Source organism: Psychrobacter sp. NC44 (genome assembly GCF_904846655.1).
In the GTDB taxonomy this organism is placed as follows: domain Bacteria; phylum Pseudomonadota; class Gammaproteobacteria; order Pseudomonadales; family Moraxellaceae; genus Psychrobacter.
Window position 1 is genome coordinate 115,343 of record NZ_CAJHBN010000006.1, and the last position, 57,671, is coordinate 173,013.

General features: G+C 43.1%; 51 protein-coding genes (2 of these 51 running past the window's edge). 28 read left to right on the top strand and 23 right to left on the bottom strand.

Annotated features, from left to right (window positions below; genetic code table 11):
- The 4 genes from kdsA to JMX95_RS06440 all read right to left on the bottom strand — a co-directional run.
- Positions 1–586, bottom strand: partial view of a 3-deoxy-8-phosphooctulonate synthase gene (kdsA, locus tag JMX95_RS06425; RefSeq protein WP_201560352.1) — the 5' portion only. The gene continues 290 nt to the left of window position 1, outside the view; 586 of the gene's 876 nt are visible here — the first part of the coding sequence; it begins with the start codon at positions 584–586; its stop codon lies beyond the left edge, outside the window.
- 230 nt (positions 587–816) lie between these two features.
- Complete coding sequence (locus JMX95_RS06430) at positions 817–2,451, bottom strand: CTP synthase (protein ID WP_045444494.1); 1,635 nt, start codon at positions 2,449–2,451, stop codon at positions 817–819.
- 195 nt (positions 2,452–2,646) lie between these two features.
- On the bottom strand, positions 2,647–3,729 hold the full coding sequence (locus tag JMX95_RS06435) for a porin (RefSeq protein WP_060491653.1): 1,083 nt from the start codon (positions 3,727–3,729) through the stop codon (positions 2,647–2,649).
- Between the two features lie 732 nt (positions 3,730–4,461).
- A complete protein-coding gene (locus JMX95_RS06440) occupies positions 4,462–6,660 on the bottom strand; it encodes a malate synthase G (protein WP_201560353.1) in 2,199 nt (732 codons plus the stop codon).
- A gap of 551 nt (positions 6,661–7,211) precedes the next feature.
- On the opposite strand from JMX95_RS06440, the gene JMX95_RS06445 reads away from it, so the two are divergent.
- Positions 7,212–8,009 (top strand): tRNA-(ms[2]io[6]A)-hydroxylase, encoded by a 798-nt coding sequence (locus JMX95_RS06445; protein WP_227675992.1) that lies wholly within the window; start codon positions 7,212–7,214, stop codon positions 8,007–8,009.
- 155 nt (positions 8,010–8,164) lie between these two features.
- Here the strand turns inward: JMX95_RS06445 and JMX95_RS06450 are convergent, their stop codons facing one another.
- From JMX95_RS06450 to mtgA, 6 genes are all read right to left on the bottom strand, one after another.
- Complete coding sequence (locus tag JMX95_RS06450; protein ID WP_201540196.1) at positions 8,165–8,368, bottom strand: hypothetical protein; 204 nt, start codon at positions 8,366–8,368, stop codon at positions 8,165–8,167.
- Between the two features lie 77 nt (positions 8,369–8,445).
- Positions 8,446–8,832: a hypothetical protein gene (locus JMX95_RS06455; RefSeq protein ID WP_201560354.1), complete on the bottom strand. Its 387-nt coding sequence runs from the start codon at positions 8,830–8,832 to the stop codon at positions 8,446–8,448.
- 124 nt (positions 8,833–8,956) lie between these two features.
- Positions 8,957–9,208, bottom strand: coding sequence for a hypothetical protein (locus JMX95_RS06460; protein WP_201560355.1), 252 nt, complete (start codon positions 9,206–9,208; stop codon positions 8,957–8,959).
- Positions 9,209–9,283: 75 nt separating this feature from the next.
- Complete coding sequence (locus JMX95_RS06465) at positions 9,284–9,454, bottom strand: hypothetical protein (protein WP_201560356.1); 171 nt, start codon at positions 9,452–9,454, stop codon at positions 9,284–9,286.
- A gap of 372 nt (positions 9,455–9,826) precedes the next feature.
- On the bottom strand, positions 9,827–12,034 hold the full coding sequence (gene ppk1, locus JMX95_RS06470) for a polyphosphate kinase 1 (protein WP_201560392.1): 2,208 nt from the start codon (positions 12,032–12,034) through the stop codon (positions 9,827–9,829).
- A 215-nt stretch (positions 12,035–12,249) separates the two neighbouring features.
- A complete protein-coding gene (gene mtgA / locus JMX95_RS06475; protein WP_045453173.1) occupies positions 12,250–12,936 on the bottom strand; it encodes a monofunctional biosynthetic peptidoglycan transglycosylase in 687 nt (228 codons plus the stop codon).
- Between the two features lie 227 nt (positions 12,937–13,163).
- On the opposite strand from mtgA, the gene JMX95_RS06480 reads away from it, so the two are divergent.
- The 5 genes from JMX95_RS06480 to JMX95_RS06500 all read left to right on the top strand — a co-directional run bounded on the left by JMX95_RS06480 (position 13,164) and on the right by JMX95_RS06500 (position 17,629).
- Entirely contained in the window at positions 13,164–13,481 is a 318-nt protein-coding gene (locus tag JMX95_RS06480; RefSeq protein ID WP_201560357.1) for a glutaredoxin family protein, read from the top strand.
- 36 nt (positions 13,482–13,517) lie between these two features.
- Positions 13,518–14,705 (top strand): L-lactate dehydrogenase, encoded by a 1,188-nt coding sequence (locus tag JMX95_RS06485; RefSeq protein ID WP_201560358.1) that lies wholly within the window; start codon positions 13,518–13,520, stop codon positions 14,703–14,705.
- A gap of 157 nt (positions 14,706–14,862) precedes the next feature.
- Entirely contained in the window at positions 14,863–15,837 is a 975-nt protein-coding gene (locus tag JMX95_RS06490; RefSeq protein WP_201560359.1) for a rhomboid family intramembrane serine protease, read from the top strand.
- Positions 15,838–16,067: 230 nt separating this feature from the next.
- Positions 16,068–16,880, top strand: a complete 813-nt coding sequence (locus JMX95_RS06495; RefSeq protein ID WP_087814425.1) for a MipA/OmpV family protein — start codon at positions 16,068–16,070, stop codon at positions 16,878–16,880.
- A 203-nt stretch (positions 16,881–17,083) separates the two neighbouring features.
- Positions 17,084–17,629 (top strand): hypothetical protein, encoded by a 546-nt coding sequence (locus tag JMX95_RS06500; protein WP_201560360.1) that lies wholly within the window; start codon positions 17,084–17,086, stop codon positions 17,627–17,629.
- Between the two features lie 253 nt (positions 17,630–17,882).
- Here the strand turns inward: JMX95_RS06500 and fumC are convergent, their stop codons facing one another.
- Positions 17,883–19,286: a class II fumarate hydratase gene (gene fumC, locus JMX95_RS06505; RefSeq protein ID WP_201560361.1), complete on the bottom strand. Its 1,404-nt coding sequence runs from the start codon at positions 19,284–19,286 to the stop codon at positions 17,883–17,885.
- 195 nt (positions 19,287–19,481) lie between these two features.
- On the opposite strand from fumC, the gene JMX95_RS06510 reads away from it, so the two are divergent.
- Genes JMX95_RS06510 through JMX95_RS06520 form a run of 3 tightly spaced genes read left to right on the top strand, consistent with a single transcriptional unit; the run spans position 19,482 to position 20,825 of the window.
- Positions 19,482–20,132 carry a 5-formyltetrahydrofolate cyclo-ligase gene (locus JMX95_RS06510; protein WP_201560362.1) on the top strand — a complete coding sequence of 217 codons (651 nt, stop codon included), beginning with the start codon at positions 19,482–19,484 and terminating at the stop codon, positions 20,130–20,132.
- Complete coding sequence (locus tag JMX95_RS06515) at positions 20,132–20,383, top strand: hypothetical protein (protein WP_201560363.1); 252 nt, start codon at positions 20,132–20,134, stop codon at positions 20,381–20,383. Before JMX95_RS06510 ends, JMX95_RS06515 begins: the two co-directional genes overlap by 1 nt.
- Positions 20,364–20,825 (top strand): hypothetical protein, encoded by a 462-nt coding sequence (locus tag JMX95_RS06520; RefSeq protein ID WP_201560364.1) that lies wholly within the window; start codon positions 20,364–20,366, stop codon positions 20,823–20,825. Before JMX95_RS06515 ends, JMX95_RS06520 begins: the two co-directional genes overlap by 20 nt.
- Positions 20,826–20,898: 73 nt before the next feature.
- Here JMX95_RS06520 and JMX95_RS06525 read toward each other — a convergent pair whose 3' ends face one another.
- Positions 20,899–22,260 carry a Na+/H+ antiporter family protein gene (locus tag JMX95_RS06525; protein ID WP_060491667.1) on the bottom strand — a complete coding sequence of 454 codons (1,362 nt, stop codon included), beginning with the start codon at positions 22,258–22,260 and terminating at the stop codon, positions 20,899–20,901.
- A gap of 613 nt (positions 22,261–22,873) precedes the next feature.
- Between JMX95_RS06525 and lon the strand changes: the two genes are divergently transcribed.
- From lon to JMX95_RS06540, 3 genes are all read left to right on the top strand, one after another.
- A complete protein-coding gene (gene lon / locus JMX95_RS06530) occupies positions 22,874–25,306 on the top strand; it encodes an endopeptidase La (protein WP_201560393.1) in 2,433 nt (810 codons plus the stop codon).
- A 142-nt stretch (positions 25,307–25,448) separates the two neighbouring features.
- Positions 25,449–26,600 (top strand): hypothetical protein, encoded by a 1,152-nt coding sequence (locus JMX95_RS06535; RefSeq protein WP_193008665.1) that lies wholly within the window; start codon positions 25,449–25,451, stop codon positions 26,598–26,600.
- Positions 26,601–26,798: 198 nt separating this feature from the next.
- On the top strand, positions 26,799–27,356 hold the full coding sequence (locus tag JMX95_RS06540) for a superoxide dismutase family protein (RefSeq protein WP_045444459.1): 558 nt from the start codon (positions 26,799–26,801) through the stop codon (positions 27,354–27,356).
- Positions 27,357–27,524: 168 nt separating this feature from the next.
- Here the strand turns inward: JMX95_RS06540 and topA are convergent, their stop codons facing one another.
- Both topA and JMX95_RS06550 read right to left on the bottom strand, forming a co-directional pair.
- Positions 27,525–30,191: a type I DNA topoisomerase gene (topA, locus tag JMX95_RS06545; RefSeq protein ID WP_201560365.1), complete on the bottom strand. Its 2,667-nt coding sequence runs from the start codon at positions 30,189–30,191 to the stop codon at positions 27,525–27,527.
- 287 nt (positions 30,192–30,478) lie between these two features.
- Positions 30,479–31,075 (bottom strand): hypothetical protein, encoded by a 597-nt coding sequence (locus JMX95_RS06550; protein ID WP_201560366.1) that lies wholly within the window; start codon positions 31,073–31,075, stop codon positions 30,479–30,481.
- A gap of 500 nt (positions 31,076–31,575) precedes the next feature.
- Here JMX95_RS06550 and JMX95_RS06555 point away from each other — a divergent pair, with 500 nt between their 5' ends.
- On the top strand, positions 31,576–32,049 hold the full coding sequence (locus tag JMX95_RS06555) for a DUF2799 domain-containing protein (RefSeq protein ID WP_201560367.1): 474 nt from the start codon (positions 31,576–31,578) through the stop codon (positions 32,047–32,049).
- 157 nt (positions 32,050–32,206) lie between these two features.
- Here JMX95_RS06555 and JMX95_RS06560 read toward each other — a convergent pair whose 3' ends face one another.
- The 3 genes from JMX95_RS06560 to JMX95_RS06570 all read right to left on the bottom strand — a co-directional run bounded on the left by JMX95_RS06560 (position 32,207) and on the right by JMX95_RS06570 (position 34,368).
- A complete protein-coding gene (locus tag JMX95_RS06560; protein WP_045444454.1) occupies positions 32,207–32,608 on the bottom strand; it encodes an ExbD/TolR family protein in 402 nt (133 codons plus the stop codon).
- Between the two features lie 82 nt (positions 32,609–32,690).
- Positions 32,691–33,380 (bottom strand): MotA/TolQ/ExbB proton channel family protein, encoded by a 690-nt coding sequence (locus JMX95_RS06565; protein WP_201560368.1) that lies wholly within the window; start codon positions 33,378–33,380, stop codon positions 32,691–32,693.
- 82 nt (positions 33,381–33,462) lie between these two features.
- The gene (locus JMX95_RS06570; protein WP_201560369.1) at positions 33,463–34,368 is read right to left on the bottom strand and encodes a TonB family protein; all 906 of its coding nucleotides are present in this window, start codon (positions 34,366–34,368) and stop codon (positions 33,463–33,465) included.
- A gap of 513 nt (positions 34,369–34,881) precedes the next feature.
- Here JMX95_RS06570 and JMX95_RS06575 point away from each other — a divergent pair.
- The 4 genes from JMX95_RS06575 (at position 34,882) to JMX95_RS06590 (ending at position 39,198) form a co-directional block, all read left to right on the top strand.
- Positions 34,882–35,931: a siderophore ABC transporter substrate-binding protein gene (locus JMX95_RS06575; protein WP_201560370.1), complete on the top strand. Its 1,050-nt coding sequence runs from the start codon at positions 34,882–34,884 to the stop codon at positions 35,929–35,931.
- 117 nt (positions 35,932–36,048) lie between these two features.
- The gene (locus JMX95_RS06580) at positions 36,049–37,149 is read left to right on the top strand and encodes an ABC transporter permease (RefSeq protein WP_265089717.1); all 1,101 of its coding nucleotides are present in this window, start codon (positions 36,049–36,051) and stop codon (positions 37,147–37,149) included.
- A gap of 115 nt (positions 37,150–37,264) precedes the next feature.
- Positions 37,265–38,326, top strand: coding sequence for an iron chelate uptake ABC transporter family permease subunit (locus JMX95_RS06585; protein WP_201560371.1), 1,062 nt, complete (start codon positions 37,265–37,267; stop codon positions 38,324–38,326).
- Between the two features lie 101 nt (positions 38,327–38,427).
- Positions 38,428–39,198, top strand: coding sequence for an ABC transporter ATP-binding protein (locus JMX95_RS06590; RefSeq protein WP_201560372.1), 771 nt, complete (start codon positions 38,428–38,430; stop codon positions 39,196–39,198).
- A gap of 493 nt (positions 39,199–39,691) precedes the next feature.
- Here the strand turns inward: JMX95_RS06590 and JMX95_RS06595 are convergent, their stop codons facing one another.
- Both JMX95_RS06595 and JMX95_RS06600 read right to left on the bottom strand, forming a co-directional pair.
- The gene (locus JMX95_RS06595) at positions 39,692–41,065 is read right to left on the bottom strand and encodes a PepSY-associated TM helix domain-containing protein (RefSeq protein WP_201560373.1); all 1,374 of its coding nucleotides are present in this window, start codon (positions 41,063–41,065) and stop codon (positions 39,692–39,694) included.
- Between the two features lie 164 nt (positions 41,066–41,229).
- Positions 41,230–43,311, bottom strand: a complete 2,082-nt coding sequence (locus JMX95_RS06600) for a TonB-dependent receptor domain-containing protein (protein ID WP_201560374.1) — start codon at positions 43,309–43,311, stop codon at positions 41,230–41,232.
- A 655-nt stretch (positions 43,312–43,966) separates the two neighbouring features.
- On the opposite strand from JMX95_RS06600, the gene JMX95_RS06605 reads away from it, so the two are divergent.
- Complete coding sequence (locus JMX95_RS06605; protein WP_201560375.1) at positions 43,967–45,376, top strand: uracil-xanthine permease family protein; 1,410 nt, start codon at positions 43,967–43,969, stop codon at positions 45,374–45,376.
- 163 nt (positions 45,377–45,539) lie between these two features.
- Here JMX95_RS06605 and JMX95_RS06610 read toward each other — a convergent pair whose 3' ends face one another.
- Positions 45,540–46,205: a TetR/AcrR family transcriptional regulator gene (locus tag JMX95_RS06610; RefSeq protein ID WP_201560376.1), complete on the bottom strand. Its 666-nt coding sequence runs from the start codon at positions 46,203–46,205 to the stop codon at positions 45,540–45,542.
- Positions 46,206–46,459: 254 nt separating this feature from the next.
- Here JMX95_RS06610 and uraD point away from each other — a divergent pair, with 254 nt between their 5' ends.
- The 10 genes from uraD to JMX95_RS06660 all read left to right on the top strand — a co-directional run bounded on the left by uraD (position 46,460) and on the right by JMX95_RS06660 (position 55,482).
- Complete coding sequence (gene uraD, locus JMX95_RS06615) at positions 46,460–46,981, top strand: 2-oxo-4-hydroxy-4-carboxy-5-ureidoimidazoline decarboxylase (protein WP_201560377.1); 522 nt, start codon at positions 46,460–46,462, stop codon at positions 46,979–46,981.
- A 42-nt stretch (positions 46,982–47,023) separates the two neighbouring features.
- Positions 47,024–47,392 (top strand): hydroxyisourate hydrolase, encoded by a 369-nt coding sequence (uraH, locus tag JMX95_RS06620; RefSeq protein WP_193008652.1) that lies wholly within the window; start codon positions 47,024–47,026, stop codon positions 47,390–47,392.
- Positions 47,393–47,514: 122 nt separating this feature from the next.
- Entirely contained in the window at positions 47,515–48,837 is a 1,323-nt protein-coding gene (locus tag JMX95_RS06625) for a urate hydroxylase PuuD (RefSeq protein WP_201560378.1), read from the top strand.
- Positions 48,838–48,934: 97 nt separating this feature from the next.
- Positions 48,935–49,915, top strand: a complete 981-nt coding sequence (gene puuE, locus JMX95_RS06630) for an allantoinase PuuE (RefSeq protein ID WP_201560379.1) — start codon at positions 48,935–48,937, stop codon at positions 49,913–49,915.
- Between the two features lie 55 nt (positions 49,916–49,970).
- The gene (locus tag JMX95_RS06635) at positions 49,971–50,807 is read left to right on the top strand and encodes a bifunctional allantoicase/(S)-ureidoglycine aminohydrolase (RefSeq protein WP_201560380.1); all 837 of its coding nucleotides are present in this window, start codon (positions 49,971–49,973) and stop codon (positions 50,805–50,807) included.
- 182 nt (positions 50,808–50,989) lie between these two features.
- Positions 50,990–51,538, top strand: coding sequence for an ureidoglycolate lyase (locus tag JMX95_RS06640; RefSeq protein WP_227675994.1), 549 nt, complete (start codon positions 50,990–50,992; stop codon positions 51,536–51,538).
- Between the two features lie 238 nt (positions 51,539–51,776).
- Entirely contained in the window at positions 51,777–52,052 is a 276-nt protein-coding gene (locus JMX95_RS06645) for a Trp family transcriptional regulator (protein WP_201560381.1), read from the top strand.
- Positions 52,053–52,151: 99 nt separating this feature from the next.
- Positions 52,152–53,570 (top strand): anthranilate synthase component I family protein, encoded by a 1,419-nt coding sequence (locus tag JMX95_RS06650; protein ID WP_201560382.1) that lies wholly within the window; start codon positions 52,152–52,154, stop codon positions 53,568–53,570.
- A 33-nt stretch (positions 53,571–53,603) separates the two neighbouring features.
- A complete protein-coding gene (locus JMX95_RS06655; RefSeq protein WP_201560383.1) occupies positions 53,604–54,251 on the top strand; it encodes an anthranilate synthase component II in 648 nt (215 codons plus the stop codon).
- 283 nt (positions 54,252–54,534) lie between these two features.
- On the top strand, positions 54,535–55,482 hold the full coding sequence (locus tag JMX95_RS06660) for a DMT family transporter (protein ID WP_201560384.1): 948 nt from the start codon (positions 54,535–54,537) through the stop codon (positions 55,480–55,482).
- 168 nt (positions 55,483–55,650) lie between these two features.
- On the opposite strand, the gene JMX95_RS06665 is transcribed toward JMX95_RS06660, so the two are convergent.
- The 3 genes from JMX95_RS06665 to JMX95_RS06675 form a co-directional block, all read right to left on the bottom strand.
- Positions 55,651–56,394 carry an amino acid ABC transporter ATP-binding protein gene (locus JMX95_RS06665; protein WP_060491687.1) on the bottom strand — a complete coding sequence of 248 codons (744 nt, stop codon included), beginning with the start codon at positions 56,392–56,394 and terminating at the stop codon, positions 55,651–55,653.
- 90 nt (positions 56,395–56,484) lie between these two features.
- Entirely contained in the window at positions 56,485–57,168 is a 684-nt protein-coding gene (locus JMX95_RS06670) for an amino acid ABC transporter permease (protein WP_201502793.1), read from the bottom strand.
- Between the two features lie 53 nt (positions 57,169–57,221).
- Positions 57,222–57,671, bottom strand: partial view of an amino acid ABC transporter substrate-binding protein gene (locus JMX95_RS06675; protein WP_045444411.1) — the 3' portion only. It continues 387 nt past the right edge of the window; only the last 450 of its 837 coding nucleotides appear in the window; the start codon falls outside the window, past its right edge; its stop codon occupies positions 57,222–57,224.

A 57,671-nucleotide genomic window follows, 5' to 3' on the forward strand; every position in this document is an offset into this window, starting at 1 on the left:
TATCAAAACCAAGCATATCAACGACCAAATTATTGTAACCAAAGGCACTGCCGCGCTCACAAAGGATCAACTTATCGTTACCGCCTTCAAGGCATTTGTTCACGATATGGCGCATCTCATGCGGCGCTAAAAACTGCGCTTTTTTGATATTGATAATCGCATCCGTCTTCGCCATCGCGTGTACTAAATCTGTCTGACGTGATAAGAATGCAGGTAGTTGAATGATATCTGCGACTTCAGCGACGGGTGCCGCTTGATACGGCTCATGCACATCCGTGATAATAGGAACTTGGAATTTTTCTTTGATTTGCCCCAGCCAATCAATACCTTGCTCTAATCCAGGACCTCGATATGAGTGCAGGCTTGAACGGTTGGCTTTATCAAAACTGGCTTTGAAAACATAGCCAATGCCCAAACGCTGACATATTTCGATATATTGCTCTGCAATCTCGAAGGCCAATTCCTTTGATTCTAAGACATTCATACCACCGAACAACACGAATGGCTGGTCGTTACCGATATTAAGAGTATTGCCATTTGGCGTAGTAAGTTTGATATGTGATTGCGCCGTTGATAAATGTTGCATGAAGTCGTTACCCTCTTTATTGTTATTAATATTTCTATCCCATATTGTAACCGATAGACTCAGTAAAAAAAGGGGTTAAGCGTAATTGCTGACCAACCATTAGAAAAATTGTCATTTTTATTGCTTAAAAACAATCTCATTCATAGCCACAGTCATAAAATTAAACGCAAAAAAAAGACCAATCCGAAGATCAGTCTTTTTTATACATGTAAGTTTTTATGCATTAACGATTATTTGCTTTCGTTATAGTTCTTAGCTGCTTTTACAAAGCTGTTGAACAGTGGATGACCACCGCGTGGCGAGCTAGTAAATTCAGGATGGAACTGTACGGCGACAAACCAAGGATGATCAGCAATTTCGACCGATTCTACTAAGTGCTGTTTGGCAGAATAACCAGATATGGTCATGCCTGCTTGCTCTAATGGCTCGATATAGCGATTGTTCATCTCATAACGATGGCGATGACGTTCAGTGATATTTTTGGCGCCATAGATTTGGCTAAGCTTGCTACCAGCAACCAATTCGGCTTGCTGCGCGCCTAGACGCATGGTGCCGCCAAGGTCCGAGTCATCACTACGAATCTGTAATTCGCCGCGCTCATCTAACCACTCAGTGATGAGACCAATGATAGGCTCTGCCGTTTTGCGATCAAACTCAGAAGAGTTGGCATCGATTTTGAGTACATTACGCGCGTACTCAATCACTGCTAGCTGCATACCAAGGCAAATACCTAAATATGGCACATTATTTTCGCGAGCATAAGTGATGGCTTTTATCTTACCATTGGTACCACGCTCACCAAAACCACCCGGTACTAGGATGGCATCAGCATTGTGTAGCTGCGCCAATAAGCTGTCATCGTCTTCTAGACGCTCAGCATCAACATAGTCAATTTTGACATCGGCTTTATGAGTGATACCAGCATGCAGCAGTGCTTCGTTGATCGACTTATAAGCATCAGGTAACTCGACGTATTTACCAACCATCGCTACCGTAAGGCTCATTTCAGGATTAAGCTGTGCTTCAACCACTTTGTCCCAATCACTCAAATCTGCTTCTGGTACATCTAAGCCAAAACGCTCACAGATCAAATCATCAAGATCCTGCTCATGAAGCGTGCGTGGAATCTGATAAATACTTTGCGCATCTTCACACATAATAACCGCACGCTCTTCCACATTGGTGAACAGCGCTATTTTGCGACGGTTGTCTTGCGAGATGTGGTGATCAGAGCGGCAAATCAATATGTCAGGCTGCAAACCGATAGAACGCAGCTCTTTTACTGAATGCTGCGTTGGTTTGGTTTTGGTTTCGCCTGCACTAGCAATGTAAGGAACTAGCGTCAAATGCATCAGCATGGCTCTATTGCGACCAAGCTCTACTTGCATTTGGCGGACGGCTTCCATAAATGGTAACGATTCGATGTCACCAACGGTACCGCCAATCTCAATAATAGCGATATCATAGCCTTCACCACTGGCTAAGATTTTACTCTTAATTTCATCAGTGATATGTGGAATAACTTGTACTGTACCACCAAGATATTCACCACGGCGCTCTTTATTTAGAACGTTTTGATAGATACGACCACTAGTAAAGTTATTGCTCTTACTCATTTTTGAATGGCGTAAGAAGCGCTCATAGTAACCCAAATCTAAATCAGTCTCTGCACCATCTTCGGTGACGAATACTTCGCCATGCTGGAATGGGCTCATCGTACCTGGATCGACGTTGATATACGGATCCATCTTGGTCATCGTGACGGTCACGCCACGGGCTTCTAAGACCGCTGCAAGAGAGGCTGCGGTGATACCTTTTCCTAGTGAGGACACTACCCCACCGGTCACAAATATAAACTTGGTCATAGTACTCTGTCGGTAATTGGTAAAGAAGGATTTTACTAAAAATACGTCAAAAAATATAGGGCAAAAGCATAAACTCTTTGAAACATTCAAGTTTTAGTACTTAGCTATTATAACCCACTGCAGCTTTAAAAAGGATATAACAAAAAAAACTCACCCCGAAGGATGAGTTTTTATAATCAGATTCTAATGCTTAGATTAGAATTTGTATTCTAGACCAGTACCAACTACGAATACTTCAGCATCGCCTTTTACCTTGGCAAGTATGTCTTTATTAGTAATAGGATCTTTAACACCAGTGTTATACATAGTATTAACGTTATCAGCATTGTTCATACCAGCATAGGCATGCATGATGATATTGTCTTTAAAGAAGTACTTACCGCCAACAACGATCTGATCTGATTCAGCGTTATCAATACCAGCTAGATTGTCAGTCTTGTTGTACTGAGTGTAAATAGAAGCTGGACGTGCAAAGTTAGCTAGCGCCATTTGAGCACTCACAACTAGACCTTTTTCTTTTTCAGAACCAGTAAAGTCATAATCTGCAACCTGATACAAAGCACCGAGTGTTATAGGGGCTGCGATGTATTTTCCTAAGTCTACAGTGGCCGTACCACGGATGATATCACCATTGATGTTTTGGTCTTTATCATAAGCCACACCAGCAGTGAAGCCTGTACCTTGGTCAAACATCATTGCAACACCGAAGCCCGCATCATTGTTGAAATTATCATCATCAGAGCTATACATAGCATACAATTCTAATGGTAGGTTATTGTATTTTGGTGCAGCCCAGATCACTGAGCTATTAATACGACCACTATCAGCCATATTCAACGCTTCAACAACGTCGTCTTCCATTTCATTCGTACCCATGTTATCCCAATAGCCTTCGTTAACAACAACGTTGTTAATTTTGTCTAGGCTAGATTGGTTTTTACCAACACGGAACTCACCGAATTGCTTGTTATTAATACCTAGGTATGTATCACGGTTAGAGAAAGTATCATTATCACCATCGATGCTTGTGCCATACTCTAATTGATAAATAACATCGGTATTAGCAGTCATGGCTTCAGAGCCTTTGAAACCTAAACGTGAAGAATGAGAGTTGATTTCTATTGTATCTTCATCAAAGTCATTTACATTACCAACTGAATTATATTCAGCATTAACGTAGTCGGCAGCTAAGAATGCTTTACCATAAACAGTTGGTGCTGCATTGGCTGCAGATACAGATAGGGCAGCAACTGCTGTAGCTAAAAGTAGTTTTTTCATGGGGTATCTCCACTTTACAATTTTAGTAATAAGCTAGCTATTATTAGCTGGTGCTCATAATGGTATCGTCACAAATCCTCAAAGATATAATGTGTAACTGGCTACCGAGATTAGTCAGAAACAAGTGTGGCGAAGTTCTATTACAGTAAGATGAAAAAAACCATGACTTACATAACTGGGATTAAAAAGTAACTGCCATGTAAAATTAGGTCTTTATCGCTCCGTTGCGTAACATCCGTTACCAAACTCATACTTCGAATACAAGCATAACAACTTTGACATAATTTGCAACATTTTTTTTAGATTTTTAAACCCAGTATTTGTTGAATGCCATATCTACTATAGAATGTAGGTCATTGTAAAAAAATCCCTATCCGCTCAAATAGATAAAGATACTATTGATTAATATAATTACCAAGAACTTGAAACTAGCGTAATCAATATCCTTTAATTAACAAAAATAAAGCCGTACTTGTTCATTAACAAGTACAGCTAATAAAAAATAATAAATGTGATTTATGACATACTGACAGTCACAATTGAGATCGGAAAATTGCTACAAGAACAGTAAAAAAGGCGTTTTCACTGCTCTTGTTTCCAGACTATAACCTTAGTCAATGGCTATTACAGACTTCTTATTAAGTATAAAAACCAAGAAGAAGCCTAATCAGTCATATAAGTCTCATAATGTAATATCAAGTATGCCATATTCTAATATTAACCTGCGCAATATTAGCAGCCTGCTTTTAGATCAAGGCGTGCCTGATGTAATAATGGCTCAGTATAGCCACTCGGCTGCTCTCGACCTTTAAACACTAAGTCACAGGCCGCTTTGAATGCATAAGAGTGGTCAAAGCTATCTGCCATCGTCTGATAGTCGCTATCGCCTGCATTTTGCTCATCAACGACTTTTGCCATACGCTTCATCGTATCCATCACTTGCTGCTCGCTCACGACATCGTGATGCAACCAGTTGGCAATATGTTGACTTGAGATACGTAAAGTCGCACGGTCTTCCATTAGACCCACATCATTGATATCCGGTACTTTAGAACAACCAACGCCTTGATTTACCCAGCGTACGACATAACCCAAGATACCTTGAGCATTGTTTTCAAGCTCTTGCTGCTTTTCTTCATCAGTCCAATCGGTATTTTTTGCTAATGGAATGGTCAAAATGTCATCCAAGCTAGCACGCTCGCGTGATTTTAGCGTGTCTTGTACATCAGCTACGCTTACTTGATGATAGTGTATGCTATGCAAGGTAGCGCCCGTTGGTGATGGTACCCATGCAGTGCTGGCACCAGACTTAGGATGAGCGGCTTTAGTATCCATCATCTCTTTCATTTCATCAGGCTTAGCCCACATACCTTTACCAATTTGCGCACGACCTTGTAGGCCTGTCTCTAGACCGATATCGACGTTCCACTGCTCGTAAGCAGGCTGCCATGCTTGCGACTTCATCTCGCCTTTTGGTACAAATGGACCTGCATTCATGCTGGTATGCATCTCGTCACCAGTACGGTCTAAGAAACCTGTGTTAATAAAGATAACGCGCTCTTTGGCTTGGCGGATTGCTTCTTTTAAGTTCACCGTCATACGGCGCTCTTCGTCCATGATGCCGATTTTGAGCGTATTGCGTTCTAGACCTAACAGATCCTCTGATGCATTAAATAAGTCATTGGCCATTTTAACTTCTTCAGGGCCATGCATTTTTGGCTTCACGATATACATTGAGCCTTGACGCGAGTTTGATAGCTCGTTTTTGCCTTTAATATCATTAAGTGATAATAGGGGCGTGATTAGGCCATCCATTAAGCCTTCAAATATTTGCTCTTGGCCCTCGCCTAGATCGACTAAGATGGCAGGGTTCTGCATTAAGTGACCGACGTTACGAATCAACAATAGCGAACGACCTGGTAAGATCAGCTTGCCACCATCTGGCGTGTTATATTCACGATCTGGGTTTTGCTTACGCGTACGCGTTTTGCCACCCTTTTCAAAGGTTTCCTGTAGGTCGCTATTCATCAAGCCAAGCCAGTTACGATAGACTTCGACTTTTTCTTCTGCATCTACCGCAGCGACTGAGTCTTCACAATCCTGAATGGCTGTCATGGCCGATTCAAGCAGTACGTCCTTGATGTTTGCTGGATCGTCTTTACCCACTGGATGATTACTATCGATTTGAATCTCAGCATGCAAGCCGTTGTTCTTTAACAGTATACCTGTAGGAGTTTCAGCGTCACCGACAAAGCCGACAAACTTAGCCGTATCTTTTAGCTCAGTACTGCTATCACCTTGTACGACCTCGAGCTTGCCATCGATTACTTTAAAACCAGTCACATCATTGTAAGAGCCTGATGCTAGTGTGAAATGCTCATCTAAAAATGCTTTAGCGTAAGCCACAACAGCAGCACCGCGAGTAGGATTATAGCTACCACCCGCTTCTTGACCATTTTCACTACTGATAACATCGGTGCCATACAAAGCATCGTATAAGCTACCCCAACGTGCGTTGGTCGCATTAAGCGCATAACGAGCATTACGAACTGGTACGACTAGCTGCGGCCCTGCAATGTGCGCAATTTCATCATCGACGTTTTTGGTATCAACCGTAAATGCTTCGCCTTCAGGTAGCAAATAACCAATTTCTTGTAGGAATGTCTTATAAGCTGGATAGTCGATTTCGCCATCTTTTGCAGGGTTATCTAGGTGCCACTGGTCAATTTGCGCTTGAATCTTGTCACGAGTCGCAAGCAACGCTTTATTGCGCGGGGTAAATTCTTTAATAACCTTTTCGAAACCTGACCAATAATCGTCTGAATTCACACCGACTTTCGGTAGTACTTCGTTTTCAATAAAGTCATATAACTGCTGATCGATGGCAAGACTGCCTTTTTGAATACGATTGGTGTTAGAAGACTGGCTCATATTGTTATCCTTATCTGTTCGTGAGAGGTACTAATACTGAATTGTGACAGTAACTGTTTAAGAGTTTTTAATCTTGTGAGGTTTTAAACGTTCATATTTCATTCGTTGTGGAATCTTTAATTCTCTAATTTTTCTACGAAGATATATCTACAATTTTTATGTTCTAATGAAAGGCAATCTATTGATATCAGGTTTATTCTTTACTAAGAGCGAATCATAAAAATAAGACGAAATGCTTAAAGAGCAAAATCTCATCCTACTATCAAATAATAAAATTAACAAGGAAACACCATTCACTAAGTAAATACTTAAGCTGTTTAATAATGATAATGTATAAGTGGTCTACTCTAGGAGCTATAATCATCATCTGGGAAATAGATGCAGCAACGTTAATATAAACAGTAAGTAATCATTGACACCTTTAATTATGCTTAACCGTTATCTATTAATAAACAGCTATTGATGAATGTCAGTTATTTAGCATCGTATCTAAGTCAGACTAACGATATAATTACTCGTATTACCATTCATAAATAAAGCTTTCTTAGACTATGACTATCAATCAACAAGACCTCACGACATTACAATCAACAGCAAATACTATAGATAACGATAGTATCGAGAAAAAATCTGTCGAAGAAAATGTTTCTCAAACTGTAAATAATAGTGCCGAAACAGATCTAATCGAAAAAGAGCTGCCTGAAGAAGATAGCATCGATATTACGCATCTGCGCACTCCTATAAAGGTAGACTTATCTCCTGTTTATAACTTCTTGGGTGCTCGAACCACGCAAGCCTGGGTAAATGCTGCGATTGAAAACTTGCCATTGATCATTCAAGATCATGCCAATTGCGAAAAAAAGGCCGCTGGCACTGCCATGAATCTCATATTCCGCTATGAGTTTTCTTATGATTTGCAGCGTAAATTGGCGCAATTGATACGTGAAGAAATGCTGCATTATGAGCAGGTCTTAGGTATTATGAATGACCGTGGTCAGGCGTGGAAATATCTGAGTGCCGGACGTTATGCCAAAGGCATGTTAAAACACAAACGTACTTATGAGCCAGCAGCGATGGTTGATGTATTGATAATTGGCGCATTTATCGAAGCACGCTCTTGTGAACGTTTTGCCGCCCTTGCTGAGGTCATCGACGACGAACGTTTGGCAAAGTATTACCGCTACTTACTTAAGTCAGAGAGTCGTCACTTTGAGGATTATTTAGCCTTGGCTCAATCACTGTCTGAGGACAGTATTGATGAACGTGTCGCATTTTTTAAAGAAGTAGAAGCAGAGCTGATTTCTAGCCCAGATCATGAGCTACGCTTTCATAGCGGTACGCCTGCTTAAATACATAAGATTAGGTATCACTTTAGATTAAATACCCTCTTATACAGTGAAAGTTATACAGCAAAAAAGTGAAGTAATTAACCAAGCTTCATGCTCTGGTCTGCTACTTCACTTATTAGCCTTTTATTTGAACTTTTTTATAGAAAAATGAATGGTTATTTATCATCTTTCATCAATGAGCTGTCGTACTGTTTGCTATCCTTCGCAACATGATGAGGATCGTGATCATCGGTTGCTCTTTCTGCCGCTGCTGGATTGACTTTTTGTAGCGCATCATCAGGTACGATGCCATGGTTATCGTTCGCATCTCTTAACTGATGGTCTTCTTGGTTGACAGCCTTGTCATCTGGCGTATTCATCATTACTCCTTATTATCATCATAGTCATTCTATAAAGATAAAAAATCTGTATTTAATCAATTTTTTATAAAAAGCTATTAATCTTTTTCATCAGGATTTAACACTCGCGTTTGGGCATTATCGATATTTGCATAACGATTCATGTTGTTAATACCTTCGCTTTTGGATGTCTCGCTAACCATCGTATGCTCATTCACGCCATCATCAAAGGCGTTACCTTCTTGGTCTCGGCGATCAGGCTGACGTGCAGGGTTGTCATTATCATTGACATGCTCTGAGTTGACGACGCCTTCTTTAAAAGTATCCGTTCCTTTATTTTCAGTGATGTTCTTTTCAATACCACTATCACTATGCTCATTAGAAGTAGGACTACTAGAGAATCTATTAGCAGAATCATGACTATCGATTAAGTCATCATTTTCACTGATGCGTGTCTTAGTGAGTGCTGGATCGTTGGTTTGCATGGCTATATCCTTATTATTGTTATTCGTGTTTTGGCAATTGCTTAATGTGCTTAGAGTTTTGATGGCGGTTTAGCAAATGGTGAGCCTACTTTAATACCCAACTCAACCTAGCCTGTAAGCCGTACTATTCATTGCCTTCTTGGCTTAAATTATAGGCATTCAAATCTGCGACGTTCTTGCCACCAGCGGGTAAATTCTCTTCTTTACGAGGGTCAACATATATCTCGTCGGTTTCTTGCGACTCTTGTTGTGGACCATCGATATTAGGTTCGTGCTTACGACCTTCATAACTGTCTTGTGCATTGTCTGGGTGTAAAGCGGCTGGATCACGAACTGGTACCGCTTCTTCGTGATTTGGATGAGTATTATTTGGCATTGCAGTTCCCTCGCATCAATATGTCATTAATAGATAAAATAAGTTAATCCAAATATTTATGTCACACCTTATTTATCATTTATCCGTACGCAAATCATCTTCAATAAAAGAGGTTTGCTCATCTTTACTTAATGCTTCAGGCGCATCGACCTCTTTATTGTCTTCAAGATTTCGCGCAATTTGCTGACTGTCTGCTTGCTCAGAAGCCTTTTTAATATCTGATGTGTCATTATCGGTATTGCTCATAAGATGTTTCCTATTTTTATAATTCGTTGATTTAGGCAGTCCCTGCTCTTTTTCGTAATACGATCAATGATAGTAATACGAGCAATTTTGCATGAATTACTAGAGTGCTAATGGTTTACTAAACCATCAAATCCGTTTAATAATAGCGTAAGGGCTGACCTTGATTATAAGGATGAGATAACGGACTGCACCAGTGTGCTGCCGTATCAATATGTGAATAAATGTGAGGTTACAAGACAGTTTGTAACTTAGACAAATCGTTTATCCAAAAAAAACCAAGCATAGGAAGTACTCTATACTTGGTTTTTTGCTTGGTATTTATTGATCGTAAAGACGTCTTTATCGCTTTGAAGATGTCGTTGAAATATTAAGCTAGCTTGATGCGTCAACGCCATTAATCACTTTTAATAAATACCCTTGAGCAGTATGCGGCGTTTCATCTGCGGCTGGTTGCAGCTGCTGCCAAGCACCATCACCGCTAAGTATCCACGCTTGGGTATTGTCTTTCAGATAGTTAAGTAAACCGTCTTGATATACTTGTTTAAACAGTTTTTTGTCTTCGATTGGAAATGCCACTTCGACGCGATGGAATAAATTACGATCCATCCAGTCTGCACTACCACAATATAAGCGCTCGTCGCCATTATTATAGAAATAATAAACACGCGTATGTTCTAAAAAACGCCCGATAACAGAGCGTACGGTAATGTTTTCCGATAGACCTTTTACTTGCGGACGCAAACAACACATAGAGCGTAAAATGAGCTCGATTTTGACGCCTGCTTGCGAGGCATCGTATAACTTGCTAATCAATCGACGTTCGGTTAAAGCATTAACCTTAACGATAATATGAGCGCGCTTGCCGGCTTTTGCATGAGCAATTTCATCATCGATAAAACTTATCAACTTATCATGCAAGGTAAAAGGCGCATGCAGCAGCTTTTTGAGATTGGCAGGCTTACCCATTCCCGTCAACTCTTGAAATATATTATGTACATCTTCTGAGATATCAGGATCTGCGCTAAATAAACCATAATCGGTATAAACTTTGGCATTGGCGGCATGATAGTTGCCCGTCCCTAAGTGCACATAGCGGCGGATTCGATCATCCTCACGGCGCACAATGAGCATCAGCTTGGCGTGGGTTTTATAGCCGACAATCCCGTAAACAACGACCGCACCCGCTTCTTGCAAATAATTGGCGACAGCGATATTAGAGGCTTCATCGAAACGCGCACGCAGCTCGATGACGGCAGTGACTTCTTTGCCATTACGAGCAGCAGCAGCCAATGCTTTAACGATTTCTGAATTGGTGCCTGAGCGGTACAGTGTCTGCTTAATCGCTAACACTTTTGGATCGCTCGCCGCTTGCCAAAGCAGATTGATAATCGGTGAAAATGCATGAAAAGGATGATGCACCAGCACATCGCTTTTACGCATGGCGGCAAACATACTGGTTGCTTTGTCCAGCTTATCCATCTCACGGCGGAACTCTTTTGGCACCACATGGGTAAAGGGCTGATAGCGCAGCGCTGGAATATTGAAATCAAACAATAAGCGCGTTAAGTTGACAGGACCATTGACGCGGTACAGCTGATTGTCATGCAGCTCAAACTCATTGAGCAAATAATCACTGATAGGCGTTGGACAATCGGTTGTGACTTCTAGCCGCACTTTATCACCGAAGCGGCGGTTTTCTAGCTCGCCCTCCAGAGCCTTAGCAATATCTTCAACATCATCAGCCAAATCTAAATCGGCATTGCGCGTCAGTCTAAACTGATGGCAGCCCGTCACACTCATCCCAGGGAACAGCTCACCGATATGCTCATGAATAATAGCTGAGAGCATGACGTGATGTTCTTTGCCACCTGTCAGCTCATCAGGCAGGCGAATCACGCGCGGCAAACTGCGCGGTGCGGGCACAATCGCTAGATTGATATCACGACCAAAGGCATCTTTACCTTCTAAAGTAGCGATGAAGTTTAAGCTCTTATTGACCAAACGCGGAAACGGATGCGCTGGATCGATACTAATCGGTGTCAACACTGGCGATACTTGCTCAGTGAAGTAGCGCTTCATCCATGCCGATTGCTCAGCATTTAGCTCATCGCGTTTTAGATAACGAATATCCTCAAGCGCCAATGCTGGTAAGATATCTTCATTGAGAATACGATATTGCTCAGCGATGGCGTCGTGCATTACGGTAGATATCTCATTCAGCACTTCACTGGGACGCATGCCATGAACACTGGTCGAGACATCGCCCATATTGAGCTTTTGCATAATGCCTGCGACACGAATCTCAAAAAACTCATCAATATTCGATGAGAAAATAATCAAGAAAAACAAGCGCTCAAGTAGCGGATGACGAGGACTTGCTGCCTGCGCTAAGACACGTAAATGAAACTGTAATAAAGACAAGTCGCGATTGATATAACTGCTGGGTGAATAGCTGCCGTCTTCTGAACGCTGCCATGCAACCTCAGTTAAATGCTCATTGTGACTCTCTGTATGGCTTTTATTATCAACTGCTATCACTGTATTATTGCTATCAGTGTCCTGCTTATTATTCACATCCATCACGTCACTACTCCTTTGCGTTATCGATACGCCATCATCTTTAATACCAATTGTCTTTTATAATCGCTTTTCCACTAAGAAATTTATCAGGGTTCTTTCTTTCTTCATTCATTACTACTCGAAACTGCCATTCAAAACTATCGCTTAAAACCATCACTTGAAACTATCATTCAAAAACACAGCACTATTTATTAAATGGTCATAGGTACAATCCATTAAGCCGATTGTGGTAACACCGCATTGCTCATGCGCTTTTTGATAATACGTTGTTTATTGCGTAAACGTCTATCACCCTGATTGTCTTCGTAGTATTTTGGATTGGTCAACATAGCGATAAGTAAGGCTGATTCATCACGGTTCAGCTTGGCAGCAGATTTATCAAAGTAATGCTGAGCTGCTGCTTCGATACCATAAATACCATTGCCAAACTCTGCCACATTGAGATAAGCGGTCAAGATACGCTGCTTATCCCATAATGTTTCAATCATGACAGTGATAATCGCTTCCTCAATCTTACGAACATACGAGCGATGCGAGGTCAAAAATAAGTTTTTTGCTAACTGCTGGGTAATCGTCGAGCCACCAGCGGACATCTTACCCGTCTCTTCATTTTTCTTACGTGCCGCCTCAATGCCTTTAAAATCAAAACCATTGTGCTGACTAAATGTCGAATCCTCACTCACTATCGCAGCTTGTTTGGCAGATTTTGCGATGGCATCGTATTCCGCCCAAGTCTGGGTGACAGTACCACCCGTCAAACGATGAGTCAGCATAAACATGCTGTTATTAATCGGCTGCGTTTTCCAAATTAATAGTAGCCCAGCAACTAATACATGAAATGCGACGACCAATAGCATGATTGCCATCAATAATCGTTTGAAAAATTTGCCAAAACTTGCCATGCGCGATATCCAAGTGATTGAAAAGGTAATAAGATAAGATGAGCTGAAGAGCCAGTAATTAAAAACAGCAGGTCATCTTACCTAATCTCACAATCGCTGTCATTATTTACCCCACTTCTTTATCATGCCATAGAGTCTACGTAAAAAAGATCAGGCAGTATTTATACTGGCAAACGAAGTCCTAAAAACCGAAGCTTTGTGACAAGTATTAAGACAAGAGAATAAATATGTACGATGATAATAATATAAAAGCCTTACGGGAACGTATGGTTGCTGCAAACCCCGATCTTGGTCATGCTGAAAATAATGATAAATGGTGGCTACTTGGAACGTCTGGCTGTCATTTGTGCGACATCGCGAAGCAAGTGCTGACTCAGTTTCAAGCCGTACAGCCAATTGCCTATCAACAGGTCGATATCGCTCATTTCGATGAACCATTGATGATGGAATTTGCCACCACTATTCCGGTGATTTTGACACCATCAACACGATTAAACTATCCATTTTCAGTCATGGATTTACAGCAACTTTTCATACAATCATAGCAAGCCAACAATAAAAAACGATGTAGTGAGAACATAATGAAAAATTTGAGCAAAATTACTGAAATTGAAGACCTGCGCCGCGTTGCCGAACGTAAAGTACCGCGTATGTTTTATGATTATGTCGATTCAGGCTCATGGACTGAGACGACTTATCGTAGCAATGAAACCGACTTTGACCGTATCAAGTTACGCCAGCGAGTATTGGTAGATATGGACAATCGCAGTTTAGCAACCCAGATGATTGGTGAAGAGGTAAAAATGCCCGTCGCCATCGCGCCCACTGGCTTTACCGGTATGATGTGGGCGGATGGTGAGATTCATGCCGCGCGGGCAGCAGAAAAATTCGGCGTGCCGTTTTCGCTATCGACCATGAGTATCTGCTCTATCGAAGATATTGCCACCCATACCAGCAAGCCCTTTTGGTTTCAGCTATATGTGATGCGCGATCATGACTATGTGGCCAATTTGATTCAGCGGGCTAAAGATGCCAATTGTTCGGCGTTGATTCTTACCGCGGATTTACAAGTGCTGGGACAGCGCCATAAGGACATCAAAAATGGCTTGTCTGCACCGCCTAGACCTACACTTGCCAATATCGTCAACTTGATGACCAAGCCGCAGTGGTGTATGAATATGCTGGGCACCAAACGTCATAGCTTTGGCAATATCGTCGGTCATGCGAAAGGCGTCGATGACTTATCTTCTCTCACCGCTTGGACGGAAGAGCAATTTGATCCGCGCTTGAGCTGGGATGACGTGGCACGCATCAAAGATATGTGGGGCGGCAAATTAATTATTAAAGGTATCATGGAACCTGAAGATGCCATTATGGCTGCTCGTAGCGGTGCCGATGCACTGGTCGTCTCAAACCACGGTGGTCGTCAATTAGATGGCGCCCTCTCCTCCATTTCTGCCCTATCTGATATCGTACAAGCGGTGCAGGCTGAAAATAGCGGTATCGAGGTGTGGTTAGACAGCGGCATTCGCTCGGGTCAGGATGTGCTAAAAGCGCGCGCATTGGGTGCAAAAGGCACGATGATTGGTCGCGCTTTTCTTTACGGTCTGGGCGCTTATGGCGAAGATGGCGTGCGCCGTGCACTGGAAATCATCCATAAAGAATGCGATCTATCGATGGCGTTCTGTGGTCACACTGATATTAATAAGGTCACCACTGATATATTAGTAAAAGGCACTTATGAGAACCTCAAAGTTGCTAATCGTTAAATATGTCGTTAAAACGGTTGTTAAAACGATCCACTATTAAGGGCACTAATCGTTTAAGAGTACTAGTCGTTAAATCATAATGTCATGCAGATGTATGACATTATTTGATCATACCCTTTATACTCTATTTATAACATTCTAATGATATCTCACCTTTATGACCATTCAACAATTATTAAAAACAGCCCCTGTCACCACGCTGTTACTAGCCAGCTTTATTGGGTTATTCATCATGCAAGTACTAACAGGCGTCGACGCCAATAACCCATCGACTGAGGCGCTCTTGAAATGGGGTGCCAATGCATTGCCATTTACCATGGGCGATGAGCCGTGGCGCTTGGTCAGCAGTGCCTTTTTACACATTGGCTTGATGCATTTATTGTTTAATGGATTTGCCATGTATTTCTTTGGGCAGATTGCCGAGCCGATGTTTGGCTCAGCCAAGTTTCTGGCATTGTTTTTACTGGCGGCGATCGGGGGCAACTTACTGAATAACTATGTCACGTGGCACAGTATTGTAGAAGGAACTGGTCAACCGGGTCTATCGGCTGGGGCGTCAGGTGGTATCATGGGTATCGGCGCGGCATTATTGATAGCCGCGCTGTTTAAAATATCGGTCAATGGCATGGTGCTCAATCTTAAAAGCTTGATATTTATCATGGGCATTAACCTTGTTTATGGCTTTGCCGTACCGGGTATCGACAATGCGGGGCATATTGGCGGCGCGGTGACTGGCTTAGTGATTGCACTGGCATTCGCAATCGCCTACCGTCAGCGTATGACAATAGCGTTACGGAATATGCCTAATCCAGCTGCTTATGAAGACCGTTATCGAACAACTTATATCAATTTTCCAGCAAGCAGCGATACTGATTCTTCTGCTAATAATGAGCACTTTAATAATGTTGATTTTGACAATAACAGCAGTTTCCACCCCGACTCTGCTGTAAACTCACACTTAAATACTCATGCTAATCGCAGCCCCCTTAGTGAACAAGAAACACCGACCAAATCTATCCTTATTTGGCAATTACTACCATGGCTAATGATGCTACTGATTAGCATTGGCTTTATTTGGTGGTGGCAAGATATTCATGATCAAATACTACAAGTATTAAAAACCATTGAGTAAACCTTCATAGTTATTTATCATTGCTAAATAGTTCATGATAACAGCTTACTGGTTAGGTTTTCCTTACTCGCTTCTTACTATAAGTCAGAGCACTTTTAAACCGCTACGGTGTTACCCGCCCTAGATGTACTCAGTGTACTATCTGCGGTCGGTCGCCTTGTAGCGATTCTAAAATTCCTTGACTATACACGATTGCCCCCAATTATTTCATCCATTCACGAGACTCTATTATGTTTAAACCTGTAGCGCTACCTCATATTTCTACGCGTGTCATGCTTAGCGCATTAACGGCTACCGCGTTATTTAGTGTCGCCAGTATGTCCAATGCTGCACTTTTTAAGGACAATTTACCTACTGACCAAGACGCTGTATTAAGCGTGGGTGTCAACGTCATAGCCGTCAACTCAGCCTACGATATGGAAGACAGCCTCGATGTACGTGTGTTGCCAGGCGCGTTTTATGACAACAATAGATTCTATGTGCGTGGCGCTCAAGCCGGTGTCTATGCAATCAATGATGGCGTCAATCAGCTGTCTGCCTACGCCAAGCTTGCAGGCAACGATTTCGATCCTGATGATGCTAGAGGTGCATTACAAGGTCTTGATGAACGTAAGTCATCAGTAGAAGCTGGTTTAAGCTATCAACGCCGCACCCCTATCGGCGGCTTTCGCGCTCAGATAGGTACTGATGTGCTTGACCGTAGCGGTGGTAACACAGCTCGCTTGACCTATCTCGCTAGAATTACTAAAGACAAGCTAACGGTCTATCCAAGCATTGGCTTCGAATACAACGATGCTGACTATAATGAATACTATTATGGCGTCAGTGAAAAAGAGTCAGCGGAAACAGGCGTCGCCGCCTATAAGTCCAATTCGAGCTTAAATCCTTACGTTAACATTAGTGCCAACTATGATTTCAATGAACGTTGGGCATTGTTTGCCAATCAAAGCTTAAGCTATTTGCCGAATGAACAATACGATAGCCCAATGGTTGATTCGCGTACTGAGTCAACCTCGACGCTTGGTTTGCTTTATAAGTTTTAATTGAGCTTAGATATTTGATAATAAAAAGACTTTGCCGCGTGATGTGGCAAGGTCTTCTTGTTTAGTAGCTTTAGATGCAGGACGCGCCTAACAAGACGATAAAATATATAATTCTAAAAATATATGCGTAATAAGAAAAATAATAACTCAGTCTCTTTAAATGTATACTATTATATATATTATCTCTAAGGTAGTGAGTTATCGTGAGTCAGCAAGAACTAAAGGCTTTAGAAGATCAATTCAACCATATAATGAAAAATGATCCAAGTCCTGAATTTTATAGTCATTATCAGCAGTTGAAGCCTCATCTTGACAAGCTTGAAAGAGATATGGCTCAACGTAATAGTCTAGTAAAAGAAAAAGACTACGAATGGATGAAATGGCTTGTCGCCATAGCAGCTGGTGTATTTTCAGTGATCGTCACTCAAATATCTAAAATGTCATTACCATCAATAGAACAACTAATTTTACTTAAGATTGCTATATCAGCAAATGCACTTGGAATTGTTCTGGGCGCTATTTATCTATACACAGATGTAAAGCATGAAAAAGACTTGATTTGCAAGCTGCAAATTCAACGCTATTCCTTACTATTAGAGAATAAAAAAAGATACGAGAATGTCATATATTCTGATAGATTATGGTTTTCTGGGCTATGTAAACCACTGAGTTTAACTTGTTTTTTAATCTTTATTTTGATTTGGGTTGGTTTTATTTGGCAGATAAATATTTCAATTCCAGTACCATAGTGCTTTTCTTCAATAGCTACAAAATCAAAAACATATAAGTTTTGACATCGGATAAGTAAGCCTAAACAACTTCATTGAATGCTGAAAATTCTGACGCAAAAAGACCTTGCCGCGTAACGTGACAAGGTCTTTTTTATTTATAAATTCTCAGTGGAGCAAATATGACACTGCTACCAGAAAGACGAGTGCAAATTGTACTGCTCGTACATTAAGCGAGTCTGACGCCGTAGCACATCATTATTTGGTCTACTGCTTACTTAGGGTTTACCATATCAGCAGGAATAACCCACTCATCAAACTGCGCTTCAGTCAGCAATTCCAACTCAACCGCAACTTGCTTCAAGGTTTTGTTTTCTTTATAAGCCGTCTTGGCAATTTTCGCAGCATTCTCATAACCAACATGACGGTTAAGCGCAGTCACTAGCATTAATGAGTTATGCAAGAAATCATCGATTTTGTCTTTTACTGGCTGGATACCAACAGCACAATTTTCGTTAAAGCTATTGCACGCATCGCCAAGTAGTTTGATAGATTGCAATAAGTTAAATGCGATAACAGGCTTATAAACGTTTAGCTCAAAGTTACCTGACGCGCCTGCCATGCTGATAGCTACATCGTTACCCATGACTTGTGCCACAACCATGGTCATCGCTTCTGACTGGGTTGGGTTGACTTTGCCTGGCATGATAGATGAGCCTGGCTCATTTTCAGGGATAGTCAATTCGCCTAGACCACAACGAGGTCCTGATGCCAACCAACGTACGTCGTTAGCGATTTTATTTAAGCTACCTGCTAGAGTTTTCAATGCGCCAGAAGCAAATACTTCGGCATCACGAGCGGCTAGTGCTTCAAATTTGTTTGGTGACGTCACAAATGGCAAGCCTGTCAAGGTAGATAGTTGCTCAGCTGATTTTACCGCATAATCAGGATGGGCGTTTAGACCAGTACCAACCGCAGTACCACCTAATGGCAATTCATATAGACCTTGTAGTGCATTATCAATACGAGTCAATGAATGGTCAAGTTGGCTCACATAGCCGCTAAACTCTTGACCTAATGTCAAAGGCGTGGCGTCTTGCAAATGGGTACGACCGATTTTCACGATGCTATCGAATTCTTTCGCTTTGGCAGCTAGCGTATCGCGTAGGGCTTTTACCGCTGGAATCAATAAACCATTGATTTCACGAGCAGCGGCAACACGAATCGCCGTTGGGAAGCTGTCGTTGGTAGACTGTGCATGGTTGACATGGTCATTTGGGTGAATCGGCGTGTAGCTGCCACGCTCAGAACCAGCAATCTCATTAGCACGATTAGCAAGCACTTCGTTCATGTTCATGTTTGACTGTGTACCAGAACCAGTCTGCCATACGACTAATGGGAACTGATCGGTTAAACCACCGTTGATGACTTCGTCAGCGGCTTGCACGATTAAATCGCGCTTGTCAGCGTCGATACGCTCTAGGCTTGCATTGGTGATTGCAGCGGCTTTTTTGACCAGTGCCATTGCTTCAATCATTGGACGTGGCAACGTCTCGCCACCGATTTTAAAGTTCTCACGGCTACGCTGAGTTTGCGCACCCCAATAAGCGTCAGCTGGGACTTCCACGTTGCCCATGGTGTCTTTTTCGGTACGAGTTGCCTGATTCTGTGTCGACATAACTACCCTCTTTGATGGTTTGTTGTATAGCTGCTTCGAAAAAAGTGCAACACACGCTGCACATAAAGGAAAATACACTGTAAAGTGGCGTTATGATAGCATGACTAGACCGTGTTGAATATTCACAAATAGCCATTGCTAACGTCTAAAAGCAGCTGTCATCATCAAACTCACAAACTAGCGGATAGTATAGATATGCATCCTGAAACAAAAAACGTAGCGTCAGAGGAATCAGCCGTTAGCAACCCACCCAGACGACACTTCACTCGCCAACGCCGTCAATTAACTGACAGCGCGCGCAGAAATTTAGGACAAGCTGCCAGTTTACAGCTAGTCAAATTACAGCAGCGATTGCCAAAAAACGCACGCATCGGCCTATATTACGATGGCTTTGGTGAGCTACCTACTCAGCCAATATTAGACTGGTGTCAACGCTTAGGCTATTTACCTTATCTGCCTGTGGTTGGTTCGCTCGGTCGTACTAGAAATGGTAATGATGATAAACGTCTGCGCTTTGTGCCTATTTATCAGTCGAAACTGCTGAATATACCGACGCGCATTCATAGCTTAGGTATGAAGCAAAACCATCATCGCCGATTACTTTGGGCGCGAGAATTGGATGTGATTATCTGTCCGCTCGTGGCAGTAGACCTCAACGGCAATCGTATGGGCATGGGTGGCGGCTTTTATGACACGACGTTAGGCAAAGGCTATCGGTCAGGGGCGAAAAAGCCGTTAAAAATTGGCTGGTGTTATGACTTCCAAGTAGTCGAACAATTACGGCGGCAACCGTGGGATGTGCCACTAGATGGTTTAATTACACCAAGCGGCATAAGGTGGTTTTGATGAAAGACGATAAACAATCTGATAAAAAAGAATCCAGCGCTGATAATGTGGATGAATATTTGCAAGCGTTAGGTAGCGAGGATGCTAGAGAGTTGCGTTACTACAGTCAAGAGCAACCTTTTAGCTCTGATGAGATGACACGGCTAGTCAATGAAGAACGCTTGAATGAGTTGCTCGCACAAAGTGATGCGTTTTTGCGTGGTTTGAATGATGGGATAAAAGATTTTGAAAATGACAATAAAGACCCATAGAGGATTTGCAAAGACAACAATGAGCTACTTTCGCTCAAAACCACTAAGGGTAGTTTTTGCTATCTTGTGGATCATTTTCGTCGGTCTTATTATCACTTTAGGTTTTAGCACAGATCCCTATTTACTTCACGTTCAGAATATTCCTCTTCCGCATCCCTATCCTATAGAATTAGTCGTTATATTAATAATGGCAATGCTGTTTCATTTAAGCTTACTGGTGACTATGGATGTATATATGGATAGTCGCTGGAAGTTTTTCACTATGCTCGGGACTAGCATTTTATTTTTATTTGGTTTCGGTATGATGGCGATGCATGCACCGCCGTCATTAAGTGGGATGATTTTTTGGACGTTTTTGTCCTCTTTACTATTTTTATTTCTTTGCTTTTGGCAGGTCTATTTATTTGTTTTAAGGCGATTTTTTCGTAGAGAATCAGTTTAATAACAAGGTAATTGATATTTTAAAGCTGGGTTAAAAACCCAGCCTACACCAATCTCTACTTAACTTTGATAGCCTACAACACCATCGCCGCAATCCAACCAAATATCAATAATGGAATGTTGTAATGCAAGAATGTCGGCACCACACTGTCCTTGATATGGTCATGCTGACCGTCGATGTTTAGACCAGAAGTAGGTCCAAGAGTCGAATCTGATGCTGGAGAACCTGCATCGCCCAACGCGCCAGCCGTACCAATAATCGCCACGGTTGCCAATGGCGAAAACCCTAACGAGATACATAGCGGTACATAAATCGCAGCCAAAATAGGAATGGTCGAGAATGACGAACCAATACCCATGGTCACAATTAAACCAATTAACAGCATAATAAATGCAGCTATCGCTTTATTACCTGCGAATAATGACGCGGCACCATCAACTAATGGCTGAATCTGCTCAGTCGCTTTCATAACTTCCGCAAAGCCTTGTGCGGTAATCATAATAAAGCCAATCATCGCCATCAATTTGATACCGTCATTAAAGACTGTATCGGCTTCACTCCATTTAACGACGCCCGTCGCCATAAAGACGCCAAAGCCAAACATTGAGCCAAGCAAAAGTGAGTCAGTATACATCTGCACCACAAATGCCGTCACAATTGCGGCTAGCGCCACCAACGTTTTCATCTTGCTTTGTGTTTGCACACTAGCTGCGGTTTTGCTTAACGCGTCACCCTCTAACACTTCATCATGCGCAGCTTTATCGATTGCTAGCTGCTGATACTGGCGCGGTTTACGGTAGCTGATAAATACGGCGACGAGTAAGCCTACAAACATACCCAAAGCCGGAATTGCCATGGCTTTGGTGACTGAGATGTTACTGATATCAATGCCTGCTTCGCCGACGTTTTTCAGCATGATTTGATTGAGATAAATATCGCCAAAACCATACGGAATAAACATGTAAGTAGTCACAAGACCAAAAGTCAGCAGACAAGCAATTAAACGTCTATCAATGTGCATGCGATTGAAGGCGAGCAATAATGGCGGTACTAGCAATGGAATAAAGGCAATATGAATAGGGATTAAGTTTTGGCTGAAGCAGCTCATGGTGATTAAACCTGCAAACAGCATGTATTTAATCATGCCACTGGTGCCGCCCGCATCAATGCGTTTGATCACCGCCCCTGCCAGTGACTGTGGCAATCCTGAATGCGCAATCGCCACTGCAAAAGCCCCAAGCAGCGCATATGACAGCGCAATTTGTGCGCCATTTCGGATACCTTCTTGAAAGGCATTCAAAGTATCGGTCATACCCAAACCAGCGATGAGTCCGCCTGCCAGCGCACCGATTAATAAGCTGAGTACCACGTGTACACGCGCCAAAGACAGCCCTAGCATGATGACGACTGCCAGCAGTACCGCATTGATGGTCATATATTGCCTCTTATTCTGTCTGCTATAGCCTGATTAAGACCTATTAATATCTCATGGGCGATGGATATCACCCTCGCCTCTAAACTGCTTGACGCTAAAACCACCGTTTAAGACGCGCGTCAGTTTACCTTATTTTGCACACAAATCCTACGCACAGAACCCAATAGGTGTTAGCTACGCACTTCTTACCAATGCTCTGTATACATTGAATGTCAGCTAATATTTAAAATTATGAATAACAATATGACTCGTAGTCTTTAGATAGATATAACTATTTTGCGCAGATAAGCGTGTGACTTTGCCTACAAGCCTTGCAATTTTATCGGTGAGCACCATTTATCTAAACATGAACCACGAACTTGACTTTACAAGTCTGGTGAACGAGGAAGAATATATGAGTGAACATAAAATTGCCCAAGACAATATCGACATCGATGTCGACGTTTCATCTACTATCGCTGATGATCAAGAGCGAGACAACGCGCCTGACGATACGACAGGTGATGTAGCTGCAACAGCTGATCGCGTTGAAGATGGTGATAGCAAAGATAGTGATGATAAAGATAATGATGACGACAACACTATTGAAGACGATGACGCAAAAGACGATAGTATAAAAGGTGACGGTACTGAAAACTATTTACCACTACTGGCATTGCGCGACGTCGTCGTTTATCCGCACATGCAGATTGCCTTGTTCGTCGGTCGTGAGCCATCGGTAAAGGCCGTTGAATTGGCACAGGCTGAGTATGGCAATAAAGTCTTGGTCGTGGCACAAAAAGACTCGCTGACTGAAGACATTGATCAAGACAACTTGTATCAGTACGGTACGGTTTGCCGCATCGTCAGTACCATGCCGCATGACAGTGATGAGAACTGCATCAAAGTATTGATCGAAGGTCAATATCGTGCGCGCGTTGATACTATAGAAAATCACGATACATTATTAATGGCAAGCTTTGAGCGTGCTGACCTTGATGTCAGTATGGATGAGAGCCAGCAGAAAAACACGATTCAAGCATTAACCACACTGTTTGAAAGCTACGCAGATGCACGTCTGCGTAATGCTCGCGAGCTGACTCGTGTGGCAAAACGTATCGATGACTTGCTTGAGTTGGTATATTTCATCTCGACCCGTGTATCGATGGATTTAGATATTAAGCAATCATTCTTAGAAAATGATGATCTTAAAACCCATATCAATACCTTAACCGAATATTTGGTTAAGCAGAGTGCTGAACAAAATATCGAGCAAGATATCCAAGAAGCTGTCCGCCAGCAAATGGAAGACAATCAGCGCGAATACTTCTTAAACGAGAAGATGAAAGCCATTAAAAATGAGCTGTCAGATATGAATGACGGTGCGTTTGATGGCGAAGATGATGTGGCTGAGCTAGAGCAGCGTCTAGAAGATGCCGACTTGCCAGAAGATGTGCGTAAAAAAGCGGATCAAGAGCTGAAAAAGCTCAAAATGATGCCACCTGCCTCGAGTGAGTCGTCAGTGGTGCGCAACTATATTGAATGGATTTTGGACACACCGTGGAATGCCACAACCAAGGTTTCCATCAATTTAGAAAAAGCAAAAACGGTATTGGACGAAGATCATTACGGCTTGCAAGATGTGAAAGATCGCATCTTAGAATACCTCGCCGTGCAATCAAGAGTGAAAAAACTTCGCGGTCCGATTCTTTGTTTAGTCGGTCCTCCAGGTGTTGGTAAAACCTCATTAGGCGAGTCGATTGCCCGTGCGACTGGTCGTAAATTTGTACGTATGGCGCTTGGCGGCGTGCGTGATGAAGCGGAAATCCGTGGTCATCGCCGCACTTATATCGGCGCGATGCCGGGTAAAGTTGTTCAATCGCTGGCCAAAGTTGAAGTTAAAAACCCGCTGTTTTTGTTAGATGAAATCGATAAAATGGCGCAAGACTTCCGCGGTGATCCAGCCTCAGCATTGCTTGAAGTGTTAGATCCCTCACAGAACGATACGTTTAACGACCATTATTTAGATATGGATTTAGATTTATCGCAAGTGATGTTTATCTGTACTGCCAACAGCATGGATATCCCGCCTGCCCTGCTTGACCGGATGGAAGTCATTCGTCTGCCGGGCTATACCGAAGAAGAAAAGGTCAATATCGCGCAGAAGTATCTTGTGCCAAAAGCGATCAAGAATAACGGTCTCAAAGAAGGCGAAATTGAGATTGTAGAAGCGGCATTACATAGCATCGTGCGTAGCTATACCCGTGAAGCCGGTGTGCGTAACCTTGAGCGTGAAGTCAATAAAATCTGCCGTAAAGTGGTTCGCGGTTCGGTTGAAAGCCATGGCGCCCGCGCTCCGAAAAAAGCAGAACGTCAGCTGGTTGTGGTCGATGACAAAAATATCGATGATTATCTCGGTGTCCATCAGTACGATTATGGTCTGGCTGAAGAAGAGCCTGAGATTGGTCGTATTACGGGGCTTGCTTGGACGCAAGTCGGTGGTGAGCTACTTACTATCGAAGCGGTGGCGATGAAAGGTAAAGGCGAGCTAAGCTTTACCGGTTCGCTCGGTGACGTGATGAAAGAATCGATTCGCGCTGCCATGAGCGTGGTACGTGCTCGCGGTGATAGCTTAGGTATTGATTATGAAACCTTTAAGACGACTGACGTCCATGTGCATATGCCAGAAGGCGCGACCCCGAAAGATGGCCCATCAGCTGGTGGTGCTCTTACCACAGCGCTAGTCTCTGCATTGACGGGCATTGCTATTCGTCCAGATATCGCTATGACGGGTGAGATTACACTACGCGGTAAAATCCTGCGTATCGGTGGTCTCAAAGAGAAGCTACTAGCTGCTCATCGAGGTGGAATCAAGCATGTGTTGATTCCAGCGACTAATGAGCGTGACTTAGCTGATATCCCTGATAACGTCAAAGCCGGTCTGACTATTCAGCCAGTGGCAACGATTGATGAGATATTGAAGGTTGCCTTGGTCAGTATGCCAGTTCCTCTTAAGCTTGCGAAAGTCACAGTCGATAAAACCTCAAGCAAAGCATTGCATAACTAATTGATTATTTGATATTCAATTCTTAAGAAATAAGAGCCGCTCATTACTATAATGAGCGGCTTTTTTTTGGCAAAAATAAAGAACATCTTTAATAATACCTTATGCTATATTTTAGACAAATGTTTATTTGGTAATAGCTATAATGTTAAACCACCTGATTTTAAACCGCTTAACGCTATCTTTATTGCTCGCTATCTCTTTTCCAGCAGCGCTAATAGGTTGTCAGTCTAATATTGCAAAAGATAATTCTACACCTGCTAACTCAATAGTGACTGGCTCTAGCACTTCTGCTCCAATATCATATCAGCCCATCATAAAAACTGAAAAGCTGGAAGAAAAAATTGTAGTGGTAGCTGATGAAACAGCTAATGAAGTTATGACGCTGCAATGGGCAAGTAATTATTATTGGCAGTTAACACAAGTTAAAGACAAAAAAAGTAACGCTATTAATATTAACACTGACGCGCCGATTACTTTAGAAATTGCGCCCAGTTCGTTAAGCTTGTTTCAAGGCTGCCAACATTTTGCTATCAAATTCGTATGGATGTCCGCACCGCCTTTTGAGTATGGTAGCGAGCTTAGAGAAAGATCCTCGACCTGCGAAAGTGCTACTGAAAATAAAGTAAGTAACACAAATATCAAAAAGTTATTTCCTAACGATAATAATATTATTAAGTTAGATGTTGAGCTATTACCAGTCGCAAAAATCAAACTCGTTAATACTCAAATGGCATCGAAAAACTTGGTCATTAAAATCGAAAATGGCAATACGTTAACATTTGATGGTACGCCTAGGACATTTAAAGAACCGACTGGACTCCCTATTGATAAGGCATTATTAGAGCACTATGACTGGCGGCTGGTTAGCGCCGTTCGTAATACTTTTAATGACAAAGGGCAGGTAATATCTCGAGAGTCTATTGGTCATTTTTATCATCCAGAGTTTCCAGTGTCGCTAAAATTTAGAGGGTATGACGATAGTCAATACGCATTTTTTAGTTCTAGCTGCAATGGTATCGGTGGTCCTTATATTTTGATGAAAGATTATACATTGCTAGTTGGCTCGGGACCACAAACGCTCATGGGCTGCGGTGTTACTGGTAATAGAATTGAGGGCGAACTTGCTAAGCTTATCAGTAATAGCCAGAGCACTCTTAGTTTGAGTTTGCAACCTTCACAATCAATATCGCCAACAGCAGACGATCAGACTGATATGTCTCGCTATAATTTATTGCAAACGATGGAGACTGGCGAAACTCTAGTATGGCAAAACGAAGTAAAAACAATCCCGTAAACAATTTAAAACCCATACGATACTTACATTTATTAACCGATTGTTGCGCAGTTGATGAATAACTATATCTAATCCTTAGCTATACTGATGACGACATTAACGAATGTTTATAGAAATCAAAAGATACTTACCTATAAACCTTCAAGAGTTAGCTTTTTATCAAAAATAACTAAATATTAAAAATAATTGGAGATAATAATGAATAAGACAATGCTTGCAAGTGCCCTATTATGTGGTTCAGCGTTAGTAATGACGGGTTGCCAAACGGTCGAAGGTCAAATGCAAACTGGCAATCCACTTAGCCAACCTGCCTTAAAATCTACTATCAATGCAGTCGCTGGTAATAAAAATGAAGTGGGTCAAGTATTCTTACGTCCAGTTGATGGCGGCGTACAAGTCTACGGTAAGCTGATGAATTTGCAGCCGGGCAAGACGGTATCATTACATATTCATGAAACAGGCAGCTGTGCTGATATGGGTAAAGCAGCAGGTGGTCACTTTAATCCTGACAATAAGCCTCACTCTAATCCTGATGATATGAATGGTCATGCTGGCGACTTGCCTAACCTGACTGCCAATGCAGATGGCGTGGCTACTATTAACTATGTGAATAAGAAAATCTCTGTCGCTGATGCAGGTAAATATAGCGTTAATCGTCTAGCCTTTATCGTGCATAGCGGTGCTGACGACTATACTAGCCAACCAGCTGGTAATGCAGGCGACCGCGTTGCTTGCGGTATCATCGAAAAGAACTAATAGCATCTGAGATTAGCTGTTATTGATATCACAAATATGAATAGCACAAAAAAACCTCTTAGATTCTAAGAGGTTTTTTTGTTTAAAATTTTATAGCTTAAAACAATATTGATGATACAAAAGCTCATATATTAACAATCAATCACCAAGGTAAAAAGTAAAGGAGACTTATTCCTCTACCCACTTGCCATTACGCCAATACACACCCCAACGTGTGGCCTTACCGTTTTTCTCAGAGCCGATATATTGCTCTTTCTTTTTACGTGACCAGCGTAAGATGGTGGGATTACCATCTGGATCTTCATCTGGACCTTCAAACAAATACTGGAATTTATCTTCCATTTTATCTTTGATTTCGCGTAGCTCAGCCAGCTTTGGTGCGCGTGTCTCGCGTACTTTCGGGAATTTAGACGCCGCCAAGAACATCCCAGCTGCCCCTTCACGCAAGATAAAGTAATCATCGTGCTTGGTTGATTTCAGCTCTGGCAGATGAATAGGATCCATGCGCGGCGGTGCGGCTTCGCCTGTTTTTAGCACTTTACGCGTATTATCACATTGCTGACAAGCGAAGTAAGGACCAAAACGTCCCGTCTTTAGCTCCATTTGTCCATCGCACTTATTACAGTCAATGGTTGGAGAATCAGAGCCAGGCACTTCGAACTTGCCTTCTTCTAAGACATAACCATCACAATCAGGATTGTTACCACACACATGCAGTTTCAGACCGCCATCGACGATATAACCATTCATTGCCGTGCTACATTTCGGGCAACGCTTTTTCTCCATCAAATCGCGAACTTCTGCCGCTTCATCATCGCCTTCTGCCTCATCAAGATTGGCAAAAGCTTCGACGGGCATTAAATTCTTAGTGCCTTTACAGCGCTCTTTTGGCGGTAAATTATAGCCAGTACAACCTAAGAATACACCCGTTGAGCCAGTACGTAATTGCATTGGACGATCGCAAAGATCGCAATGCACGTCTGGTACGTCAGTTGGATCATTTGGACGCATACCGTCTTTTTCTTTGGCGCGATCAAGCGTTGTTTTGAAGTCGCCATAGAAATTATCGAGGACATCTTTCCAATCTGTATCACCTTCTGCGACATGGTCAAGCTTGTCTTCTAGCGCGGCGGTAAAGGTATAATCCATCAAATCTGGGAAGCTTGCGGTTAGTCTGTCGGTGACGATATCACCCATTTTTTCAGCAAACAGGCGCTTGTTCTCAAGCTTTACATAGCCGCGATCTTGAATGGTCGAGATGATAGACGCATAAGTTGATGGACGACCGATGCCCTTTTTCTCAAGCTCTTTCACCAAACTTGCCTCGGTATAGCGCGGTGGCGGCTTGGTGAAATGCTGACTCGGATCGAGCTTATCTAGTATTAATTTATCGCCTTTTTTCACATCTGGTAATAAGGTATCGTCAGTTTTTGCCGGTGGCATAACCTTGGTGTAACCATCAAATACTAACGTACGACCACGTGCTTTTAGCTCGACATCATTGGCAGCGACGAATAGATTCACTGACAAATATTTTGCTGGCAGCATCTGACAAGCGACAAACTGACGCCAAATCAGCTCGTACAGGCGGATGGCATCACGCTCGACCCCTTTAAGCTGCGTTGACTTCATATTGACGTTAGAAGGACGAATCGCCTCATGCGCCTCTTGTGCGCCTTGTTTGTTGCCGTAGAAATTTGGCTTTTCTGGTACGTATTTTGCGCCATAGCTGTCTTCGATATAGCCACGTACCGCAGCAAGTGCATCACCAGATAAGAAAGTCGAGTCGGTACGCATATAAGTAATATGACCCGCTTCATATAAGCGCTGTGCCAAAATCATGGTCTTTTTAACTGAAAAGCCCAATCGTGTGCTGGCTGCTTGCTGTAATGTCGAGGTGATAAATGGCGCACTCGGACGCGACTGCGTTGGCTTCTCTTCACGCTCTTTGACGATAAAGTCACTTGAGTTAAGAATTTCTAAGACTTTATCTGTCTGCTCTTTATTGACGAGCTTAAGCGTTTTGCCGCCTTGCTTGGTCGCCTCTAAGCGAATCGCAATTTGCTCAGCGTCCTTTTTGCTACTGGCAACGTGAGTATCGGCATGAATTTGCCAATACTCTTCTGGTATAAAGGCGCGAATTTCATGTTCTCTTTCTACGACCAGACGCATAGCAACGGACTGGACGCGACCTGCAGAGAGACCACGAGCAACCTTTTGCCACAGCAACGGCGATACCATAAAGCCAACAACACGGTCTAAAAAGCGCCGTGCTTGCTGAGCATTGACACGATCGATATCAAGTTTGGATGGCTGCTTAAAGGCATTTTGAATGGCAGATTTGGTAATCTCATTAAAAACCACGCGCTCATACTTACTGTCAGCGCCGCCGATGACTTCTTTAAGATGCCAAGCAATCGCCTCACCCTCTCTATCCATATCCGTTGCCAGATAGATTTTGTCAGCGTCTTTGGCTAAAGCTTTCAGCTCTTTGATAACCTTAGTCTTATTAGGTAATACTTCATAAACTGCTGCCCAGTCATGTTCTGGATCGACGCCCATGCGCCGTACCAATGCTTGCTGGTTTTTTTCTTCTTTGCTTAGACTGTCATCTTTTTTGGTCGTTGTTGGTTTTTTTGCACTTTTGCTTGCGCCAACCGGTAGATCACGGACATGACCAATACTGGAGCGCACGATAAAGTCATCGCCAAGGTATTTATTGATTGTTTTTGCCTTGGCAGGTGATTCTACAATCACCAAAGACTTGCCCTTTGGACTGCCTTTGGGATTACCAGCAGCGGGCGCTGGACTTTTTTTGGTTGCGGTTTTTGCCATATGTGACGACACCATTATTATATGAGTAAATTAAAAGTAAGAATAAATACAGCAGCATGGCAATTTATAATTGTGAGTTATAGTAGCGCGGTGAATCATTATAGTAATAGCTGCTTAAAAAAACGTTTATAAAACAAACAATAACCATAAGATAAAGAGTCAGTTATAAAGACGTTACACTGCTAAGCGTTACACTGTCAACTGTAAATGACTGAGAGTTTGCCAAAAGTGCTTGCATATTGCTTATAAATGGAGATTAAAAAATGATTTTCTACCTTATAGCCGTTTTATAGGCGCTTTTGCATCTCTGACGCCCATTGTTCAAGCTGTTTTTTGAGCACCAACAAATCTGCTTCAATCAATTTTTGCTGATAAGCGGGATTGGATGAAGGACGCACATAAGCGATATCTTCCCAATAAATCACGATACTATTTGCCTTAGTCAGCAAACCTTTAACAAACGGCTCAATACTGACTGGCAAGTCTAGCGGCGCTTTATCCAAGCTAAAATTGGTCTTCTTGATAATCGTATTATTAGTGCTGTTATTAGCACGAATCGCACTTGGAATCGTGAGCTTAACATCATCTTTGCTTGTATCGACAAAACTACTATCTGGTCGCCATTGCCCATCAATCACTTGATAGCGCGTGTGCGGCAGCTGCACATCATCTAACACTAAACAGTATTGACCTAACATTCCACGCCCATATTCGTTGTCTTTACCTTTGATCCAATCAGGGCAACTCACCAGCTTTGGATTCAATTGTAAACGACGCGCGGTCATGCGCAGCTTATCCAAACGCTGATCGATACCGTTAGGTTTGAGCGCCATCATACTCCCTAATACAAATAGTACAATGATAACGCCAATGAATGTTCCCATGATGGTCCGGCCTTTTGGATAAATGAAAATGTACTAAAAAATAAAACCGCTACTATCTATACAACAGGCTACAACAAAGACAGTGATTGCTCAGCTAACTATAAAAAAGCCATCATTAATTGTTTGAACAGTAACTTTTTAACCAGTCATTTTCTAACCAGTAGCGTTCTAATGAGCGGCTGTTTCACGAATGATTGTCTAAATACTGGCTACTATATAGAAGCTTATAATGAGCACGAACCGTTAAAAATCAAGCATGATGAGTTGATAACCATCAACCACTCACGTTTTCGAATCTCGATGGTTCGGCTATATGTACTAATAGATCAAACACTTAACTCGAATAAAAAACAGCATAATAACGAGATACAAAAAGTTGTCATCATCAAAAAGTGCTATGATAAACCATAATTTTAAACGCGCGCAGGTTTATTATGAATTATCTTCTTAAGCGAAACTCATCGACCGCTTCACTAGCGAGCAAATGTGTCCATAAACTCATGAGTAAAACTGGGCTTACCCTCTCGCTAGTAGGCGCTGCCTTATTTACCCTATCAGGCTGTGCAACGACGCAAAGTCTCACCCCGCAGCAATGTCAGGAAAGCAACTGGCAAGAAGTCGGCTACACTGATGGCTTACAAGGGCGTTCAGGTGCTTATTTCGGTCATTACGCTGATAGCTGCGCAAAGGTAGGTGGTCCCATGCCCAACCGCATACAATGGGAGCAAGGGCGACAGCAAGGTCTCAAAAGCTACTGCACCGAGCTCAATGCTTATAAACTTGGTCGCGAAGGCTACGACTGGCAGCCCGTTTGTCCGCTCGAAGGCATCGAAAAGCTAGAAGAAGCTTACGCGCAAGGACGTTACTATTATATCCGTCAACGTGATCTCGATTACCTACGTTCGCCTTATCCGTTTGGCTACGGGCCTGGGCGCTTCGGTTACGGCTATCATCCCTTTGGCTATGGCTGGTAAAAAGAAAACCCCAATGAGTACTTAATTTGAGGTTTAAGTACTCATTGAGGCTGGAGAAAAGTTTATTATTTTTGTTTTATTATTATATTAGCTACCTTTTCGATGGTTGGCTATCTAGCAAACATCATATGATGATCACGTCTTTTATAGACTCACCTTATTCATTGACAAAGGCTATCTTTGTAAGTCCTGCTTGACTGGCAGCGGCTAGCACTTGAGCGACCGTGTCATACTTACTGTCTTTGTCAGCACGCAATTGTACAGAAGGGTCTTTACCTCCAGCACTTTGCTGTTGTAACCGTGCCTCTAACTCCTCCATGCTAATCGCATCGCTGTCCCAAAATATCCCTGCGTCTTTATCGATGCTAATTTGAATAGCCTCTGGTGGCGCCTCATTTAACGCAGCACTGGTCTTCGGCAACTCTAATGGCACTGTCGGATTCAGTACGGTCGCCGTCAATAGAAATATAATCATCAATACCAGCATGATGTCGATAAGCGGAATGAGGTTCATCTCACTCATACTTTGACTGTCATCATCACCCAATTGAAATGCCATAATTACTCTCAATACATTTGGTTATTCGCAATATAGCTCGCTTGACTATCGCCTAACGGACTGTCCCATCAATGGATAATCGTTAAGGCTGCGACGTGGCTGAATTATGATAATGAGTCACTTGCTGAGCATCTGCTGTGTTTGAGTGCATACCCTTTGCTAACGAATCTTGGGTAACAGTCGATTTGCTGTCCGTTAACGGCTGCTGGGTAACGACCATTTCGGCAGAACGTGCTAATAAGTCATGCGCTCTATCGTTGGCGTGATACATCACACGGCGATTGATACGCACTGCAAGGTTATAAAACACCACGGCTGGAATCGCCACGGCGATCCCCAAACCTGTCATGATAAGTGCCTCACCGACTGGCCCTGCCACTTGTCCCAAACCCGCTTGCCCACTCATGCCAATGTTATGTAGCGCATGAAAAATCCCCCATACCGTCCCAAACAAACCGATAAATGGCGCAATTGCGGCTGTCGTCCCAAGAATAGGTAAGCCGCGCTCGCTGGCAAAACGGTAACGACCAATATGCTTGAGCAAGATCTGTTCAGTAACCAAACGGCGAGTAGTGGCATCTGCTGCTATCATCTCAGCCTGTTTTACTTGAATCTGTTGACTCAAATCATCTGCAACATTGGCGGCCAATTTGCGGCTTTGTAGCACACGAATGATGCCTGTCACCCAAGAAAGAATAGATAAAGCAAGCAACAAAAAGAACAAAGTTTTTGTCACCATGTCGCTGATTTGCCAGTATTGCATAAAGTCCATGTCAGACTCCTTCGTCTTTTGTATTATGGCTTAAGATATCGATCATTATTTTTATAACGTTAGATGTAAATAATCAATATATTCAAGATATTACGTAACTAACAGGCACAGACACCCTACCTCTCACCGCTACCCCATTGCGTATAAATGGGGTCAGTTTAGCTTTCTTTATAGCTCTTATAATTTTATTATCTACGCTGCTGATACCTGTACTTGGAGAGATAGATACTTTCGTAATATTACCTTTTTCATCCACTGTGATTGCTGCTGTTACTGATATACTTCCTTTCTTTTTAAGGCTTCTTTCATTCGCGAGGAAACCAAGTTGAGGCTCACTTCGCCAGCTGGCTTCACTAGCGCCGAAACTTACTGGACCTGTATCCACAGGTGATTGTGTTTCTTGTTGATTACCACCTTCATTACCGCCTCCAGTATTCTTTGAGCTATCCCCAACACTACTTGGCTTGTTTACACCTTGGTTACTGTTTGTACTAGTATCAATTGTAGGTTTTTGAGCAGTAGGCTTGTTTACTTTGATAACAGTAGTCGTACTATTATCTACCACTCCTCCCAGATTTGGCTTCTCATTATCAGCAGGTTTATTATTTATACTTTCAGATGGAAGCTCATCAGTTGGATTATGATTGCTAGGTGATGGCGCTGGTGATTTTTTGTTACTTGAATCTTTGGGAGTTTTAGTCTGTTTTACAGTACTAGGCGCAGTAACTGGCTTCGCTTTAGGCTTAGTATCAAGCTTCCTAACTGGTTCAGGTTTTTCCTCTTCCACCTTTATCTCTTCAACCTCAACAGGTGGTGGCGTAACCAGCTCTATTTCGATAGGCGGTGTGTCTTTTTTTGGTTCAACTTTTATATCAGGCGTCTTGATCGCCACCAATGCGACTGCCGTCAGCACGTGCAAGCCCACCACTATAATAATAGCTGCGAGTATCAATTTAAGTGGTGGCGCGTCTAAATCCGTTGAACTCATAACACCCTAATATTCATTAACCGAGGTAGAATGGCGTAGATAATAATGCAAACGATAATTATTATCAATAATAAATTTATAATAATTTTGCTTATCAGGCAAATAATCGGCCAATCATTTAGCGTTATTAATAAGCAAAATCTGCTTAGTCATTCGACCATTCTATCTCGAATATCGCTATACAGACTTATTGTGCCAAGGCAGTCAAACCCCATGAATACGGTGACGTAATAAAAACCATTATCATTTGTATTGATAATGAGTCTCAATTAATTTATCATAGCCCCTAATCGACTGCGAATCTTTAAGATTACAAAATCTCAAGATATTAAGGCATGTTGAACATCTCAATAGCTAAGCGTAAAAACAACCCATAAAAAATCATAACGTCAAAAGTAATACCGTCGAGCATTGTATGGTGTGAAGCATCACATCGATGAAGTTCTTTTTACTTTTATATGACCGATTATTTGATACATCCTTTGTCCAACCAGCTGATATACCGAGTTATTTATGTCTATTACTTTATTGCCTAACCGCTCTACTCCTTTTTTCAAACGCCCTTTACTGACTGCCATGGTGACCGCTCTGGTTGCTACGATCAGTGTGACAGGTTGTAGCTCACCTGAATCTAACGACTCCGAGCCCGCGGACGCTAAGACTGAAAATCAAACAGCAGATAATGCCTCAAATGTCGCTAATAACGATGCGGTCTCTGTTGAAAAAATCACGGTCGACACGGTAAAAGGTAATGTCGACTTGGCAATGAATCCATCGCCGTTGGTGGTCTATGATATGACGTTGATGCAGGATTTGGCCGCGCTTGATGTTGCTGTCGATGGCATGCCAAGCGGTCTAAAATTAGACAATTTACACTCTAAAACACAGCCTGAACCAAAAACAGTCGGCACCGTATTTGAGCCAGATCTTGAGGCGTTGAACGCGATGCAGCCGCAAGCTATCTTGGTCGGCTCACGCATGGCAGAAAAATATGATGCGCTGTCCAGTATTGCGCCAACGCTCGACATGACGATTGATACGGCAAATATCTATGAATCGAGCAAGCAGCGTTTGCATGATTTGGGTGCATTGTTCGGTAAAAGTGCTCAAGCAGCGAAACTGCAAGGTAATATCGATGGGCTCATTGATGAGACCAAAACATTAACCAAAGATAAAGGTAAAGGCTTAGTGGTCATGGTCAATGGCAATAAGCTGTCTGCCTACGGCGACAAATCCCGCTACGGTTTTATCCATACCGTGCTAGATATTCCGATGGCAGATGACCAAATCGCCGATGCGCGCCACGGTCAGCCAATCTCGTTTGAATACATCCAAAAAACCAATCCAGACTGGTTATTCGTCGTCGATCGCAGTGCCGCCATTGGTGAAGATGGTGCTGGTGCCAAAGCCGTATTGGACAATCCATTGGTCGCGCAAACCAACGCATGGAGTAAAAATCAAGTGGTTTACCTTAGCCCAGACTCATATCTTGCCTTTGGCGGTTATTATCAATGGATGCAGGATTTGACGACCATTAAAGAGGCTTTTGCTAACGCTAAATAAATGATGCGTTAAATAAGCAATATGCTACACAAGCAACATGTTAAATAAGCGTCATTCGTTTTTAGGCAACTGTCATCACTGTCAGTTGCCAACCCTAACTTTAAGCCAGTAGCTGATATGCCATTATTTTCCTCTCGTGCGCAGACCAGCGTTAAAGCCCGCCCTACTTTACCAGCCGCATCAACGAGTTGGCAAAAAAGCGCAAGCCATGGTCTAAGTTCTAAAAATCGCCGTGCTTCTATACCGCCGTGGGTCATCAACACGGGCAGCCTCATTATTATGGGGCTTTTGGTGTTATTAAGCTTATCAATTGGGGTGGCTGATTTTTCATGGTCAGGTATATTTCACAGCCTTATCAACCATAGCGCCAACTCCGATAGCTCACTGCTACTGGTCAGTCGCCTACCGCGTACCATCGCTATTATCTTGACCGGTGTTTCCATGGCAGTTGCTGGGATGATTATTCAAGTGGTGCTCAAAAACCGCTTCGTTGAGCCATCGATGGTCGGTGCAACTCAAAGCGCCGCACTGGGATTATTGGTGGTTAGTCTGCTATTTCCAGCCAGTGCGCTCATTGTCAAAATGGGCGTGGCTACCATCGCCGCAGTATTTGGCATGATGCTGTTTATGCTGCTGATTCATCGTATTCCGCCGACGGATTTTTTGATGATCCCGCTAATTGGTATCGTCTTCGGTGGCATTATCGAGGCAGTGACGACCTTTATCGCCTATCAAACAGAATCGTTACAGATGCTCAGCGTTTGGCAGTTTGGTGATTTCTCTGGCGTCTTAGCAGGTCGTTACGAGCTGTTATGGCTGACAGGCGGATTGTGCGTGCTGGCGTATATCATTGCTGACAAGCTGACCATCGTCGGTTTGGGTGACAATATCGCGCTGAATTTAGGCATCAGCAAACGACAAGTGACGTGGGTTGGCGTTGGTATGGTGGCGATGATGAGTGCGGTTGTCGTTGTCACCGTTGGCATGATTCCTTTTATTGGTTTGGTCGTGCCTAATATCGTCAGCCGATTGATGGGAGATAAATTGCGCCGTAGCTTACCAGCGGTGGCATTATTGGGCGCTTCGGCAGTGCTATTGTGCGATATTATTGGGCGCTCGATTCGCTATCCATTTGAAGTGCCTGTTGCGACGGTTTTTGGGGTAGTCGGTACGGTACTGTTTTTATGGCTATTATTACGTGCACCTGCTGAACAATAAAATAACTCGCCATAAAGTTTTTATTCATAATGACTGATCAAACCTCTTTGCCTCTTCTCTCTCTTTTATCGTTGTTTTGTCTGATTAGATAAGCCTAGCACTATAGGATTTACGCATGTTTTCACCGTCTAAGCCTAGCGCCACAGCCAATAACACTATAGATGACAGTGCTTCAGAAAATAACGACAAAACTACTTTTGGACAAATTTTTGTTGCGCGACTCTGGACATTTATAGCTGGTCACCCAAAATCCATTGCCGCTATCATATTGCTGATCTCAACCATCCTATTTTTGACAGTCAACGTCAACGGCCATTGGGACTTTGCGCTACCACTGCGAGGTAAAAAGTTACTGGCGTTAATGGTCGTCGGTTATGCGATTGGCGTATCGACCTTATTGTTTCAAACCTTGACGCACAACCCTATCCTGACGCCATCACTGTTGGGTTTTGACTCGCTATATGTTTTATTACAAAGCCTGTTGGTTTTCTTTTTGGGCGCAATAAGTTTTACCAGTATCAATCCTCTTGCCAAATTCACCCTTGAAATTGTTTTAATGTTTGGCGCGTCATTATTGTTATTTAAGCTGCTATTTTCAAAAAGCAGTCAGGATCTGACACGACTGATATTGGTCGGCGTGATATTTGGGGTCTTGTTTCGTAGCTTATCAGCCCTGATTGCCAGATTGATCAATCCTGATGATTTCGTCGTCGTGCAATCTGCCAGTTACGCACAATTCAATACAGTCAATCCTCAGCTGCTTGGTATCAGCATTGTTATCTGTGCCATTAGCGCACTGTTTATCTGGCGCTGGCGTTATCAATGTGACGTATTGATGCTTGGCAAATCACAAGCCATTAACCTCGGTATCAACTATCAACGCTTGGCATTTGGGCTATTAACGGTCATTGCGGTATTGGTCGCCACGGCAACCTCATTGGTCGGTCCAGTGACCTTCTTTGGGCTGTTGGTTTGTGCGCTAACCAATCGTATCGCTCGGCATATGTATCACAGCGAGCGTCTGATATTGGTCTGTTTGGTGGCGATGATTTGCTTGGTACTCGGTCAGACGATATTTGAGCAACTATTGGGCATGGCGGGTGTGCTATCGGTCGTCATTGAATTGGCTGGTGGCTTGGTATTCTTAATATTGATTTTTATGACTCAGCGTCGTTAATACCGCGCTGATTTAATAGTCATTGACCTAATAGCCAATCATCTAAAAATCATTGAAATATTGGTAAGAAAATCAGATCCTTTGTAAAAATAAGAATTATTATGATTAAACTCAATAACATCTCGCACCATATTGGCAAACAGCAAATTCTTCATAACATTACGTTGTCGTTACCAAGCGCACAAGTGATTGCTCTGATTGGCCCCAATGGGGCGGGTAAATCTACCTTATTTTCGGTGATGGCACGCTTGCAACCGTTACAGTCGGGACAAGTCAGTTTCGCTGTAGATAATGAGGAACGTGATATTGCTAGCTGTCATGCGCGAACTTTGTCCAAAACTGTTGCGATGCTTGGGCAAGATAACCACGTACAAGGGCGACTACGCGTGCATGAGCTGCTGATGTTTGGGCGCTACCCTTATCATCAAGGGCAACCAACGGCTGATGATCAGCAAAAAGTGCAAGAAATTATCGAACGTTTTGAGCTTGCGCCATTAGCCGAGCGTTTTTTATCGACACTATCAGGTGGTCAGCGTCAGCGGGTATTAATTGCGATGATCGTTTGCCAAGATACGCCGTACTTATTGCTCGATGAGCCATTGAATAATTTGGATATGTACCATGCTGGTCGCCTAATGCGTGAGCTACGCGAGTTAAGCCATAGCCAGCAAAAAACCGTGGTCATCGTGCTGCACGATATCAATCAAGCTGCGCAGTTCGCCGATACCGTGGTCACTATGAAAGAGGGTCAGGTAATGGCTGTCGGTCAACCTGCAGAGGTCATCACCCAAACAACCATGAAGGATCTGTATAACGTCGATGTTACCGTACTCAATCATCAAGGTCGCCCAGTGATTGTCGATGCGGTTTAAGTACAGAGCTTTGCAAACAATAAAAGGAATTGTTGATGCATAAAATCCTATTGAATCATCGATGGATAAATTACAAAAACTTATCCCTATTAATTTTAATCATTAGCTTTTGTCTATGCATTTATTACGCTGTGAATAAAAAGATAGCAGATACCCTGTTTTGGTTAGGCATGACTTTGTATGTTCTAAGGTTGGTGGTTATTCCGATGGATTTTACTCAAAATATTGCTTCAGTAGATTATACAAAAAACTTTGACGAAAACAACAGATGGCATAGATGGGTAATGTTGGGTGAAAAATTTGCTTTTTTGATATTTACCGTTGGGATATCCTACAGTATATTTTTGCAATTAAAGCTTTAGTTAGCGACCTTAATAAATACTATCAAAGATAGCTGTACTCTGTAATATTGACGTTACCACCTTGACCTCTGAAGGTTGCATCATCATTATTATGGATATGGTTTAAGTACAGCATATCTTATAGTTGCTCTTTAATGGCTGGTTTCGCGTAATCGCTTCAAAGAGTTGTCTTTAACCGTTAATTTTTGCCTTTGCTTTAACCGACTTTGACGCCCTTTAACCCATAAATAAACACCTGTGCCAGATAAGACCGCCACGGCTAACCCCGTCAATGCTAAAAATATTTGATACAACAAATGACCTACGCCATGGCTGATATGTCCCATGTGTAGCGTTGCCATCCATTGATCAGCTTGATTACCAAATGAGCTTTGATACCCAAAATTAACACGCTCGACATTGCCTGTTGCGGCGTCAACCGTGATAGATGACGCACCGCCTTTTTTACCGATATCTTTATTGGTTTTAAAGCGCATTTGCCATTGATTGTCCTCTTCTACCCAACGCACTCCCAATAGCTGCTGGACACTGACGCCATTTTTTTGCGCGGCGATCTCTGCCTGCCTGCTTAAATAAGCAATACTATTAGCCTTGTCTACCTTATTAGTACTGTTCATATTAGTGCCAATAGTAGTCGCCTTATCACTACTAGATTCAGTATTTATCGCAGGCTTATTTTGTTTCTTTCCTTTGCCTTCATCTCTACCTTCAAGCCCTACCAGCGCTTGCATTACGGGCTGATATACCGATTTTAAATTAAAACCAACACTCGACCACGCAATGACAAACAATATGAGCCAGAGCCATAAGCCAAACGCATGATGCATGTCATAATTGAGCTTAAAAGTATTGGTTTTTCGGCGGATTTTCAAAGCAGGTAGCCAGCGTTTAAAAAATGAAGCGCGGGGTTTGCCAGATGATTTTCTCAATGCGGATTGTTGAGATTTATTGGCGCTAACTGCTCTTGGAAAGGTTAAATAAAAGCCGATGAAACAATTAATCGTCCAAATTAAAGACACGATACCCAGTATTAATTTGCCGATATCACCTAGCAATAAATCTCGGTGCAACCAAAATACCTTGTACATCGTATTGCGCCATGCCCACGCCTCTTTATCACGTGTACCGATGATTTCACTCGTAAAGGGATCGACATATACCTCTTGAAATGGGGCTTTAGGAGCATTATCTGCTGCCTGACCTCGCGTTCTATCTACCGAAAAAACGGCTGATTTGTTCAGCGCTACTGACGTTGGCATACTAGAAAATTGATACTGTGGATAAGCGCTGATAACAGCATCATGCAGTGTGGCGATCGGTAGTGGCGGCTTGTGTTGCGACTCAATATTTGCCAGCTTGTGATTGAACACATCATCTAACTCATCATGAAACGCCAATAGCGTGCCCGTGATACCAGCAATGATCAAAAAAGCTGCCATCGCAAGCCCAGTATAACGATGAATCCATAAACAGCTCTGACGTAACGTAGGGGGAAATGAAGTCATTAGTATTGGTTTTTTATTCATCGTTTCTTTATTCATTGGTTGTTTTGATTGGTATTTAAAAAAAGTTGTAATTGCTATCACATGCTTCATCATTTACTGACCATAAAAAAGCCAGCTCTCATACAAAGACAGCTAGCTTTTAGATATTACCAATAACAGTTAGATTAGAATTGATAGGTCAAAGAGGTTTTGATATTACGACCCATCTCAAAATCTGTAGCCGTAGCATTAGCTGGATTTAAGCGCGAACCGTGGCTAGCATAAGTTTCATCAAACAGGTTATAAACCCCAACTGTGGCTTTCAAGCCATCTACTTGAGCTGGAGAGTAGCTCATAAAGATATCATGGACATCATAGCTCGGTTTCTTAAGCTTCGTAACGTCACCTCGAAGTATAAAGGTTTGCGTAACAGGGGCTACATAGGTACTGCGCCAGCCAAGCTCAGTGGTATCAGTTGGCTGATACGCTAGATTGACCATGTATTTATCACCTGCATCTGATCCTGACCCTGTTTGTGAATAAAAACTATAACCCGTATCTTCACCTTTACTACGCGCATGAGCATAGCTTAAACCCATGCTAAAGTTATTCATTTTATAATCAGCGGCCAGCTCAACACCTTTTATTTTATAATCTTCGTCCTTATTGACCGCACCTTGGCAATCATTCCCAAGGTTTGGTCCACAGCTTAGACCTGAGCGTATAAATTCAATATAGTTTTCGATATTGGTTTCAAAGTATTTACCGCTTAGTTGTAGCGAATCATTAGCCGTAGTGAGATCACGCAAGGTGGTTACGACACCCACTTCAGCGTTATCACCCTCTTCTGCTTTTAGGTCGTTGTTAACCACTGTGCCAGCACCATCTCGATTAAAAATCGTTTGGCTCAAGTCTGGGCCGTTAAATAACTGGGTATAGCTAGCAAAAATCTGCGTACTCGGAGCGATCTCATAGCTTGCGGCAAGGGCACCGACGACATTGTCATACGTTTTACCACCAGCAATAAATTCTGGTGCCTCGTAACGGTCATAACGCACGCCTGGCGTCAGCGTCAGTTTGCCCATTTGCCATTGGTCTTCTAGATACACTGAGGTGTTTTTGGCGCTGTCTTTTCCTGATACCGGCAGTTTTGTTGTTCGGTCTTCAGCGCTATAAAAGTCTGACTGCTTTTTATAATGTTCTACCCCTGCGATCAATTTATGGCGTCCTGAGGCTGCATCAATCACACTGGTGTTTTCAATCTTAACACCTGTGGTTTTTACTTTTGCATCCCAATCATACCCTGAAACAGCCTCAATACCATTATCACGTAAAATTTGCGTTTCGGTTTGATAAACGGTGGTATCAACGTCAATGAGTGAGTTTGCTGGATTAAAGTTATGATCGAGCGTATAAGTATCGCGCTTCACCTGTTGCGGAATCGGTGGCTCAGAGCGACTCGGAAAGTCTGGGCGGAATGGAAAAACCCCTTCTTTATCAGTACGGCTAAAGCTTGCGCCTACATGATGGTCATCACCAACATAAGCACCGGCTTTTAATAAGAAGCTCTCGCTCTCACTGTCTTCAAACAACTCACGGCCGTCGCCGTCTTCACCTGAGCTGGTATCACGCTTGCCATAATACGCCAATAAATCCACATTATCAGACGGTGCGCCAAAAACGGTGGCTGACGTCAATAGCTCATCATTATTACTGGCATAACCGGCTTTTAGCTTGGCACCAATCTTTTGACCGGGCTTTAATAAATCTGCAGCATCTACCGTTTCAAACGCGACCGCGCCGCCTAAGGCATCATTACCGAGCGTGACAGAATTGTTACCCACCGCCACATCCGCTTGTTTTAGCAAGTCAGGATCAATGGTGATATCGCCCATATGATAGAACAGCTTGCCCTCTTGGCGCGCGCCATCGACGGTGACTTTTAGGTTGCTGTCTTCAAGACCGCGAATACGAATGCGCTGATTGACTGCTGAGGTGCCACCTACGGTAACCCCTGGTACGACATTCAAAAAATCGCTCAAATGGCTGGCTTGCTGCGCTGGCGTATAGTCTTCGACATAAACCCCATCTTCTTGGACTTTTTCGCGGACTGAGCTATTGGCGGTCACCGTAATGGTCTGCAACGTGGTGCTTGGCATGTCTTCTGCAGGTGCTGCACTGACTGCTTGTGACCATAATACCGCTGCCACGCCCATGGACAATACCGTCATTTGACTAGATAGTTTTGATAACTTTACTTCACGCATAACACACTCACCTTATTGACTATCACAAATTAGAATTTTTAAGAGCTATTTACTGTTGAGCACAGCTTGTGGCAGTTGCACCGCTTATTGTTGAAAACCATTTTTTAGACGATTGGAATCTTGACAAAGCCAAAGTCTTTCATACGAATAACAATGTTAATGATAATTATTAGCATTTTAATAGTGAGAGGCATAATAACGAAGTACTAACAATTTGGCAATAATTAATGCGAGAAATTTAATATTAAAAAATAGCGCTAAATCTGGCTGGCTTATTCCGTTTTGTTGCTTACTGTTTTTAGACGAGTAGAAATAGCGAGCAAACCAAATCCGCTGCGCTATGTTCGTCTAATAGACTGTTATTATTTAAGAAATAAAGCCATCAACATGAAAAAAACATTGCAATAGCCAACCCTTTCACTATACCCTTATATAGTTGACCAATTAGTCAGGTTTAAACCTACGACTATTAGTCATATTGATAAATAATAGCTAGCTGCTGATATTTATTAGCACAAGGATAAGTGCGACTCTTTGTGAGACAACTAAGCAATATGAAGATAAACGGTGTGTCGATATCCATCTCTAAACTCATCACACTGCTTAGCTCTCTCCACAGAGCTTGGACTAAAAGTCACTTTAGGAGGAAGCCAAGATGAGCGAACACATTCAAGGGAATCCCGATTTACTATACGGATTGCATGACCGCCCTACCCCTACAAAAGCCTTTTTGGGCGCAGTACAACACGTACTTGCCAGCTTTGTCGGTATCATCACCCCCTCATTAATCATAGGTGGCGTCTTGGGTTTGGGGGAACATATCCCTTATCTCATCAGCATGTCATTGATGGTATCAGGGGTCGCTACCTTTATTCAGACGTATAAAGTTGGACCAGTAGGTTCCGGTCTTATGGCGTTACAAGGAACCAGTTTTGGCTTCTTGGCCGCGGTATTGGCGGCAGGTTTTGTGGTAAAAAACAAAGGCGGGAGTCCGGAAGAGATTCTCTCTGTTATCTTTGGCGTCTCCTTTCTTGGTGCCTTCGTTGAGATTTTCTTAAGTCAATTTATTACCAGACTCAAATCTCTGATGAGTCCTATCGTGACGGGTTGTGTGATTGTGACTATCGGTCTGTCATTAACCAAGGTTGGTCTGACGGATTTGGCAGGCGGCGTGGGCGCTGAAGATTTCGGGAGTATACAGAATCTGTTGCTCGGTGGCGGAGTCTTAGTCAGTGTGGTGTTGATTAGTATTGTTAATAATAAAGTCATTCGCTCCAGTGCTATCTTTATAGGGTTGATGCTTGGTCTGATCGCAGCCATTCTTATGGGACGTATTGATTTCTCTTTGGTCTCTGATGCCCCTATCTTTACGCTACCTGTGCCATTCAAGTTTGGCTTTGGGTTTGATTGGCAGGCTTTTATTCCTATCGCCTTTATGTATGTCATTACCAGTATTGAAACCTCTGGTGATTTGACGGCGACTTCGATGATATCGGGCGAACCCATCAAAGGACCTTTATACGAGAAACGCATTAAAGGTGGCGTATTAGGTGATGGTGTCAACTCATTAATTGCGGCGGTATTTAACACGTTCCCTGTGACGACTTTTAGCCAAAACAACGGCGTGATTCAGATGACTGGCATTGCCAGTCGCTATGTGGGCTTCTATGTTGGGGCTATCTTATTCACTATGGGGCTATTTCCTATTTTGGGTGCTATCTTTACCCAATTGCCAAAACCAGTCGTTGGCGGTGTGACGTTATTAATGTTTGCAACGGTAGCGACTGCTGGTATTCGTATCCTATCAACCGTCAACTTTACCCATCGCAACATCTTAATCATTGCCACTTCGCTAGGTCTGTCCATGGGCGTGGCTTTTGTTCCTGACGTGTTCGCACAGGCGCCGCAGCTTTTCCGTAATATCTTTGGTTCGGCAGTTACTATGTCAGGTATTGTAGCCATTACTCTTGATATGATTTTGCCCAAAAACTACGGTGTCGAATTTGATACAGCAGAACAGCATGTGGATGACGGCCTAAAACCGCTTAGACAAAAGGCTTCTTAAACGTACGTTAGGATAGTCAAATTCTTTACCAATCAGCATTGCTGCCCTTGGTTCTAGTTCTGGTTCTGAACATTGACTCTTTTAGCGCTCATTAATACGAAATCATTCAGAATGCTTTCGTATTAATGGCATGTTATAGACGTAAAATAATGATAAATAAGCATTACTCAAGACCACAGCCACGCAAAATAAACGGCACTAAAAAGTCTGCCGCCCGCGCTTCATCCTGCTGATCGTACTCACTCTTTTCCATCAAACCAACAATTTCTGTCTCAAATTCTGCATATCGCTGCGTCGTTGCCCAAATCAAAATCAATAGCTGTAAAGGGTCAGCGATGCCAATCTTACCTTGCTCATGCCAAGTTTTCATCACTTGTGCCTTGTCTAGCGCCCACGCCTTCATGGTCGCCGACATAAATTCATGCAGATGCGGGGCACCGCCGATGACTTCCAGCGCAAATAATTTATGGCGATTGGGATGAGCAAACGCTTGATGCAATTTGGTACGGACAAACTTTTCGATGACCGTTTTAGGGTCACTATCGACTGTCATGGTGACTAGGCCATCGTTCCACTCTTGAATAATAGAATGCAGCACTGCTTGGTACAGATTTTTTTTATTCTTAAAGTAGTAATGCACGTTGGCTTTTGGCAGCCCGGCTCTATCGGCAATCCCTTGCATCGTCGCACCGCGGAAACCTTGCAGCACGAACTCCTCTTCTGCCGCCGCCAAAATAACGGTTTGATTGTGGGCGCGGATATCTTGCTGATTGCGCTGTACAGGCGCGTCAGACGCGGCTTGTGGTTCTATATTGTTATGTTGAGCCATGATAAATGTTACCTGTCATTATTGTGATGAATAAAGAGCCATATCCCAGCCAATAACTGGATTCATATGCTAATTTTTATGAAATATCACCAGTCTAAATAAAATATTTGCATAAAGTAGTTGACCAAATGGTCAGGTTTAAGCAGAATAGCTCATAGTAAACCAATTATTATTCGATAAATACTACTTTAGCATGAGATGTTATCGAGAGATGTTACTCCACCGCTTTTGTCAGAAAAGAAAAGGATGTCACTGTGAAATTATCTTTACAGCAATTTAATGAGCTCTCAACAGCTGAGGCAATTTCACATCTATTGACCTGCTGTACCAGCACCCATTGGGCGCAGGCTTTAGAAAAAAAACGTCCTTTCGCTGATATATCTACATTACTTGCTCATAGTGATGATGCTTGGGCACAAGCACAGACAGCAGAAGCCCAGTTACTAAAGGCTTTTGATGGTCATCCACAAATCGGCAACGTCGACTCGTTAAAAGAAAAATACCGCAATACTCAAGACAGTGCTGCCCATGAGCAGTCGGGCGCTAATGATGCCAATGACGAGGTGATTGAAGCTTTGGCACAAGGCAATCAAGACTACCTTGATAAATTTGGCTTTATCTTTATCGTATTTGCCACTGGTAAGAGCGCGCAGCAAATGCTCGATTTATTGTTAGCACGCTTGCCCAATGATCGCGCTACTGAACTGGTCAATGCGGCGGCTGAGCAAAATAAAATCACCCGCTTACGTTTACAGAAACTGCTGAGTGACGCTTAACGCATTCAGCCCATCTGACTCATTTATATAAAAGGAATTATTATGTCAGGTACTCTCTCATCGCATATTTTAGATACCCATTTGGGCAAACCAGCCGCTGGTATTACCGTGACGCTAGATCGCGTAAGCGCAAGTGGCAAGGCATCTCTATTAGCCAATGGCGTCACCAACGCGGATGGACGCGTGGCACCAGATAGCTGGTCGTTTGATCCAACGATTGATATTGCTGAATATCACTTAGATGTTGGTCGTTATACCTTAACCTTTGATACGCAGTCTTATTTCGATGCACAAAATCTCACGGCTTTTTATCCACAAGTAGTCATCGATTTTATGATAAGTGATAACGGTCACTATCATGTACCGCTACTGCTTAGCGCACATGGCTACAGCACGTATCGCGGCTCTTAGTTATGTAGTTATATAGCATCACTATATAAAAACACATCATAAAACAACGTCGCCATAGCAAAACGCATCGAAAGATTGAAAAAAGCTGAACAAAAGAAAATTGTAAAAAGGACATTTGCAACATGGGCGCTTATTATCTCGATTGGTTTAACTTATTTTTTCGCTGGTTCCACGTCATCGCTGGCGTGGCATGGATTGGTGCGTCTTTTTACTTTGTTTGGCTAGATCTTAGTTTACGTAAACCACCACAGTGGAAAGCTGACAAAGGCATTTCAGGCGACTTATGGGCGGTACATGGTGGCGGCTTTTATGAAATTGCCAAATATAAGCTTGAGCCCGAAGAGATGCCAAAAACCCTGCACTGGTTTAAATGGGAAGCTTATACCACTTGGCTGACGGGTATGGCGATGCTCTCTATCGTCTATTATGCCAATGCGACTGCCTACTTGATTGATCCCAGCAAAGTCGATTTTGGTAGTAGTATCGGTGCCATTTCGACCAGTTTGTTATTTTTATTCGGCAGCTATTTCATTTATGAAGTGATTGTCCGCAGCCACTTGGGCAAAAACTCCTTCATTTTTAGCACCATTATTTTTATCCTATTAATCATCGCCTGCTGGGGTTCTTACCAGCTGTTTAGTGACCGTGCTTCGTTCATTCATATCGGTGCTATCTTAGGTACTGTGATGGCAGGTAATGTGTTCTTTGGCATCATGCCCGCTCAACGAGCGCTGGTAGAATGCGTGAGGCGTGGCGAAAAACCAGGCAAAGAAGTAGCGGACTTGGCACTACAAGCAAAAAACCGCTCGCTGATGAACAACTATTTTACCTTACCGCTGATCTTTACCATGATTAGCAATCATTATCCGATGATGTACGCTCATGCTCACGGCTGGTTGGTATTGGTATTTGTGGGTATCATCACGGCTATTGTACGTCACTATTTTAACCAAAAGCATTTAGACAATCATAAGCCGCGTTATTTGGTCATCCCTACTGTCTTAACTGTATTATTAATTATTTGGATGCGCCCAGAACCAATTGAGCCATTACCTGTTGTCGCTGCTGCAGCCGCTGCTGAAACGGCGACACCAGATAGTGTACCACCAACAACTGATAGTGCAGCCGACGGTTCTACTATAAGCACTGATGCCGCCTCAAATGAAAATATCACTGCCGATGTCGTGCCAGTAACTGCTTCTGCTGATGATGCCATTATGGATGTCGTGCACACGCGCTGTAGCACGTGCCATGCCGCTCAGCCTACTCAGCAAGGATTTGCCGCGCCGCCAGCTGGTATCATCTTGCAGACACCAACCGACATGAAAACTCATAAAGCAAAAATCGTCACTGCCGTACAAACGGGCTATATGCCACTGGGTAATCTCACAAAATTGACTGATGAAGAACGTCAGCAAATGGTGGCTTATGCATCGGGATTATAGATAAAGGCCGTAGATAAATATTACATGGATCCAAAGTTACGCCTTATTTTGCTTTAGTTGACTTAAGTTGCTTTAAAATATTTAGGATATATTGACAATGAGTAAAAAAATAATCAGCGATTTCAATCAAGACGCCTACCCTCGCGACTTAAAAGGCTATGCTGACACGCCGCCAAAAGCCAACTGGCCAGGCGGCGCTAAAATCGCTGTACAGTTCGTCCTCAATATCGAAGAAGGCGCAGAAAATAGCGTGATTCATGGTGACGGTCAATCAGAGCGGTTTTTATCGGATGTCTTAGGTACGCCAGAATTTAACAATCGTCATCAGTCGATTGAGTCGGCATTTGAATATGGTAGCCGTGTGGGTGTTTGGCGAGTATTGGATACTTTTAAAGAATACGGTTTGCCTATTACGACCTTCACTTGCGCCGCTGCTGCCGAAAAAACGCCTCATATTATCGAGCGAGTATTAGAAGATGGGCACGAAATCGCCAGTCACGGTCTACGCTGGATTACTTATCAAAATATGTACCGCGAGACCGAGCGCGAGCATGTGCGCCGTGCCACTGAAATATTCGAGCGCATGATCGGTGGTCAGCCGCTCGGTTGGTACACTGGTCGCGATAGCCCCAACACTCGTGAGTTGGTCGCCGAACAAGGTGGCTATATTTATGACTCAGACTCTTACGCGGATGAGCTCCCTTACTGGCTCAATGTCAAAGTAGAAGACGATAACAAAATCGCTCGTAAGCCGCATTTGGTCATTCCCTATACTTTAGAGACCAATGACATGCGTTTTTCCTCAAGCCCAGGCTTTACCAATGCCGAGCCTTTTTATCAATATTTAAAAGACAGCTTCGATACCTTATACGAGGAAGGCGCGCACACGCCCAAGATGCTGACCATCGGTTTGCATTGCCGCATCATTGGTCGCGCCGGTCGCATCATTGCCCTCAAAAAGTTTTTGCAATATATCACTAGCAAGCCCGATGTGTGGGTATGCCGCCGTGATGACATTGCCAAACACTGGTATAAAAACCATCCAGCCACAGCCGATAACACTGCAAACTGGATGTAACCATACGTTTAGACACAAATTTATTGCGGCACAACACCACTAAGGAACATCAACAATGTCAACAAAGAGTACATATTACGCACCAACTGGCGGATTGCCTCCACAAACACAACTGCTATCTGATCGCGCTATCTTCACCGAAGCTTATGCCATTATTCCCAAACGTGTACTGACCGACATTGTTATTAGCTATCTGCCGTTTTGGACAGGTATGCGCATGTGGGTGCTTGCACGCCCACTTTCAGGTTTCTCTGAGACTTTTTCACAGTATATCGTCGAAGTTGAGCCTAATGGCGGCTCAGAAAAGCCTGAGCTAGATGCAAACGCTGAAGGTGTTATATTCATCGTTGAAGGTGAAATGGACATGACTATCGAAGGCGTGTCGCATCATCTTGAAGCGGGCGGTTATGCATTCTTACCACCCGGCTGCAAATGGACGATAAAAAACAATAGCGACAAGCACGTTAAACTCCATTGGATTCGTAAAGCTTATCAACACTGTGAAGGAATTGAGGTGCCTGAAGCCTTTGTAACCAGCGATCACGATGTTGCAGCGATTGAGATGCCGGGTACTGATGGCGTATGGGCAACCACCAGATTTACCGAGCAGTCTGATATGCGTCACGACATGCATGTGAATATCGTCACTTTCCAACCAGGTGGCGTGATTCCATTTGATGAAACGCATGTGATGGAACATGGTTTGTATGTCCTAGAAGGTAAAGCGGTCTATCACTTAAATGGTGAATGGGTAGAAGTTGAGGCAGGCGACTTTATGTGGCTACGCGCATTCTGCCCACAATCTTGTTACGCTGGCGGACCCGGTCCATTTAGATACTTACTATACAAAGACGTGAATCGTCATATGCCGTTTATTCGCCCAGCACGATAAGCCCTGCGCAATAAATAATAACCAGAACAACAAAGCATTCAGAACGATGAGCAATATAGCGGCATAATCGTTCATTCGAATATGTCATTTATTCCCAGATGTTGATTTAATTCGCGTACGGGCTTATGGCAAAGTGGCTCATAGCAATTATAAACAGTGATCACCAAAAGTAAGGCAAAGTCATGAGTACTCTTATGAAGACTACGATCGTTGCAAGACCTTTAACCAAAGCTGAGTTTGCGCCCTACGGCACCGTAATCGAACCCTATGACAAGGAAGCACAGACGCCTGAAAATAGCTACCATATCAATAAAGGCTATGCCTGCCGCCATCACGCCATCGCTGAAGCCAAACTTGACGGCGGCGATGTCGGCATGAGTATCTTTCGCGCCAAAAAGCGTGAATTTCCTATTGCCTTATCGGTCATGGAATATCATCCGTTTGGCACGCAAGCGTTCTTTTCGATGAATGGTCAGGATTATATCGTCATCGTTGCACCTGCTGGTGCGCCGCCACAGTCTGCGGATGATTTGACCGTGTTTTATGTCCAATCTCATCAAGGTGTGCAATACGATGCCAATGTCTGGCATCATCCGCTACTTGCCCTCGGTTATGACTCTGATTTTTTGGTGATAGATCGCATCAATGGCGAAGGCAAAAACTGTTATGAGCTGGATATAGAGGATTGGCAGGTGCAAATTGAACTTACCAATGAGCACTCTTCCGTTTAATTAAGGTCTGTAAACGAGCTGTTAACCATTCATAAACATAAAGCCTGTTAATAAAAATTAGCTGGCTTTATTGTGAATGTAGGATCCATCCTATATAAATAATCATCTTCCAAAACACAGTGCCCATTTAACAGCAGTAGCAAAACATCTACATAGGCTACTTGCTTTTTATGTACTATCGTACTAGAATACTGAAACGAAGTAAGCTTCCCTTTTCTTTTCCATTAAGATGAATGTTATGAGCACAGACCCTTATCAAAGCTTATTAAGCCATTTAGCCAGTTGTTATGACAGCACTGATATCGACCTGCTATTCAGTGCGCTATTGACGGAAAAAGAGCAGCAGGAAATTGCGAATCGTATCCGCATTTTTGACTTGCTGGAGCGCGGTGTCACCCAGCGCGAGATATCCGAGCAGCTAGGTGTCGGTATCGCTACCGTCTCGCGCGGCGCCAAAGCCATGCAAGTTCATGATGTGAGTGCCTTACTAATGACTCATAGAAAAAATTCATAAAAGACACAGCTGAAAAGGCCGCCTAATTAATTAGAAACTAGAGTTTTAAGTTGTCTTACTTTTTATTTGATCAATCATTGAACCAATTTGGATATTGTTATGACCTCTCCTAACTCAAACCCTGAGCAACCTGCTGCTATTGATATTCCTAGTAAACCACAGCGCATTAAACTCACTCAGGATATTGATTTCTTTGCGTTGTTCAAACGTATTGAGCGCGCTTTTGAGACTTGTTATTTGCTCGAATCATTGGGCGAAGATGGACATATGGCGCGTCATCATGCGATTGGTTTTGATCCAGTGATGACCATTGCCGCCATCGATCGTACAACCCTCGCGATTACTGATAATAAAACTGCTGAAACTAGCCGTTATCAAACGGATAATCCTTACGAGCTACTGCGCAAAATTACGCCGCAGCACGTCATTGCTCGTGACCAAAGCGGTGGTCTTGTCGGTTATTTGGGTTACGACAGTGTCAATTTCTTTGAACCCAGTCTCAATGCTAAAGCGAGCGATGACTTTGAACCGTTTAAATTTGGCGTATATTTGGATGGTTTGACGCTCGATAAGATGACCGGTGAGATTTTCTACTTTTACTATCCAACTGCGCAGCAAGAAAACCGCATCGAGCAAATCAAAGCGCTACTTGATGAGCAAATTCCAAGCTATGAGCCGCCTACAGTTGAGTTTTTGGGTGATGGCATGAGTCCAGAAGAGCACGCTAAAGCCGTCATGCAAGTCAAAGAAGACATCATCTCAGGGCGTATCTTTCAGTGTGAGGTAGGTTTTAAATCCAAATACCGTATTGCCGGCGATAAAATGCCCATTTATGAAAAATTGCGGTCGGTCAATCCGTCGCCGCATATGTATTTTATGAAATTTGCCCAGCAGTGCATCATTGGTGCCTCGCCTGAACTACTATTTCGCTTGCGCCAAGGCGAGATGGAAACCTATCCACTAGCAGGTACTGCCAAGCGCGGTGTCGATGTCATCGAAGACCGACAGCTTGCTAGAGCATTGCTCAACGATGCCAAAGAAATTGCCGAGCACAATATGCTAGTCGATTTGCATCGCAACGATATCGGCCGTGTGGCACAATTTGGCACCGTCAAAGTACGTAGTCTCATGGATATCAAACGCTTCTCACACGTGCAACATATCTCGTCTGAAATCGTCGGAATTTTACATCCTAATGAAGATATGTTTAGCGCCCTTGCCAGTAACTTCCCCGCTGGGACGTTGTCAGGCGCGCCAAAAGTTGAAGCAATTAAAGTCATCAATGAGCTGGAGCCAGATGGTCGCGGTGCTTATGGTGGTGCGCTTGGATCGTTTAATTTCAATGGTGATTGTATTTTTGCCATTCCTATTCGCAGCCTATTCATCAACGGCGAGTCTGCCTATGCGCAAACCTGTGGCGGTAATGTTTATGACTCCAATCCTGCTGATGAATATTTAGAAATTCAGCGTAAATTGTCTGCCATGAAAGTAGTCTTAGACAGTTTTATGAACCCGTAAATTGTTTATATTTTGCCAAAGAGTTGATAACCCATGAATGTTTTAATTATAGATAACTACGACTCCTTTACCTTTAATCTTTACCAATATATCGGCGAGATTTTGCAGACGATGGACGGCGATAAAGCCGCCAACGTCATTGTTAAACGTAACAATGAGATAACGTTAGCAGATGTACAGGCCATGAATCTTGACCGCATTATCATTTCACCGGGCCCTGGCGCTCCTGACGACCCTGCCTACTTCGGTATTTGTGCCGAAGTAATTGAAGTCATGGGTAAGACGACGCCGCTACTGGGTGTCTGCTTAGGTATGCAAGGCATCGCGCATGTGTTCGGCGGCGATGTGGTACGGGCAAGCGTGCCGATGCATGGTAAGGTCTCATCGATTCGCCATGATGGCGCGGGTGTCTATCAAGGCTTGCCACAAGAGATTGAAATTATGCGCTACCACTCATTGATGGTAAAAGCAGACACCTTACCAGATTGCTTGGCTGTCACAGCTGTCGTTGCTAATGACGCTCATGCTGAGTTCAGCCTAACCGAATCTGCGCTAGCAGGTGAGGAGATTATGGGACTACAGCATAAAGATTATCCCATTCAAGGTGTGCAGTTTCACCCAGAGTCATTTGCAACGGAAGGTGCCAAACGCTTGCTGACGAATTTTTTACTACAAGTGTAAATCTTGATGCTTAAGTTTGGGGGATATGACACCAAAGGTGTGATAAGCCAAAGACAAGCGTACCTCTAACTCAAATAAATTGAATTTTATGTCTAACTGACTTGTGTTCGAACTTAATTAACGCTTTAATGATAGATTGAAAAAATAAACAAAAGACAGCCCTTACTCGGGTTGTCTTTTTCTTATTCCAGTATTGTATGATGCCATTAGCCAAAAGGCTTGGACAGTTTGAGTTTTTGAGTTTGGGCATGGGTTTTGATATCACATAAAAATAGAGAACGATATGGCAAATACCGATGGCGTAATGTCAGCACGGCAGTCATGGATAGGCACCATTCAAATTATCACAGCCGCTGTCTGCTGGGGTACCTTGGGGATATTTTCGACCTACCTCAATCAAATCGGCTTTAGTGGCTGGCAAATTACGATCTTACGTATCGTGACCGCGGCTATTCTTATTCTTGTCATGCTACCAAAACTATGGCCGCATCTTATCAAGCTTCGTCAAAAGCAGTGGCTTGGACTGGCATTGCAGTCTTTGATTGGCGTACTTGGTATGTCAGTATGCTACTTTTTTGCTGTGATCTATGTCGGTGCTGGGCCTGCGGTTGCCTTGCTTTATACTGCGCCTGTGTTTAGCTTATTGTTTTCGGCATTCTTGCTTGATGAATCTATCACTCGCCAGTCGGCATTACTGGCGCTCATGGCGGTATTTGGTGTTGGATTGACGATGCTTGGTGATGAGGCGCAAGTCAATTGGGGCATCCTATTAGGACTGCTAGCAGGCGTCTGTTATTCCTTATACGGAGTACTGGGCAAGCGCGCGATGCACGATGCACACCCTGCGCCTTTGGTGTTTTTTACCTCTATTATCATCAGTGCTGGTGTACTGCTCTTATTACCTGAAACCTATCAAACCTATGGGCAGTTATTGAGCTTACCCTTACATACTTGGGGCTATGCCTTGGGGTTGTCTTTGATTGGAACCGTCGTGCCCTTTGCCCTTTATATGAAAGCATTAGAGAAATTACCTGCCACTCGTGCATCAGTATTTACGATTTTTGAGCCATTAACTGCCATTGCCCTTTCCATACTATTACTGCATCAATCCTTATCTTGGATTCAATATGTGGGCGTGGTATTAGTCTTACTGGCAGCTTTATTTAATGCCATATTAAACGGCACTGCCACTCGCGTACCACGCTGGCTAAAAAGACGACAAAGAATTTAGTCTGTACTTTTTAAAAAGTTTTAATAGCCTTAGTACCATTGCTATTAGACGAAAAAAGCCCCAACTATATCGATATAGTCGGGGCTTTATTCTGCTTGACACTTTGCTTTAGAGGTAAGTATTTATGCCATAGACGGTTGCTAAATAACTTGGACTGTCTTGATAATATTACTGTTCAATACGCTGCAAAAAGGCCTGCGTACGTGGATGAGTAGATACTTCGAACATCTGCTTAGCGCTACCTTCTTCGACCACATGACCATCCTCAATTAACACCACATGATCTGCCACATCACGAGCAAATTTAATCTCATGAGTCACAACGACCATCGTCCAGCCTTCAGATGCCAGTTGCTTCATCGTGCCCAGTACATCTTGTACCAATTCAGGATCAAGCGCAGACGTTGGCTCATCAAATAATAATAGTGACGGCTCGATAGCCAGTGCACGAGCAATGCCGATACGCTGCTGCTGACCACCAGATAGCTGAAACGGATACAGATCTGCCTTATCCGATAAGCCTACTTTATCAAGTAATGCCAGTGCCTGCTCGCGGGCTTGCGCCTTAGTTTGCCCTTGCACTACCGTCGGCCCAAGCATTAAATTCTCAATCGCAGTCTTATGTGGAAACAAGTTATAAGATTGAAATACCATGCCTGATTTACGCTGCAGCGCGAGCAATGTTTTTTTCTTAGGCTTGGTAGCGAAATCAACCGTTAAGCTACCATCATCAAAAGCAATGATGCCTTGATCAGGAATTTCCAACGCATTCAAGCAACGTAAAAAAGTGGTTTTACCAGACCCTGATGGTCCTAATATCACCACTACCTTGCCTTTTTCGATGGTCAAGTCGATGCCTTTAAGCACTTGATTGCCACCAAAAGCTTTGTGAATATTAGTGACTTGAATCATAAAGCTTCCTGTTGTATTGATATCTGTTTGCTAATAACACACGCTTATCGACGCGGTATTACCATCCTATACTGCCCAATTATCAAGGGTTTATTTCGCCACATAACGATCGAGTCTGGTTTCAAGCTTACCTTGAATAAAGGTCAAGAACAGACAAATACCCCAATAAATAATGGCCGCTTCGGTGTAGACCAACATAAATTCATAGTTACGTGCCGTGATGATTTGCGCCTGCTTAAATAGCTCGGTTACCAATACCAATGACGCCAAAGACGTGTCTTTTACTAGGCTGATAAAGGTATTGGATAACGGGGGTACTGACACCCGAAGTGCTTGCGGCAAAATGACATGACGAAAGGTTTGTAGATACGTCAAGCCTACCGTCGAGCCTGCTTCCCACTGCCCTTTTGGAATGGACAAAATAGAGGCACGCACCGTCTCAGATGCATACGCGCCAATATTGAGCGAAAAGGCAATAATCGCTGAGGGAAAAGGATCAAGCTTTACTCCGATACTTGGCAAGCCGTAGAAAATAATAAATAGCTGAACCAGCATCGGTGTCCCGCGAATGGCGGACACATAAATACGCGCAAGTCTGTATATAATTTCATGGAACCAGCCAGCACGCGGTACGATACGAATCAGCGCTACTGTCAGCGCAATAGCCATACCAATCGCAAATGAGATCAACGCCAGCGGTATCGAATAATAAATACCGCCTTTAAGCATTGGCCAAAATGAATTGATGACAATTTGCGCCCGCGCAGGATCCATAAATGGTAGTAGTGCCAGTAACTCAGCTAGCATTGACGTGATAGACGCTAGCATTATTTTTGTTGACTTATATCAGCACCAAAGAACTCTTCGCTAAGCTTGGTCAGCGTCCCATCGGCTGCTAATGCGGCCATTGCTTCATTCAATTTTGCCACCACAGCGTCGTCCCCTTTGATGAGTACTAGACCTGAACCAGTCTGCTCACTCGCAGGCGCTGTCAGTTTGATCTCAAGTGCTGCATCTGGGAATTTTTTTAGATAATCCAATACTGCCAGATTATCATTCATCGTGAAGTCAGCACGGTCTTGCTTAACCAGTTGAATCGCTTGCGCCATACCATCGACAGGGACGATTTCTGCGCCGTAGCGTTCTGCAAGCTCACCATAGTTGCTGCTCAGTGATTGCGCAGTACGCAGACCTTTTAAACCTTCCCACGAGCTATAACGATTGTCATCAGTCGGTGCTAGTACAACTGCGCCCGACCAGCTATACGGCATGGCTTT

What these genes read in the sequence shown, in the direction of transcription:
- JMX95_RS06430 (WP_045444494.1), bottom strand. Translation starts at nt 2,451, where the DNA reads ATGACCAAGTTTATATTTGTGACCGGTGGGGTAGTGTCCTCACTAGGA.
- JMX95_RS06435 (WP_060491653.1), bottom strand. Translation starts at nt 3,729, where the DNA reads ATGAAAAAACTACTTTTAGCTACAGCAGTTGCTGCCCTATCTGTATCT.
- JMX95_RS06440 (WP_201560353.1), bottom strand. Translation starts at nt 6,660, where the DNA reads ATGAGCCAGTCTTCTAACACCAATCGTATTCAAAAAGGCAGTCTTGCC.
- JMX95_RS06445 (WP_227675992.1), top strand. Translation starts at nt 7,212, where the DNA reads ATGACTATCAATCAACAAGACCTCACGACATTACAATCAACAGCAAAT.
- JMX95_RS06450 (WP_201540196.1), bottom strand. Translation starts at nt 8,368, where the DNA reads ATGAATACGCCAGATGACAAGGCTGTCAACCAAGAAGACCATCAGTTA.
- JMX95_RS06455 (WP_201560354.1), bottom strand. Translation starts at nt 8,832, where the DNA reads ATGCAAACCAACGATCCAGCACTCACTAAGACACGCATCAGTGAAAAT.
- JMX95_RS06460 (WP_201560355.1), bottom strand. Translation starts at nt 9,208, where the DNA reads ATGCCAAATAATACTCATCCAAATCACGAAGAAGCGGTACCAGTTCGT.
- JMX95_RS06465 (WP_201560356.1), bottom strand. Translation starts at nt 9,454, where the DNA reads ATGAGCAATACCGATAATGACACATCAGATATTAAAAAGGCTTCTGAG.
- ppk1 (WP_201560392.1), bottom strand. Translation starts at nt 12,034, where the DNA reads ATGGATGTGAATAATAAGCAGGACACTGATAGCAATAATACAGTGATA.
- mtgA (WP_045453173.1), bottom strand. Translation starts at nt 12,936, where the DNA reads ATGGCAAGTTTTGGCAAATTTTTCAAACGATTATTGATGGCAATCATG.
- JMX95_RS06480 (WP_201560357.1), top strand. Translation starts at nt 13,164, where the DNA reads ATGTACGATGATAATAATATAAAAGCCTTACGGGAACGTATGGTTGCT.
- JMX95_RS06485 (WP_201560358.1), top strand. Translation starts at nt 13,518, where the DNA reads ATGAAAAATTTGAGCAAAATTACTGAAATTGAAGACCTGCGCCGCGTT.
- JMX95_RS06490 (WP_201560359.1), top strand. Translation starts at nt 14,863, where the DNA reads ATGACCATTCAACAATTATTAAAAACAGCCCCTGTCACCACGCTGTTA.
- JMX95_RS06495 (WP_087814425.1), top strand. Translation starts at nt 16,068, where the DNA reads ATGTTTAAACCTGTAGCGCTACCTCATATTTCTACGCGTGTCATGCTT.
- fumC (WP_201560361.1), bottom strand. Translation starts at nt 19,286, where the DNA reads ATGTCGACACAGAATCAGGCAACTCGTACCGAAAAAGACACCATGGGC.
- JMX95_RS06510 (WP_201560362.1), top strand. Translation starts at nt 19,482, where the DNA reads ATGCATCCTGAAACAAAAAACGTAGCGTCAGAGGAATCAGCCGTTAGC.
- JMX95_RS06515 (WP_201560363.1), top strand. Translation starts at nt 20,132, where the DNA reads ATGAAAGACGATAAACAATCTGATAAAAAAGAATCCAGCGCTGATAAT.
- JMX95_RS06520 (WP_201560364.1), top strand. Translation starts at nt 20,364, where the DNA reads ATGACAATAAAGACCCATAGAGGATTTGCAAAGACAACAATGAGCTAC.
- JMX95_RS06525 (WP_060491667.1), bottom strand. Translation starts at nt 22,260, where the DNA reads ATGACCATCAATGCGGTACTGCTGGCAGTCGTCATCATGCTAGGGCTG.
- JMX95_RS06535 (WP_193008665.1), top strand. Translation starts at nt 25,449, where the DNA reads ATGTTAAACCACCTGATTTTAAACCGCTTAACGCTATCTTTATTGCTC.
- JMX95_RS06540 (WP_045444459.1), top strand. Translation starts at nt 26,799, where the DNA reads ATGAATAAGACAATGCTTGCAAGTGCCCTATTATGTGGTTCAGCGTTA.
- topA (WP_201560365.1), bottom strand. Translation starts at nt 30,191, where the DNA reads ATGGCAAAAACCGCAACCAAAAAAAGTCCAGCGCCCGCTGCTGGTAAT.
- JMX95_RS06550 (WP_201560366.1), bottom strand. Translation starts at nt 31,075, where the DNA reads ATGGGAACATTCATTGGCGTTATCATTGTACTATTTGTATTAGGGAGT.
- JMX95_RS06555 (WP_201560367.1), top strand. Translation starts at nt 31,576, where the DNA reads ATGAGTAAAACTGGGCTTACCCTCTCGCTAGTAGGCGCTGCCTTATTT.
- JMX95_RS06560 (WP_045444454.1), bottom strand. Translation starts at nt 32,608, where the DNA reads ATGGCATTTCAATTGGGTGATGATGACAGTCAAAGTATGAGTGAGATG.
- JMX95_RS06565 (WP_201560368.1), bottom strand. Translation starts at nt 33,380, where the DNA reads ATGGACTTTATGCAATACTGGCAAATCAGCGACATGGTGACAAAAACT.
- JMX95_RS06570 (WP_201560369.1), bottom strand. Translation starts at nt 34,368, where the DNA reads ATGAGTTCAACGGATTTAGACGCGCCACCACTTAAATTGATACTCGCA.
- JMX95_RS06575 (WP_201560370.1), top strand. Translation starts at nt 34,882, where the DNA reads ATGTCTATTACTTTATTGCCTAACCGCTCTACTCCTTTTTTCAAACGC.
- JMX95_RS06580 (WP_265089717.1), top strand. Translation starts at nt 36,049, where the DNA reads ATGCCATTATTTTCCTCTCGTGCGCAGACCAGCGTTAAAGCCCGCCCT.
- JMX95_RS06585 (WP_201560371.1), top strand. Translation starts at nt 37,265, where the DNA reads ATGTTTTCACCGTCTAAGCCTAGCGCCACAGCCAATAACACTATAGAT.
- JMX95_RS06590 (WP_201560372.1), top strand. Translation starts at nt 38,428, where the DNA reads ATGATTAAACTCAATAACATCTCGCACCATATTGGCAAACAGCAAATT.
- JMX95_RS06595 (WP_201560373.1), bottom strand. Translation starts at nt 41,065, where the DNA reads ATGACTTCATTTCCCCCTACGTTACGTCAGAGCTGTTTATGGATTCAT.
- JMX95_RS06600 (WP_201560374.1), bottom strand. Translation starts at nt 43,311, where the DNA reads ATGCGTGAAGTAAAGTTATCAAAACTATCTAGTCAAATGACGGTATTG.
- JMX95_RS06605 (WP_201560375.1), top strand. Translation starts at nt 43,967, where the DNA reads ATGAGCGAACACATTCAAGGGAATCCCGATTTACTATACGGATTGCAT.
- JMX95_RS06610 (WP_201560376.1), bottom strand. Translation starts at nt 46,205, where the DNA reads ATGGCTCAACATAACAATATAGAACCACAAGCCGCGTCTGACGCGCCT.
- uraH (WP_193008652.1), top strand. Translation starts at nt 47,024, where the DNA reads ATGTCAGGTACTCTCTCATCGCATATTTTAGATACCCATTTGGGCAAA.
- JMX95_RS06625 (WP_201560378.1), top strand. Translation starts at nt 47,515, where the DNA reads ATGGGCGCTTATTATCTCGATTGGTTTAACTTATTTTTTCGCTGGTTC.
- puuE (WP_201560379.1), top strand. Translation starts at nt 48,935, where the DNA reads ATGAGTAAAAAAATAATCAGCGATTTCAATCAAGACGCCTACCCTCGC.
- JMX95_RS06635 (WP_201560380.1), top strand. Translation starts at nt 49,971, where the DNA reads ATGTCAACAAAGAGTACATATTACGCACCAACTGGCGGATTGCCTCCA.
- JMX95_RS06640 (WP_227675994.1), top strand. Translation starts at nt 50,990, where the DNA reads ATGAGTACTCTTATGAAGACTACGATCGTTGCAAGACCTTTAACCAAA.
- JMX95_RS06645 (WP_201560381.1), top strand. Translation starts at nt 51,777, where the DNA reads ATGAGCACAGACCCTTATCAAAGCTTATTAAGCCATTTAGCCAGTTGT.
- JMX95_RS06650 (WP_201560382.1), top strand. Translation starts at nt 52,152, where the DNA reads ATGACCTCTCCTAACTCAAACCCTGAGCAACCTGCTGCTATTGATATT.
- JMX95_RS06655 (WP_201560383.1), top strand. Translation starts at nt 53,604, where the DNA reads ATGAATGTTTTAATTATAGATAACTACGACTCCTTTACCTTTAATCTT.
- JMX95_RS06660 (WP_201560384.1), top strand. Translation starts at nt 54,535, where the DNA reads ATGGCAAATACCGATGGCGTAATGTCAGCACGGCAGTCATGGATAGGC.
- JMX95_RS06665 (WP_060491687.1), bottom strand. Translation starts at nt 56,394, where the DNA reads ATGATTCAAGTCACTAATATTCACAAAGCTTTTGGTGGCAATCAAGTG.
- JMX95_RS06670 (WP_201502793.1), bottom strand. Translation starts at nt 57,168, where the DNA reads ATGGATCCTGCGCGGGCGCAAATTGTCATCAATTCATTTTGGCCAATG.